The following is a 54,096-nucleotide window of genomic DNA, read 5'->3' as shown; positions in this document are numbered from 1 at the left end:
CGGCTCGCCCGGCGCCTGCCCGGGTTCGAGGCCGAGGCGATCGTCGATTCGGCGCTCGCCAGCCCGGGCCTGCGCGGGGCGGCGCCCGAGACGGCGGCCCGGCTTGCGCTCGTCGCCTATGCCCGCCACGTCTTCACCGATTACGACGACCTCCTCGCCGAGGGCTACGACCGCGACAGCGCCCGCCACTTCGTTCTCGACGAGCTCAACGCCGTGCTGGCCGGCTGGGGCGCGGCGCCGATCCCGGAGGCCGATCCGGCCGACGACGCCGACGCGCCCTGAGGCGGTCCCGGTCGTTGCCGGGGGGCGTCCGGTGCGGATACACGGGGCGGGCGGGTTCGCGCGGAAACGGAAGCGTCGATCGTCACCATGAACGTGCTGGGCATCGAGACCACCTGCGACGAGACCGCCGCCGCGATCGTCGCGCCGGGGGAGGACGGCCGCGGCGTCATCCTGTCAAACGAGGTGCTGAGCCAGATCGCCGAGCACGCGGCCTATGGCGGCGTGGTGCCGGAGATCGCCGCCCGCGCCCATGTCGAGGTGCTCGACCGGCTGATCGCGCGGGCGCTCGACCGCGCCGGCTTGGCCCTCAAGGACGTGGACGGCATCGCGGTGGCGGCCGGCCCCGGCCTGATCGGCGGGGTGCTGATCGGTCTCGTCACCGCCAAGACCCTGGCGCTCGTGGCGCGCAAGCCCCTGCTCGCGGTCAACCATCTGGAGGCGCACGCGCTGACCGCGCGGCTGACCGACGGCCTGGCCTTTCCCTACCTCCTGCTGCTGGCGTCCGGCGGCCACACCCAGCTCGTGGCGGTGAAGGGCGTCGGCGACTACGTGCGCCTCGGCAGCACCATCGACGACGCCATCGGCGAAGCCTTCGACAAGGTCGCCAAGCTCCTGGGTCTGGCCTATCCCGGCGGCCCCGAGGTCGAGCGCATGGCGGAAGCCGGCGATCCGGAGCGGTTCACCCTGCCACGGCCGATGCTCGGGCGCCGCGACGCCAACTTCTCGCTGTCCGGCTTGAAGACCGCGCTGCGGATCGAGGCGGAGCGCACCGCGCCGCTCGCCGAGCGCGACGTCGCCGACCTCTGCGCCGGCTTCCAGGCCGCGGTGGTCGACGTGGTGGTCGACCGCGTCCGCGTGGCGCTGCGCACCTTCTCCACCGTCGCCGGCCACCCGACCGCGCTCGTCGCCGCCGGCGGAGTCTCGGCCAACGGCGCGATCCGGCGGGCGCTGGCCGCGCTCGCGGGCGAGGCGGGCCTCGCCTTCGTCGCCCCGCCGCTGGCGCTCTGCGGCGACAACGGCGCGATGATCGCCTGGGCCGGCATCGAGCGGCTGCGCCTCGGGCTGACCGACGACATCACCGCGCCGGCCCGCGCCCGCTGGCCCTTCGCCGACGCCCCCCGCCCCGAGGCCAGCGCCGGATGAGCGGCGCCGCCCGCCACATCCTCTCGCGCGGCAATCTACGCGATCTCCGCGTGACGGAGCCCGGGCCGGAGGCGGCTCCGGCCCCCGTCGGCGAGCCGCAGGCGCGGTGGCGCGAGCTGGTCGACCGCCTCCTGCCGCAGGCCGCGCCGGACCATCCCGACTGGCCCGTCGTGAACGACCACTGCTTCGCCCGCATCCTGCTCGACAACGCCTGCAACGGGCCGTGGCGCGAGAGCGTGGCGGCGCCGGCCTGGGCCAACATGCCGCCCGACCGGCTCGCGGTCGCGATCGACCTCGGCAACGCCGTGCTCGCCGGCCGCGCCGACCTCGCCCTGCTCAACCGCCGCTCCCTGCTGTGGCGCGGCAAGCGCCGGCTGCCCAAGGCCCCCGAGACCCTGGAGACCGGTTCGCTGCGCCTGCGCCGTTGGCGCCGATCGGACGACGAGCCGTTCGCGCGCCTGAACGCCGACCCCGCCGTGATGCGCCATTTCCCGAAGCTGAAATCGCCCGCCGAGAGCCTGACCGAGGCGCGGGCGCTCGACCGCCGCTTCGAGGCCGACGGCTTCGGGCCGTGGGCGGTCGAGGAGCCGGGCGGCCCGTTCCTCGGCTTCGTCGGGGCGATGCGGCTGATGCGGTCGATGCCGTTTTCCGGGGGCGAGCGCCCGGGCAGCCTGATCGAGATCGGCTGGCGCCTGAGCCCCGAGGCCTGGGGGCGCGGCATCGCCACGCGCGCCGCGCGCTTGGCGCTCGCCGACCTGTTCGGCCGCTGCGGGCTGCCGAGCGTGGTGGCGTTCACGGCGGTGGCCAACGCGCCGTCGCGACGGGTGATGGAGCGGCTCGGCATGGTGCGCGAGGCCGATTTCGACCATCCGGCGCTGACCGCCGGCCACCCGCTGCAACGGCACGTGCTCTATCGGCTCGCGGCGGCGGATTGTTCCGGAGACCCCGCATGAGCAGCGAGAACGCGCGACCCGTCGCGGTCGTCGGCGGCGGCGCATGGGGCACCGCCCTGGCGAACGCCGCCGCCGCGGCCGGGCGCCCGGTCACCCTGTGGCTGCGCGACGCCCGATCCGCCGCCACCCTCGAAGCCGAGCGCGAGAACCCGCGCTACCTGCCGGGCGTGAAGCTGCATCCGCGCATCCGGGCGACGGCCGAGGCCGACGACCTCGCCGCCGCCGAGGCGGTGCTGCTGGTCACGCCGGCGCAGACTTCCCGCGCGGTGCTCGGGCAGCTCGCGCCCGCCTTCGCGCCGGGCACGCCGGTAATCCTGTGCTCGAAGGGCATCGAGCGGACGACCGGCGCCTTCATGAGCGCGGTGGCGGCCGAGGTGCTGCCGGCGGGTACGCCCGTGGCGGTGCTGTCCGGCCCGAGCTTCGCGGTGGACGTCGCGCGCAACCTGCCGACGGCGGTCACTTTGGCGGCCGCGGATGCGGACCTCGCGGCGCGCCTCGCGCGCCTGCTGTCCGGCCCGGCCTTGCGGCTCTACCACACCGACGACGTCCGCGGCGTCGAGATCGGCGGCGCCGGCAAGAACGTGCTCGCGATCGCATCGGGCATCGTCGCCGGGCGCGGCCTCGGCGAGAGCGCGCGCGCCGCCCTGATCGCCCGCGCCTTCGCCGAGCTGATGCGGTTCGCGCGAAGCTTCGGCGGCCGGCCCGAGACGCTGATGGGCCTGTCGGGGCTCGGCGACCTGGTGCTCACCGCATCCTCCGCGCAATCGCGCAATTTCGCCTTCGGCCTCGCCCTGGGGGCGGGCGCCACGCCGGAAGCCGCCGCCGGCGGCAAGCTCGCCGAGGGTGCCTTCACCGCCACCGCTCTGGTCGGGCTCGCCCGCGGGCAGGGGATCGAGATGCCGGTCGCCGAAGCCGTCGCGGCGATCGTGGCCGGGCAGGCGAGCGTCGAGGACGTGGTCGCTGCGCTGCTTGCCCGCCCCCTGAAGGCGGAATCCGAATGACCCCGATCCAGGCCTTCCTCGCGGGCGGCGGCACCGACGGCGCCGGCCGCACGCTGGCCACCGTGCTCGCCTTCGACGACGACCGCATCGAGGCGGTCCACGACTTCATCCAATGGTGCTTCCCCCTCGAGCAGGCGAGCCGCGCGGTGCCCGGTGCGCCGGTGCTGACGCCGGCGGAGGCGGACTCGATCCGTCGCGATCCGGCCGCCCGCGAGGGCCTGCGCGCGGCGCTCGCGCGGATGCGTCGGTTCTACGCCGACACCGATCGCTGGCTCGCGCCCCACGACCACAACCACCTGCGCATCACCCGCATCCTCACGGCGATCCGCGACCTGCTCGGCGAGGCGGAGGCGCAAGACTTCTACGCGTTCGCGACCGCGCGGAACGCAGGGGCCGGATCGCCGATCAACCCGGCGAGCCTCGCCTTCTGGGCCGCGGCGGTCGGCTGGTCCTGATCTTCGAGCAAGCGACGAGACGCATGCCCCACTGGCTCTACAAGTCCGAGCCCGCGACCTGGTCGTGGGCGCAGCAGGTCGCCGCCGGGGAAACCGGCACGCACTGGAACGGGGTGCGCAACCACCTCGCCAAGAAGCAGCTCATGGCGATGCAGGTCGGCGACCTCGGGTTCTTCTACCACTCGAACGAGGGCAAGGCCGTCGTCGGGATCGTGCGGGTGATCAAGCCGTACTACCCGGATCACACCGACGCGAGCGGCCGGTTCGGCATGGTCGACCTCGCCGCCGTCGAGACGCTGCCGAATCCCGTCACCCTCGAAGCGATCAGGGCAGAATCGGCGCTCAAGGACATGGTTCTCGTCAACAACTCGCGCCTCTCGGTGCAGCCGGTGACGGAGGCCGAGTGGGCGCTGGTCCGGGCGATGGGCGGGCTCGGCTGATCGCCGGCCAGGGCATCGTGCGGGGTCGCATCCGCCTCGCGCGAGCCGGACCTCACCGCGCCTGGGGATGCGTCAGGCGGCCCTGGCGGCGGGCTTGGCGCGGACCGACGCCGCGGGCTTCTCCGGCTCCGGGCCGACGGCGACGGCGGCGAGGGTGTCCATCACACGGCTCGCCGGCAGCGTGACGATCACCTCGGTGCCCTCGCGCGGCTTCGACTTCAGCGTGAAGTTTCCGCCATGCAGGTCGACGAGGCCCTTCACGATCGGCAGGCCGAGGCCGGAACCCTGCTCCGCGGTCTTGATCGCCAGCGAACCGCGGCCGAACGAGGACATCACGGTGCCGAGCTCGTCCTCCGGGATGCCGGGGCCGCTGTCCTTGACCGCGACGTACTGGCCGCCGGAGCTGGTCCAGCCGACCTTGATCGTGATCTCGCCGCCCGGCGGCGTGAACTTCACCGCGTTCGAGAGCAGGTTCAGCACCACCTGCCGCAACGCCCGCTCGTCGGCCCAGAGCCGCGGCAGGGTCTCGTCGACGAAGTCCAGAAAGGTCTGGTTCTTGCCGCGCGCCTTGAGCCCCATCATGTGGCGGCATTCCTCGACGATGTGGGCGAGCTTCACCGCCTCCTCGTTGAGCTCGTAGCGGCCGGCCTCGATCCGCGAGAGGTCCAGGATCTCGTTGATGAGGTTCAGGAGGTGCATCCCGCTGTCGTGGATGTCGTTGGAATACTCGCCGTAGCTCGGCGCGGTGTGCGGGCCGAAGACCTCGTTCTTCATCACCTCCGAGAAGCCGAGGATGGCGTTGAGCGGCGTGCGCAGCTCGTGGCTCATGGTGGCGAGGAAGCGCGACTTGGCGAGGTTCGCCTCCTCCGCCCGGCGCCGGGCCTCGTCGGAATTGGCCTTGGCCTCCTCCAGCTCGCCGAACACCGCGTCCTTCTCCGCCCGCGACTGCAGCGCGCCGATGGTCGAGGTGTAGATGCGGCGGGCAAGGCCGAGGAAGAAGATCTGCGAGCCGATCGCCATCGCGACCAGCATCACCGCGTCCATTTGGCGGGTGAAGGCGAGCAGGCACAGGGTCGCCAGCGCCAGCGGCACCAGGGCGGCGACGGCGGCGGCGGGAACGGTGGCGGCCACCATCGTCGCGACCGCGGCCGCGATCACCAGGCCGAACATCGAGAAGTGCCAGCCGCCGACCGCGCCGAGCCCGATCAAAGCCGACCAGCTCAGGCTCTGCAGCACCTCGCCGAAGGCGAAGCGGCGGCGCCAGCGCGCGAGCGACACCGTGTCCGGCTCGGCGCGCAGGAAGCTCCGGCTCATCGACGCGTTGAGGGTGATCATCAGGAAGGCGCACAGCGCCCAGAGCGACGCGACCAGCGGCTCGACCCAGAAGCAGGCGGCGCCGGCCAGCGCCATCGCGAACAGCCCGAGCGGGATGCCGGCGCCGGCGCGATACTGCGCGTAGAGGCGCAGCAGCTCGTAGTCGAACGCCCGTTCGAGGCCCGTCTTCGAGGTCAGCTTCTCGCGGACCGAGCGCATGTCGCGCGCGACGCCACGGCGGCGCACGGCCTCCTCCGACGAAGGACCGCGGCCGCGCTGCACCATCTCGACCGTCAGTTCGGACATCGGCCTCTTCGAAGGCTGGACGTAGGGGGCGCCGGTGCGGGGTGCCCGACCGCAACATGCGGCGGATCGACGATGCGCGGGATGTGTTAAGAACGGCCTGCCGCGAGGGCGAGGATTGTCGCCATCGCGCGAAGCGTGCACTGACGTTCCGGACCGTTCGCGGTTCGTGCGCGGACGCACATCTTGTGGATGCGTCCGAGGATTAGCCATCGACGGCATAAGCTCTGCGCGCGGGAGATCTCGGATGTTGAACCTCACCGTGAACGGCGTCCGGCACACCGTCGACGCCGATCCCGAGATGCCGCTGCTCTGGGCGCTGCGCGACCACCTCGACAAGACCGGAACCAAGTACGGCTGCGGCATCGCGCAGTGCGGCGCCTGCACGGTCCATCTCGACGGCCAGCCGGTCCGCTCCTGCCAGACGAAAATCGGCGACGTCGGCGAGGCCAAGATCACGACGATCGAGGGCATCTCGGGCCGCGTCGCGGAGGCGGTGCAGGGCGCGTGGCGCAAGCTCGACGTCGTCCAGTGCGGCTACTGCCAGTCCGGCCAGATCATGTCCGCGATCGGCCTTCTCACCGACAACCCGAAACCGTCCGAGGCCGACATCGACGGCGCGATGGACGGCAACATCTGCCGGTGCGGCACCTATCAGCGCATCCGCGCGGCGATCCACGAGGCCGCCCGCACCCTCGCCTGATCCGGCTCGTCCGCGCGTCCCTTCGCGCGGATCGCACGGCCCGTCGCTCGCCCCCTTCGAACGCCCTTCGCCCGTTCTCGAACTGACCGGAGCCACGCCATGCTGAAGATCCGTCAGACGGACCCGCGCTCCCCGCGCGCGACCCGCCGCAGCTTCCTCGCCGGCGGCGCCGCCGCGACGGGCGCGATCGTCATCGGCTTCCGCCTCGATCTGAAGAACACCGCCCGCGCCGCCGCCGGCCCCGACCTGTCGGGGGTTAAGGCCGATCCGAACGCCTTCGTGCGGATCGGCGCCGACGACACCGTGACGGTGATCATCAAGCACCTCGACATGGGGCAGGGCAACACCACCGGCCTCGCCACCATCCTCGCCGACGAGCTCGATGCGGACTGGTCGCGGGTGCGCACCGAGTTCGCGCCGGCCGACGCCGCCCGCTACAACAACCTGCTGATGGGCCCGATCCAGGGAACCGGCGGCTCGACGGCGATCGCCAATTCTTGGTTCCAGCTGCGCAAGGCCGGCGCCGCCGCCCGCGAGATGCTGGTCGCGGCCGCCGCCTACCAGTGGAAGGTGCCGGCGGCCGAGATCACCGTCGCGAACGGCGTCGTCCGGCACGCGGCCTCGAGCCGGCAGGCCCGGTTCGGCGAGCTGGCGGCCTCCGCCGCGAAGCTTCCGGTGCCGCAGGAGCCGCGCCTGAAGGACCCGAGCCAGTGGACGCTGATCGGCCAGCGTACGCCGCGCCTGGATTCCGCGGCCAAGACCGACGGCAGCGCCGTCTACGCCTTCGACATCCGTCGGCCCGGCCAGGTCACCGCCGTCGTCGCCCGCCCGCCGCGCTTCGGCGGCACGGTGAGGAGCTTCGACGACGCCGCGACCCGCAAGGTCGCGGGCGTCGTCGACGTCGTCGCGATTCCCTCCGGCGTCGCGGTCGTCGCCAAGGACACTTGGTCGGCGATGAAGGGCCGCGAGGCGCTGAAGGTGGTGTGGGACGACGGCGCGGCCGAGACGCACTCCTCCGACGCGATCCTCGCCGGCTACCGCGAGCAGGCCAAGCGCCCCGGCCTCGTCGCCTCCGAGCGCGGCGACGCGGAGGCCGGCATCAAGGGCGCGGCCAAGGTCCTGGAGGCGGAGTTCACCTTCCCCTACCTGGCGCACGCCGCGATGGAGCCGCTGAACGCGACGATCGAGCAGGCGTCGGACGGCGGCTACGACGTCTATGCCGGCCTGCAGTTCCAGACGATCGAGCAGGCCGCGGTCGCCGCCGTGATGGGCACCACCACCGACAAGGTCCGCCTGCACACGCAATGGGCCGGCGGCTCGTTCGGCCGGCGCGCGACGCCGACCGCCGACTACATCGCCGAGGCCGCGACCATCCTCAAGGCGACCCGGGCCAAGGCGCCGGTCCACCTCGTCTGGACCCGCGAGGACGACATGTCCGGCGGCTACTACCGCCCCACGGTCTACCACAAGGTCCGCGCCGGGCTCGACGCCAAGGGCGGGATCGTCGGATGGCAGCACGTGATGATCGGCAAGTCGATCATGATCGGCTCGCCGTTCGAGGCGATGATCGTCAAGAACGGCATCGATTCGACCACCGTCGAGGGCGCCTCCGACACCGCCTACGCGCTCCCGGCCTACCGCTTCGAGGTCCACAACGCCCGCGAGGGCGTGCCGGTCCTGTGGTGGCGCTCGGTCGGGCACAGCCACACCGCGCAGGCGATGGAGGTGTTCATCGACGAGCTGGCGCATGCCGCCGACGTCGACCCGCTCGCCTACCGGCTCTCGCTTCTGACCGGAGCCCCGCGCCTCTCGGGCGTCCTCAAGCTCGCCGCCGAGAAGGCGGACTGGGACGCCGGCAGCAAGGCCAACGGCAAGGGCCGCGGCCTCGGCATCGCCGCCCACGAATCGTTCGGCTCCTACGTGGCGATGGTCGCCGACATCACGGCGGAGGACGCCAAGGTGAAGGTCAACCGCATCGTCGCGGCGGTCGACGTCGGCGTGGCGGTGAACCCGGACGTGATCCGCGCCCAGGTCGAGGGCGCGGTCGGCTTCGCGCTGTCGTCGGTGCTGCGCAACCGCATCACCCTCAAGGACGGCGTGGTGCAGGAGAAGAACTTCGACACCTACGAGCCGACGCGCATGAGCGAGATGCCCGTGGTCGAGGTCCACATCATGCCGTCCTCGGCGGCACCGACCGGCATCGGCGAGCCGGGCGTGCCGGTGCTCGCGCCGTCGATCTCCAATGCGATCTTCGCCGCGACCGGGCAGCGCCTGCGCTCGCTGCCGCTCGACCTGGCCGGCTTGAAGGGCGTGTGAGGTTCGACACGCCGCGGATGCGGGGCAGGGCGTAGCGTCGGCCCGCTTCCCAGAGCTTCGAACCCAACTGCAACCACGGCGCGGGCCTCGTCCCGCGCCGTTTCTTTTGGTCGCGTCGGTCCGGGCTCGCCGAAGCGCGGCGCGGTGCCCATGTCGCATCCAGCATGGACACCGCCTTCGACCGCACCGCCGCGCGCCTGCGCGCCTGCCGGATCTGCCGCGACGCGCCGCTCTACGGGCCGCCGCTGCCGCAGGAGCCGCGCCCGATCGTCCAGGGGACCGCCACGGCGCGGCTGTGCATCGCCAGCCAGGCGCCCGGAACGCGGGCGGACCGCACCGGCATCCCGTTCATGGACCCGTCGGGGGTGCGCCTCCGGTCCTGGCTCGGTCTCGACGAGCCCGCCTTCTACGACGCGAGCCGGGTGTCGATCGTGCCGATGGGCTCGTGCTTCCCGGGGCTCGATGCCAAGGGCGGCGACAAGCCGCCGCGGCGCGAATGCGCCGAGCGCTGGCGCGACGAGCTCTTCGCCGGCCTGCCGCATCTCGAGCTCATCCTGGTGATCGGCCAGTACGCGCAGGCGTGGCACCTCGGCAAGATGCCGGACGGGCTCACCGGCACGGTGCGGCGCTGGCGCCAGATCCTCGCCGAGCCGCGTGCCCCGCGTGTGCTGCCGCTGCCTCATCCGTCCTGGCGCAACAACGGCTGGCTCAAGCGGGAGCCCTGGTTCGAAGCCGAGCTTCTGCCGGTGCTGAAGGCCGAGGTGGCCCGCGTCATGGCGGGCGGGGTCACGGCGAACGGAGTCATGGCTTCCGGTGTCATGGCTGCCCCCGCGGGGGCGCGATTGACACCGCACCCGGCCGCGTGATCGGGAACTGCGATGCGAGATCAGCCGAACCCGAGCCCGACCGACCCGCGCGACCGCCTCATCGTCGCCCTCGACCTCGACGACCCGGCGGCGGCCCGCGCGCTGATCGACCGGATCGGGGACGCGGCGACGTTCTACAAGATCGGCTACCGCCTGGCCTATGCCGGCGGCCTGTCGCTGGTGCCGGAACTCGCCGCGCGCGGGCTCAAGGTCTTCCTCGACCTGAAGCTGCACGACATCGGCAACACGGTGGAGGAGGGAGTGCGTGCGCTCTCCGGCCTCGGCGCGACCTTCCTGACGGTGCATGCCTACCCGCAGACCATGCGCGCGGCGGTGCGCGGGCGCGGCGCGTCCGACCTGAAGATCCTCGCGGTGACGGTGCTTACCTCCTACGACGAGGGCGACGCGCGCGAATCCGGCTACGCGCTGCCGATCTCCGACCTCGTAGCGCACCGGGCCTTCCAGGCGGCCGAGGCCGGCATCGACGGCATCGTCTGCAGCGCCTTCGAGGCGGAGGCCGTCCGCACCGTCGTCGGCCCGAGCAGCCTGATCGTGACGCCGGGCATCCGCCCGGCCCGCAGCGCCGCCGGCGACCAGAAGCGGGTGATGACCCCGGGCCAGGCGCGCGCGGCGGGCATCGACCACGTCGTCGTCGGCCGCCCGATCACCGCTGCCGCAGATCCGCGCGCCGTGGCACAAGCGATCCTCGCCGAGATGGCAGCACAGGAGTGACGAGAATGACGCGCGGCTACTGGATCGTCCGGGTCGATGTGCGGGACGCGGAGGCCTACAAGGACTACGCCGCCTCGAACGGCGCCGCCTTCGCCGAGTTCGGCGGCCGCTTCCTCGTGCGCGGCGGACGCTTCGAGGCGGTGACCGGGACGGCGCGTGCCCGCAACGTGGTGATCGAGTTCGCGAGCTACGACGACGCGCTCGCCTGCTGGAAGTCGGACAGCTACCAGGCCGCGCGCGCCAAGCAGAAGAACGGCGCCGACGCCGACATCCTGATCATCGAGGGCTACGACGGCGAGCAGCCGAACGTCGGCATCGCGCCGGAGCCGGCCAACCCCGCATCGGAGTGACCGACCCGTCTCAGCGGCCGGCCGGTCGGAGGCTTCGCAGCAGGAACGCGATCATCACGTCGAGATCCGGCATGGGCGCGTCGGGATACTGGCTGACCAGCAGCGGATGGCTGTAGCGCGCGATCGCCGTGTGCAGGCAGCGCGCCGTGCCGGCTGGATCGTCCGTCTCGAACTCGCCGCGCGCGACGCCGTCGACGACGATCCGCTCGAACACCGCCCCGATCCGGTCGACGTGATGGCGGCAGACCTCCCAGCTCTCGCTCATCGCCGCCTCGATCATCTCGTGCATGCGCGGGAAGGCGCGGCAGCGCTCGGAGGTGTCGCGGTACAAGGCCCCGATCACCGCCGTCAGGCGGTCCGCGGCGCGCGAGCCCGGGGCGTCGGCGATCGTCGAGATCAGCGCCTCGACCTCGCCGACCAGGCGCTCGACCACCGCCTCGTTGATCGCCTTCTTCGAGTCGAAGAACCGGTAGACGTTGGCCGGGCTCATCTTCAGCGTCTTGGCGATGTCGGCGACGGTGGTCTTCTGGTAGCCGATCTCGCGGAACGAGCGCTCGGCCGTCGCCAGGATCCGGCAGCGCGTCGTCGGCGCGCTCTCGTCGCTCTGGATGCGTTCTAGGTCGACGGCGATGGTCATGGACCGAGCGTATGCCGCAATCCGGCAAAGCGTCAAAATGTCGGACCGCGCACCTGTGAGGAACCGGGCCGCGACGCCCGAATTGGCCCGCTGAAACGGCCCGATGGCGGGGCCGGACCACCTCCAGCAGCGAAGCCGGCACCGATGAAGCTCGAAGGCAAGAAGGCCCTGATCACCGGTGCGGATTCCGGGATCGGCCGGGCCACCGCACTCCTGTTCGCGCAGCACGGCGCGGACGTCGCGATCACCTACAACACCGACGCGGACGGCATCGCCGAGACCGCGCGCCTGGTCGAGGAGACCGGGCGCCGGGCGCTGGTGATCCAGAACGACGTCGGCGACCCGGCCTCCGTCACCGCCACCTTCGACCGCATCGCCAGCGACCTGGGGCCGATCGACATCCTGGTGGCCAATGCCGGGCAGGCGATGAGCGGGATGGCGGTGGCGGACATGGAGGATGCGCGGCTGGAGCAGATCCTGCGCGTGAACCTGATGGGGCCGCTGTTCTGCGCCCGCGCCTTCATCAAGCTGCGCCGGGTGCAGGGCGGCCGCGGCAAGATCGTGATGGTCTCGTCGGTCGCGCAGCACCTGCCGACGCCGGAAAGCGCGCCCTACGGCATGTCGAAGGCGGGCGTCGGATCGCTCTGCCGAAGCCTGTCGCGCGAGCTCGCCGAGGACAAGATCAACGTCAACAACGTCGCGCCCGGCCTGATCGAGACGCCGATGACCGCCGACCGCTTCGAGGACCCGAAGGTGCTCGACAAGTCGCTCGAGCGGATCCCGTGGCATCGCGCCGGGCAGCCCAACGACATCGCCAAGGCGATCCTCTACCTCAGCAGCGACGATGCCGACTACGTCACCGGGCACACCCTCGTCGTCGACGGCGGCCTGACGATGCAGTGGGGCGGCGCCTGAACCGCGACCGGCCGTTTCGACCGCATCTCTCGGGAAATCTCGGCAACGTTAACAGGATGGTAGCGGACTTCAGTCACATCTGAGGGTATGCTGTTCCAGTTCAGAACCAGAGCCCCAGCGCGCACCATCGACGCCTCCACGCCAATGGAGGCGGCCGAGCAGCCCAAGCCCGTGGCGGCCGTCGCGGCGCGCCTCGACGGCGACGTCGTGAACGCCATCGAGGAAGACGTCCGCTCCGCGATCGAAGGGGTGAGCCGCTCGATCGAGACCGCGCAGAGCGACGTCGCCGAGATGAAGGGCGGCCTCTCCGCGATCCGGGCGCAGATGGACGACCTCGTCCAGGTCTCGCGAAACGCGGCCGCCGCGACCGCGAGCCTCGCCGGCCAGACCGGAAGCCTGTCGACCCTCGCGAGCCAGACCGCCGCGGCCATGTCGCAGGCCGGCGGCCATCTCGACCATGCCGGCGATCGCGGCTCCGAGGCGCGCGCCCTGATCGCGACGCTGGCCCAGGCCGGCAACGAGATCGCCGGCATCGTCGACACGATCGCCGCGGTGGCGCGGCAGACGAACCTGCTCGCGCTGAACGCCACGATCGAGGCCGCCCGCGCCGGCGAGGCCGGGCGCGGCTTCGCGGTCGTCGCCGCCGAGGTCAAGGCGCTCTCGGTCGAGACGGCGCGGGCGGCCGAGGAGGTGCGGACCCGCGTCCTGCGCCTCCGGGAAGGCGCCGCCGCCTCCGGCGCAGCGATCGAGGCCGCTGCCGGGGCCATCGAATCGGTGCGCCCGTCCTTCGCCAGCGTCCGGGAGATCGCCGACATCCAGGCCCGCACGGTCACGAGCATCGTCGACGAGGCGACCCGCACCTCGGACCTCGTCGCGCATCTCGACGCGGATGCGGGCTCGGCCAGCGCCGCCGCGTTCGACCTCGACCGCCAGGCGGAGCGCATGCAGTCGGCCACCGCGTCCGCGGCCGAGCAGGCCGGCCGCCTGGGCCAGCGCTTCGTCACCGTAGTCCGCCAGAGCGAACTCGGCGACCGGCGCCGGTTCGATCGTTACCCGGCCGACCTCGAGGTCCGCCTGCCGGATGGGCGCAGCACCCGCACGGTCGATCTGAGCGAGGGCGGCGTCCTGCTGCGCACGCCGGAGGGGGAAGCCATCGCGGTCGGCGCCGGCATCGCCATCGCGATCAACACCGTCGGTGTGGTCCAGGCGCAGGTGGTGGCGACGAGCGCGATGGGGGTGCACTGCGCGTTCCAGGCGAACGACGGCGCGTTCCGCGACAAGCTGCTGGCGAAGATCGCGTCGATCCACGCGGAGCACGCGCCCCTGATCGTCAAGGTCCAGGCCCTGGCGGCGCAGGCCGCGTCGATCCTCGAAGGAGAGCTGGCCGCGGGGCGCGTGTCGGAGGCGGCCCTGTTCGACACCGACTACCAGCCGATCGCCGGCTCGAACCCGGCGCAGTTCATGACGCGCTCGGTCGAGCCGATCGTGCGGTTGCTCGGACCGATCCTCGAGGCGGAACTCGGGCGGGACGAGCGGATGATGTTCTGCATCCTGACCGACCGCAACGGCTTCCTGCCGTTCCACAACCGGGTCTACTCGCAGCCGCAGCGCAGCGACGACCCGATGTGGAACCACGTCAACGCGCGGAACCTGCGGATCTTCGACGACCGGACCGGCATCACGGCGGCGCGTTCGATGCGGCCGGTGACGCTTCAGGTCTACCGGCGCGAACTCGGTACCCAGATCATCATGGTGACCGAGGTCGACGCACCGCTGAAGATCAACGGGCGCCACTGGGGCGGCTGCCGGACCGCCTATCGCTTGTGACCGATGCGGGCCGGAGGGCCCGCATCACCCTGATCGATCGAACGCCGAAAAAGCAGACGGCTTACGAACCGAACTGCGAGCCGAGCTGCTCGAGGTATTCCGCGAGGTCGACGCCGCCGACGCGCTTGCCGTAGTCGAAGCGCATGCCCTGGCGGATGTCGACCGCCGCGCTCTTGGTCGTCAGCGTGAACGGGCGGACGCAGACCCAGGCGCCGTCGCGGCGGTGTTCGAAGTATCCGAGGATTTCGTGCTTGGCCATGTCTCGGTCCCGTACGGATTTTCGGGATAACGAGCACGGCCCGACTTCGTTCGACGCGCGCGGAGATTTATCCGCATCTTACCGTCAAGCTTTGGTCTTTGCAGGGCAGCAAGTGTTTGCTGCGAGGCAACATGGCGACGCACGACGAACCTTGTTCCGACGCGCTTGAGCTGGGCGCTTCGTCGATCGCCGCCTCCCGCGCGTCCCTGGTGCCGAGATGCCGAGCAGCGACACCCCAGACCGCCGCGTGATCCCAAGAGCTTGCTGCTTACGTGGTCCACTCGGCGCGATCGCTTCAGCCCGCCGGGCTGGTTGAGAGCGAGGCCGGTCGCAACGCCGGCCGCTCGCCGCGTTCAGCCGCCCGGCTTGGCAGCGTTGACGAGGTCCGGGGGCGTGATCTCGGGCAGCGCGATCGCCTGCGACGCGTCCGGCCGCGTCCGGCGTCGCATCGGCGCGAGGGCCTGCGGCTGGCCGGTCTCGAGCGCGCGCTCGATCGCGGCGAGGATGCGGACGTCGGCCAGCCCCTCCTCGCCGTCCGGCTCCGGCACGCGGCCGTTCAGGATGCAATCCGAGAAGTACCGCGTCTCGGCCCCGAACTGGTCGACGCTCGGATAGGACAGGGCTTCGGTCTCGCCGCCACGGGTCAGCTCACCCGCGAGCGACTGGCCGAAGGTGAAGCCCGGCGCCATCAGGAGGTCGCCCTCGGTCCCGGCGATGCGGTAGGCGTCGACCGAGTCGGTCTCGTAGGAGACGGTGAACTGCGCGAGGCGGTCGCCGGGGAAGCGGAGCGTGACCGCGACGGTGCCGTGGAAGGCGTAGGGGCTTCCCGGCCGGCGGGCACCGTGGGCGTGGACCTCGACCGGCTCGTCGGCGAACAGGTTGCGCACGGCGTTGATCGGGTAAGTGCCCATGTCCGGCACCGGCCCGGCCCAGTAGCCCTGGTGCGCGCGGTGGTTCTCGGTCGCGACGTGCTGGCCGAAGGTCGCGGTGAAGACCAGCGGCTCGCCGATCGCGCCGGTCCGCACCCGCTCGATCGCGTCGAGGGTGCCGGGCTCGAAGTGCAGGCGGTAGGCCAGCATCAGCCGGGCGTTGCCGCGCTCGGCCGCGGCGATGATCGCCTCGCACTCGGCGACGCTCGTCGCCATCGGCTTCTCGAGCAGCACATGGATGCCGGCCTCCAGCGCGGGCACGGCGTAGTCGCGGTGCATCCCGTTCGGCAGCGCGAGGTAGACCGCATCGAACAGCCCGGAGGCCAGCGCCTCGGCGTAGCGGTCGTAGGAGAAGGTGGTCAGGCGATAGCGTTCGCCGAGCGAAGCGGCCTTCTCCGGATCGCCGGTGACCAGCGCCGTGATCGTGGAATTGCCGGTCTGCGCCACCGCCGGCATGAAGGCGGCCTGCGAGATCCAGCCGCCGCCGACCACCGCGTAGCGGATCGCCTTCGCATCACTCATGGTCGCCCCCGGGTTACGCCGATGCAGCGCAACGCGAGGTGCGAGCCGAGGTTTCCGAACGCTCGCGGCGCGGAGGCGGTTTCGCGTCAGGCGGCGGGCTTCAGCGCGCCGATGTTGTCGTGGAAGTCGGGCCCGTTGGTGGTCTTCGCCACGTGGCCGGCGCGGACGAGGTAGTCGCCGAAGCGCTCGCCCGGATTGCGGCCGCGCGCGTAGTCGGCGAAGAGCGGGTCGAGGGTGTCGCGGATCTCGTCGGCCTTCACGTCCTCGCGGTAGAGCTTGCCCAGGCGCGAGCCGTCGAAGGCGGCGCCGAGGTAGAGGTGGTAGCGCTCGGGGCCGCGGCCGACGAGGCCGATCTCGGCGATGAACGGGCGGGCGCAGCCGTTCGGGCAGCCGGTCGAGCGGATCGTGATCTCGTCGTCCTGCAGGCCGTGGCGGGCGAGGCTCGCCTCCAGCTCGGTCATCAGGTCGGGCAGGTAGCGCTCGCTCTCGGCCAGGGCGAGGCCGCAGGTCGGCAGCGCGACGCAGGCGATCGAGTTGCGCCGCAGGGCGCCGGCGCCCTTGGTGAGGCCGTATTCGTCGACGAGCGCCTCGATCGCCGCCCGCTTCTCGGAGGGCACGTTGGCGATGATCACGTTCTGGTTGCCGGTGAGGCGGAAGTCGCCCTCGTGCTCGGTGGCGATCCGGCGCAGGCCGCTCAGGAACTTGGGGCCGTCCTCGTAATCCTTGATCCGGCCCGACGGCACGTACAGCGTCAGGTGGTGGCGGCCGTTGTCGCCTTCGGTCCAACCGTAGCGGTCGCCGTTGCCGGTGAAGGCGAACGGCTTCGGGTCGGCGAAGGTCTTGCCGACGCGCGCCTCGACCTCGGCGCGGAACGCCTTCAGGCCGTAGCGCTCGATCGTGTACTTGAGCCGGGCGTTCTTGCGGTTGGTGCGGTTGCCCCAGTCGCGCTGCACCGTCATCACCGCTTCGGCGACCTTCACCGCCTCGTCCGGCTTGCAGAACAGCATCAGGTCGGCGGTGCGCGGGAAAGTGTCCGGCTCGCCGTGGGTCATGCCCATGCCGCCGCCGACGGTGACGTTCCAGCCGGTGAGCTTGTTGGCCTTGTCGAGGATCGCGATGAAGCCGAGGTCGTGCGCGAAGACGTCGACCTCGTTCGAGGGCGGCACCGCGACGACGATCTTGAACTTCCGCGGCAGGTAGGTCTTGCCGTAGACCGGCTCGAACTCCTCCTCGCCGCCGACGACCTTCTCGCCGTCGAGCCAGATCTCGCGCCAGGCGTTGGTCCGCGGCAGCAGCGAATCGGAGATGTCCTTGGCCAGCTCGTAGGCCGCGGCGTGCGCGTGGGTCTGGGCTGGGTTGGTCGCGGCCATGACGTTGCGGTTGACGTCGCCGCAGGCGGCGATGGTGTCGAGCAGCGCGGCGTCGATCGCCGCCATGGTGCGCTTGAGGTTCGACTTGATCACGCCGTGATACTGGAAGGTCTGGCGCGTCGTCGCGCGGATCGCGTCGCCGGCATAGGTCGTGGCGATGTCGTCCAGCGCCAGCCACTGCTTCGGGCTGATGACGCCGCCGGCGATGCGCAGGCGGATCATGAAGGCGTAGGCTTTGTCGAGCTTCTTCTTGGTCCGCTCCGGGCGCAGGTCGCGATCGTCCTGCAGGTACATCCCGTGGAACTTTACGAGCTGGCCGTCATCGTCGGAGATCGCGCCGGTGGCGTGCTTGAGCAGCCCGTCGGCCAAGCCGCCGCGGAGATAGCCGCTCGCGATCTTCAGGTGCTCGTTGTGCGCGAGCCCCGCAGCCCGCGCGGCCTCCGCCTCGTCGATCGGGCGGCCGGTCGGCGGGGTCTCGTAGACGCGCTCGGAAGCAGGCTTGTGGTCGTCCATGGCGGTGATCCGACTTCGTTCTCGCAAATCTCTGGGGTCGCCGATCCCTCTTCCCTCTGCGGGAGAGGGTGGCCCGCGATGCGGGTCGGGAGAGGGGAGCGACATCTCCGGAAAGGGGGGGCCCCTCTCCCGACCCCTGCCGAGGCAGGGGCCACCCTCCCCCGCAGCGGGGGAGGGCCGGTGCATCTCAGTACACGTCCTGCTGGTAACGGCCGGCGCGCTCAAGGGCCGACACCGCCGCTGCGGCATCGTCGGCACTCAGGCCCTTCACCGCCGCGTAGGCGTTCTCGACCGCGACGCGGACGTCCTTGGCCATCGCCTTGGCGTCGCCGCAGACGTAGAGGTGCGCGCCGCCCTCCAGCCACTCCACCAGCTCCTCGCGATGCTGGTCGATGCGGTGCTGCACGTAGAGCTTCTCCGGCTGGTCGCGCGAGAACGCCACGTCGATCTTGGTAAGTGAGCGGTCCTCCAGCGCCTCCTGCCATTCGAGCTGGTACAGGAAGTCGTGGGTGAAGTGCCGGTCGCCGAAGAACAGCCAGGAGCGGCCAGTGGCCTCGACCGCGCGGCGCTCCTGCACGAAGGCGCGGAACGGGGCGACGCCGGTGCCGGGCCCGACCATGATGATGTCGGTCGCCGGGTCGGCGGGCAGGCGGAAGTGGCGGTTCGGCTTCAGGCGGACCCGGAGCTTGGCGCCGTCCGACATCCGGTCGGCGACGTGGGTCGAGGCGACTCCGGTCCGCGCCCGGCCGTGGGTCTCGTAGCGCACGGCGGCGATCACGAGGTGGACCTCGTCGCCGACTTCCTTGCGCGAGGAGGCGATCGAGTAGGCGCGCGGCGGCAGCGGACGGGTGATGCCGCCGAGATGCTCAGCGGTCAGGGCCGCCGGATAGGTCTCGATCAGGTCGATAAGGTGGCGGCCCTCGATCCAGGCGCGGACCTCGCCGCTCTCGATCAGCCGCTTGGCCTCGTCGTGCCCGGTCGCCTTCACGAAGCGCTCGACCGTGGCGGCCGAGAGGGTGGTGATGTCGCGCTCGGCGAGCAGCGAGCGGCGCAGGGCCTCGTCGCCGGTCAGGCCGGTCGCCTTCAGGATCTCCTCGACCAGGGCCGGGTCGTTCTCCGGGTAGATCTCGAGCGAGTCGCCGGGCTCGTAGGCGGGCGCGCCGTCCTCGAAGGCCAGCGCGAGGTGGATCGTCTCCTTGTCCGAGCGCGACGAGTTGAGGTTCACGTGCTCGACCACCTCGACCACGACCGGCTCGCGGCTCGGCTCGGCATCCTCGTCCTCGGCAGCCGTGGCGCGGGCGAAGTCGACCGCCACGACGTTGTCGGCGGCGACCGGGGCCGGCGCCAGCGCCTTCAGCGTGTCCTTGATCCAGGCGGCGGCCGGCCTCTCGTAGTCGAGGTCGAGGTCGGCGCGCTCGGCCGCCCGCTTGCCGCCCAGCGTCTCGAAACGGGCATCGAGCGCCTTACCGATGGCGCAGAACTCGGCGTAGGAGGTGTCGCCGAGCGCGAGCACCGCGAACTCGACGCCGTCGAGGCGCGGGGCGCCGTCGCCCATCAGGGCGTTGTAGGTGTGGGTCGCGCGGGCGGGCGGCTCGCCTTCGCCCCAGGTCGCGGCGATGGCGACGAGCTTGCCGGCCTTCGGCAGCACGGCGAGGTCGAGGTCGGCGAAGTCGATGACCTTCGGCTTGAAGCCCTGCTTGCGCGCGAGCTTGGCAACGGTGCCGGCCAGGGCCTCACAGTTGCCGGATTCGCTCGCGTAGATGATCGTCAGCGGCTCGGCGGCCTTCGGCGGAGCGGCCGGTGCCGCCGCAGGCTGCCCGCCGGCCGCGTCGATCCCGGCGAGGAAGCCGGCGAGCCAGGCGCGCTGGATCGCGGTGGCGCTGCCGAGCACGGCGTCGAGGCTGGCCCGCTCGCTGTCGCCGAACGGCGCGGTGCGGGGAAGAAGGCTTTGGCGTGACATCGGAAGACCATGTCGTGGGGCGGAAGGCCCCTGTCAACGGGAAAACGTCCGTTTTACAGAACGCTTGATTTGGAGAAGGAGTCGATCGTCGTTGCGGCGCAAAAAAGAACTTTATTCTCCAACCGCCACGAGGGTCGGCGGCAATCCTTGGATCTGGCGGCCGTTCGTCGGCGGCGCGGGCAGCGGCAGGGCCGTCGTCGACTTCACCTTCTCCATCGCGAAGCGCGAGGTGACGTTCTTCAACGGCAGCGTCGCAATCAGGCGCTTATAGAACGTGTCGTAGGCGCTCATGTCGGCCACGACGACGCGGAGCATGTAATCGACGTCGCCGGCCATGCGGTAGAATTCCAGCACCTCGGGCATCGCCGAGACGGTGCCGGCGAATCGCTCCAGCCACTCGCGCGAATGGTCGGCGGTCTCGATCGAAACGAACACAGTGAGCCCGAGGCCGAGCTTGACCGGGTCGAGCACGGCGACGCGGCGGTCGATCACCCCGTCGGCCTCGAGGCGCTGGATGCGCTTCCAGCACGGGGTCTGCGACAGGCCGACCCGCTCGCCGATCGCGGCGATCGACAGGGTCGCGTCCGTCTGCAGCAGCGCCAGGATCTTCAGATCGATCGAATCCACGGCCAACCTCGCATCTCGACGTCGCTTCGCCATGCGGCCCATGCAGGGCGCCCATGAGAAGGAACTTCCATTTCCGCGCAACCGATCCCGATTGCGGCGTGTTGCCAGGGCTTACTGCATCGCAGCGCAGGGCATCCGAGCCTCGCGGCGGCGCCTTGACACCGTTCGTTATAGCGAACATCTCAGGGAACAACCAGTGCCCCTGGCACGACCCGGCCCGCGAACGAACAGGCGATGACCCTTCCCACCCCCCAGGCGGCGGCCGATCTCGCCGCCCAGCTCAAGCCCCTCGACCTCAAGGGGCGGATCGCCCTGATCGAGGCAACGATCCCCGGACGCCTCGTCTTCACCACGAGCCTCGGCATCGAGGATCAGGCGCTGACGCACGCGCTCGCGATGGCCAAGGGCCGGACCGAGATCGTCACCCTGGATACGGGGCGGCTCTATCCCGAGACCTACGACGTTTGGGCGGAGACGGAATCGGTTTACGGCATCCGCATCCGCGCCTACGCCCCCGAGCGGCGATCCGAGGAAGCGTTCGTGCGCGAATCCGGCATCAACGGCTTCCGCCATTCGGTCGAGGCGCGGCAGGCCTGCTGCGGCTTCCGCAAGGTCGAGCCGCTGGGCCGCGCCCTCGACGGGGCGGCCGGCTGGCTCACCGGCCTGCGCGCCGGCCAGTCCGCCAACCGCGCCGACACGCCGCTCGCGGAGTTCGACGAGAGCCGCAACCTGATCAAGCTCAATCCGCTGGCCGACTGGACGCGCGAGGACGTCGACCGTTTCGTGCGCGACAACTACGTGCCCTACAACGTGCTGCACGATCGCGGCTTCCCCTCCATCGGCTGCGCCCCGTGCACCCGTGCCGTCCGCGTCGGCGAGCCGGAGCGTGCCGGCCGCTGGTGGTGGGAGCAAGAATCCAAGAAGGAATGCGGCCTGCACGTCCACGTGCCCGAGGCCGACGTCGCGCCCGGCGAGGAAGCCGCGGCATTCGAGACCACGCAATCCCACAGACCGGAGATGGCCCGATGAGCGCCGCACCCGCGATCCAGGCGCAAGCCGGCAGCCGCCTCACGCACCTGCAGCGGCTGGAAGCCGAGAGCATCCACATCTTCCGGGAGACGGTCGCCGAGACCGAGAACCCGGTGATGCTGTACTCGATCGGCAAGGATTCGTCGGTGCTGCTGCACCTGGCGCTGAAGGCGTTCGCCCCCGGCCGCCTGCCGTTCCCGCTGATGCACATCGACACGACTTGGAAGTTCCGCGAGATGATCGCCTTCCGCGACGCCCGCGCGAAGGAGCTCGGCCTCGACCTGATCGTCCACACCAACCAGGACGGGCTCGCCCGCGGCGTCGGCCCGATCAGCCACGGCTCGGAAGTCCACACCGACGTGATGAAGACGCAGGCGCTGCGGCAGGCGCTCGACAAGCACAAGTTCGACGCGGCCTTCGGCGGTGCCCGCCGCGACGAGGAGGCATCGCGCGCCAAGGAGCGGATCGTCTCCCTGCGCACGGCCCAGCACCGCTGGGACCCGAAGCGCCAGCGGGCCGAGCCCTGGCACCTCTACAACCTGCGCAAGAAGCGCGGCGAGAGCCTGCGCATCTTCCCGCTCTCCAATTGGACCGAGCTCGATATCTGGCTCTACATCGAGCAGGAGCGGATCCCGATCGTGCCGCTCTACTTCGCAGAGCCGCGGCCGGTGGTCGAGCGCGACGGGCAGCTGATCATGGTCGACGACGACCGCCTGCCGCTGGAGCCCGGCGAGACGCCGACCTTGCGCAAGGTCCGCTTCCGCACGCTCGGCGACTATCCGCTCACCGGCGCGGTCGAGAGCGGCGCCGACACGCTGCCGGCGATCATCGGCGAGACGCTGGCCGCCCGCACCTCGGAGCGGCAGGGCCGGGTGATCGACAAGGACGGCGCCGGCGCCATGGAGCGCAAGAAGCAGGAAGGCTACTTCTGATGACGGTCCACCCCTCCAAGGACGCGTTCGACGCCCCCGAGTTCGGCTACGCGTCGTTCCTGGCCGCGCATCAGAGCAAGGAAGTCCTGCGCTTCATCGCCTGCGGCTCGGTGGACGACGGCAAGTCGACGCTGATCGGCCGCCTGCTGCACGACACCAAGCAGATCTTCGACGACCAGATCACCGCGCTCCAGCGCGATTCGAAGAAGCACGGCACGCAAGGGCAGGAGGTCGACCTCGCGCTTCTCGTCGACGGCCTCCAGGCCGAGCGCGAGCAGGGCATCACCATCGACGTCGCCTATCGGTTCTTCTCTACCGACAAGCGCTCGTTCATCGTCGCCGACACGCCCGGCCACGAGCAGTACACCCGCAACATGGCCACCGGCGCCTCGACCGCCGACGTGGCGGTGATCCTGGTCGACGCCCGCCAGGGCCTGACCCGCCAGACCCGGCGCCATGCCCTGCTGGTCTCGATGCTCGGCATCCGCCGCGTCGTGCTCGCCATCAACAAGATGGACCTCGTCGGCTGGTCGCAGGCCACCTTCGACGGGCTGGTGGCGGGCTTCTCCGCCTTCACTCGCGATTTCGGCTTCGTCGAGGTCCAGGCGATCCCGCTCTCGGCCAAGAACGGCGACAACGTCGTGCTGCCGGCGGTCTCCGCGCCGTGGTACCAGGGTGGCCCGCTGCTGGCCTATCTCGAGAGCGTGCCGGTGCACGAGGAGGCGCTGGCCTCGCCGTTCCGCATGGCGGTGCAGTGGGTCAACCGCCCGAACTCTGAGTTCCGCGGGTTCTCGGGCCTCATCGCCGCCGGCACGGTGAAGCCGGGCGACGCGGTGGCGATCGCCCCGTCTGCGCGCACCTCCACGGTGGCGCGGATCGTCGGCCCGGACGGCGATCTCGCCAGCGCCCAGGAGGGCCAGTCGGTCACCCTGGTGCTCGCCGACGAGGTCGACGCCTCGCGCGGCAGCGTCATCGCCGCCGCCTCGTATCCGATGCAGGTCTCCGACACCCTCGACGTGCGCCTGTTCTGGGCCGCCGAGACCGAGCTCGCCCCCGGCACGGCGCTGCTCGCCAAGGTCGGCACCGTCACGGCCAACGCCGTGGTGGACCGCATCCGCAACCGCATCGACCCCGAGACCGGGCAGCCCGGCCCGGCCGAGAAGCTCGTCGCCAACGACATCGCCGACGTCACGCTCAAGCTCGACCGCGCGGTGCCGTTCGACCCCTACGCGGAGACCCGCGACACCGGCGGCCTGATCCTGATCGATCGCGAGAGCACGGACACGGCGGCTTTGGGCCTGGTTCAAGCGCCGACGCGGGCGGCCGCGACCGCCCCGACGAGCGCCGCCGCCGCGACGACCCCGACCGGCGGCTTTTTCAGCCGCCTGCGCGGGTTGTTCGGAGGCTGAGACACGGCGGCCTCGGCCGTAGACGGGAAAGAGGATCGCGCGGTGATCCGCGCGATCCCTCGGTTGCCGGTACGGAGCCACGGCGTTCCCGCAAGCGGTGAGGACCGTGGAGAGCGGGCGGATCGGTATTTCCGAACGCCGGTCAGACCAGGCTGAAGTGCAGCTCGCCCAGCCCTTCGAGGCTCGACACGATGACGTCGCCCGGCTTCAGCCATTGCCGCTCCGCCCGCGGGATCTTCTCGCCGAAGATCACCCCCTGCGGCGTGCCGGTGTAGAAGACGTCGCCCGGCTTGATGGTCATCACCTTCGAGGCGAAGCTGATCAGCTGGCGGCAGTTGAAGATCATGTCCGCGGTCGTCCAGTCCTGCCGCACCGCGCCGTTGACCTTGGTCACCAGGCGCAGGTTGTTCGGGTCGGGCACGCGGTCGGCGGTGACGAGGTAAGGCCCGAGCGGCGCGAACCCGTCCGAGGTCTTGCCGATCATGAACTGCGAGGTCAGCGTCTGCAGGTCGCGGGCGCTGAAGTCGTTGCCGGTGGCGTAGCCGGCGACGTAGTCGAGCGCGTCGGCCTCCGAGACGTCGTGGCATTCCCGGCCGAAGACGATCACCAGCTCGGTCTCGTAGTCGAACTCGCGCGCCGCCTGCGTCGGCAGCCGGATCGTGCCGCCGTGGTGGTTGAGCGTGTTGTTGTACTTGTTGAACAGCGGCGGGTCCTTCGGCGGCGGCGTTCCCGTCTCCTCGGCGTGCTTGCGATAGTTGAATCCCATCATGATGATCTTTTCCGGCCGGGTGACCAGCGGCGCGTAGGCGATCCGGTCCTCGGGTATCGTCAGCCGCGGGTCGGGGGCCGCCTCGACCGCGTCGATCACCGCGCGCAGCATCGGGCCCTTCCCGTTCTGCAGAAGGTCGTCCATGTCGGCCGGCACCGGCAGGCCGACCGCCTTCCCGGCGGCGGCGACGTCGAGCACGCCGTCCGGGGTCTTCAGGCCGAGGCCGTAGCCGCCGTCGCGGCGCAGGTTGATCAGGATCATGTTGCGCGGCATGCCGAAGGCGGTCGGCGCGGGCGGCCCCTTCTCCGCGGCCCGTGCCGCGACCGGGGCGGCCATGGCGGTGGCCGCGAGACCGGCCGTCGCCTTCAGGAAATCGCGTCGATCGCCCATCGTTCTCTCCTCCCGAGATCGTCGATGCCTGGGTGGCGGCCCTTCGACGGGCCATCCGCGTGCCCGACGCCGCGAAGCCGCGTCGAGACCGCCAGGATGCGCCGATCCCGGATCGATGTCAGGAGCCCGGGACCGGTCGAGGCGACAGGCTGGTCAGGATGTCGTCCGGCGATTCACGCGGCCGCGGCCGTCTCGGCGAGTCCCCAGGCCTGCGCCAGCAGGCTGTAGGAGCGCCGCCGGGCCTCCTGATCGGGAACGGCGCAGACCACCATGATCTCGTCGGCCTGCGTCGCCTCGGCGAGGCCCGAGAGCAGGGCGCGCACAGTCTCCGGCGTGCCGACATGCAACCGGTCTCGGCCGCGGGCGATGCGGGCGCGCTCGGCATCGCTGTAGGGATAGGCTTCGGCCTCGGTGAGCGTCGGGATCGGCGCGTACTCGCCGCGCTCGCGCCGGAGCGTCGCCAGCTGGGTGCTGAGCGCCAGGCGCTCGGCCTGCGCCTCGGTCTCGGCGCACACGGCCGCGACCGCGAGGATCGCATGGGGCCGGGTGCCCCACCGCGAGGGCTGGAAGCCGCGGCGATAGTCGAGCATCGGGCCACGCGCGTCGAACGAGGCGAAGTGCTGCGCGAAGGCGAAGCCGAGCCCGACGCGCGCGGACAGATGCGCGCTGTAATCCGACGAGCCGAGCAGGAAGATCGGCGGCAGCGGCACGCCGGCCGGCATCACGGTCACCGTGTTGAACGGATGGCCCTCGGGGAAGCCGCCGGTCTCCCACAGCATCAGCTCCTGCAGCCGCTCGAGGAAGTCGTCGCCGCCGCGCGGCGCCTCGCGCCGGCGCAACGCCTGGGCGGTGATGCCGTCGGTGCCGGGCGCGCGCCCGAGGCCGAGGTCGATCCGCCCGGGAAACAGCGCCTCCAGCACCTTGAAGCGCTCGGCGACCATCAGCGGCGCGTGGTTCGGCAGCATGATCCCGCCCGAGCCGACCCGGATCGTCCGGGTCGCGGCCGCGATCTGGCCGACCATGATGTCGGGGGCCGGGCTCGCGACCGAGGGCAGGGCATGGTGCTCGGCGAGCCAGTATCGCCCGTAGCCGAGGCGGTCGACGTGGCGGGCGAGGTCGAGGGAGTCGCGCAGCGCCTGAGCCGGGCTGGAGCCGGAACCGACGAACGACAGGTCGAGGACGGAGAGCGTTGCCATCGCCAGGAGATGGTGTCGCCGGAAGCCGCCGTCGAGGCGGCGGCCGAGCACGAGCCCTGCACCCCGTGCGTGACGTTTGCCGGCGAACCCCGAGCCGGCGCCTTGCTCGTCCCAGGAGCCGCGACTACGGTCCCGCCGCCGTCACGGAACGGCGAAACCTGCATGAAAACCGGAGCACCCGACCATGGGCTTTCTCGCCGACGCCCTCTCGCGCGTAAAACCATCCGCGACGATCGCGATGACGCAGAAGGCGCGCGACCTGAAAGCCGGCGGCATGGACGTGATCAGCCTGTCGGTCGGCGAGCCCGACTTCGACACGCCCGAGCACATCAAGCAGGCCGCGATCGAGGCGATCGCCCGGGGCGAGACCAAGTATCCGCCGGTGTCGGGCATCGTGCCGCTGCGCGAAGCGATCGTGAAGAAGTTCAAGCGCGAGAACGGGCTCGACTACAAGGTCTCCCAGACCATCGTCGGCACCGGCGGCAAGCACGTGATCTACAACGCGCTGCTGGCGACGCTGAACCCCGGCGACGAGGTCGTGATCCCGCGCCCCTACTGGGTGTCCTACCCGGAGATGGTGGTGCTCTGCGGCGGCACGCCAGTCTTCGCCGAGACCGACATGGCGCACGACTTCAAGCTCCAGCCCGAGGAGCTGGAGCGGGTGCTGACACCGAAGACCAAGTGGATCATCCTCAACTCGCCGTCGAATCCCTCGGGCGCCGCCTACAGCCATGCCGAGCTGAAGAAGATCACCGACGTGCTGATGAGGTACCCGCACGTCTGGGTGCTCACCGACGACATGTACGAGCACCTGACCTACGGCGACTTCGAATTCGTCACCCCGGCGCAGATCGAGCCCGGCCTCTACGAGCGCACGCTGACCATGAACGGCGTCTCGAAGGCCTACGCGATGACGGGCTGGCGCATCGGCTACGCCGCCGGCCCGGAAAAGCTGATCAAGGCGATGGACTTCGTCCAAGGCCAGCAGACCTCGGGCGCGTCCTCAATCTCGCAATGGGCGGCGGTGGCCGCGCTCGACGGCACGCAGGCGCACCTCGCGCAGTTCAAGGCGGCGTTCCAGGAGCGGCGCGACCTCGTGGTCTCGATGCTGAACCAGACCAAGGGCCTGCAATGCCCGACGCCGGAGGGCGCGTTCTACGTCTACCCGTCCTGCGCCGAGACGATCGGGCGCACGACCCCGTCGGGCAAGACCATCGCCACCGACGAGGACTTCGTGACCGAGCTGCTGCAGGCGGAGGGCGTCGCCGCCGTGCACGGTTCGGCCTTCGGCCTCGGCCCGAATCTGCGCATCTCCTACGCCACCTCGACCAAGACGCTGGAGGAAGCGTGCAACCGCATCCAGCGCTTCTGCGGCTCGCTGCGCTAGCACGACGACGGCGGGCACCATCGGGTGCCTGCCACTTCGATACGGATCCGCCGCGGATCGTCCCTGTGGTTCGGGCCATGGCTTGAGGTGATTCGATGCCGACCATCGCCGTCATCGCCCCGGGCGCCATGGGAAGCGCGGTCGCCCGCCGCCTCACCGAGAACGGCTTCCGCGTCCTGACCTCGCTGACGGGGAGGAGCGCCGGGACCCGCGCCCGCGCCCGGGCCGCCGGCATGAGCCACGCCGACGATGCGGAGATCGCGGCGGCCGACCTGATCCTGTCGATCGTGCCGCCGGCCGATGCCGCCGGCCTCGCGGTCCGCCTCGCCCCGAGCCTGGCGGCTCAGCCGAAAAAGCCGGTCTACGTCGATTGCAATGCGGTGTCGCCGGCGACGGTGCACGGCATCGCCGCGATCATCGCGGGCACGGGCGCACCGTTCCTCGATGGTGCGATCCTCGGGCTCCCGCCCGAACCCGGCGCGAAGGGGCCGCGGGTCTACGTCGCCGGCGACGACCTCGCGCCGCTGATGGCCCTGCGCGCATGCGGCCTCGACATGCGGGCCTGCGCGGGTGGCGTCGGGGCGGCGTCCGCCCTGAAGATGGCCTATGCCGGCATCAACAAGGGCCTGAAGGCGGTGGCCGCGGCGATCGTCCTCGGCGCAGAGCGCGCGGGCGCCGCCGACGCGCTGCGGGCGGAGCTGGCGGAGAGCGAGCCGGAGCTGCTCGCCCGCTTCGCCGGCGGGTTTCCCGACATGATGCCGAAGGCCTACCGATGGGTCGCGGAAATGCACGAGATCGTCGACTTCCTGGCGCCGGACCCGGCCGGCGGCGCGATCTTCGCCGGAGCGGCCGAGACCTTCGCGCATCTCGCGACGCCCGAGGGCGAGGACGACGTCGCCACGCTCCTGGCCTTCGCCGAAGCGGCAGGCGGATCGTCGCGGACGCGCGGATCGTCCTGAGCATCGGTTGCCGGCTCTTTGCACTTCACCTACATCGGCGGTCCCCGCGGCCGATGCGCCTGAAGGTTTCGCGAGCCCGCTCGGGCCTGCATGGACGCGGGGTCGGCAGTGACGGGGCGGCCCGGACCAGTTCTCTGGACCGCTCCTGTGAATCCTGGTGGGCCGGGGTGCTGCAGGCGTGTCGGAGGCGCGGGGAACAGGAACCGCGGACCCGGCGCATGGCCCACACAAGTTTCGCCCCGTTCCGGGACGGCAGCCGGTGCCGACCTTCGGATTTCGTTCACGCTCATCGGCAACAGTGGCAATGGGCCGGGGAACCGGTCGCGTGTCACTGCGTTTTGTCGGGCTTGACCATCATGCGGGGGTTCCTCACCAGCGGCGTCAAGGCGATCCTGGCGATCGCGGCGCTGTCCACCGCCGCCCATTGGGCGTTGCGGGTCCAGCGCGATCCGGCGCCGAGCACTCAGGTTCTGGCGAGCCTGCCCGATCCGGTGACCACCGGGTCGATCGAGCCGCGCAAGCCCGACCGCGTCGCCGCCCAGCCGGCGCAGAAGGCGGCCGCGGACCTCGACCAGGATCACCTCTCGGCGCTGATCGCCAGCACCACCGGCATGAAGCCGAAGGCGCAGAAGGCCGTCGTCGCCAAGCGCTGAGCGGAGCACGAGGCTTCCATTTGACGAAAAGGCCGCCCGCCGAGAGGGCAGGCGGCCTTCTCTGGTGTCGTCGCGCGATCAGGCGGCGAGGGAGCGGGGCTCGTGCCGCCCTTCGGCGATCTCCTCGATGATCTTCCCCGAGAACGCATCGAGATCGCCAGGATTGCGGCTGGTGACGATGCCGTGGTCGGTCACGACCTCGCGGTCGTGCCAACGGGCGCCGGCATTGATCACGTCGGTGCGGATCGAGGAGAACGAGGTCAGGTCACGGCCCTTCGCCGCGCCGACCTCGATCAGCAGCCACGGCGCGTGGCAGATCGCGGCGACGACCTTTCCCGAGGTCACGAAGGCCTTGATCACCTCCAACGCCTTCGGCTCGAGGCGGAGCTTGTCCGGGTTGATCTGGCCGCCGGGCAGGACGAGCGCATCGTAGGCAGACGGATCGACGGTCTCGAGGTCGAGGTCGACCGCGACGTTCTTGCCCCAATCGGTCTTGTCCCAGCCGCGGATCGATTCCGGCTTCTCGCGCGATTTCGGCGACGCGACGTGGACCGTCGCGCCGGCCTGCCGCAGCTTGGCCTGCGGGACGGTGAGCTCGGTCTCCTCGAACCCGTCGGTGGCGAGGATCAGGACCTTGGCTTGCTTGATGTCGGGCATGGCGGTTCGCTCCGATGGATGACGTCGGCCGGCAAACCGGGACTTCTCCCCACGGTTCCCCGACGATCCGGCAACCCAGGAATGCGCGGAACCCTCGCGCAGGCGATCCGTTGGCTAGCTCATTCCCAACTGCACGAGGCAGCGCATGGCCAATCCCGGCCTTCCGACCCCCGATCCGACCCCCGGGGACCTTCCGCCGCCCGTCCCGCCGGACGAGATGCCCGATATCGGGCCGACAGGGCCGCGCACGCCCTATCCGGTGAACGATCCCGGCATCGACGAGCCCGGCGGCCCCGGCTCGGAGCCGGACGTGTTTCCCGGCGCCCCGACCGATCCCGGCGTCAGGATGTAGGAACGGATCAATGGCCGCCGTGCGACGCCCGCACGTCGCGCGGGGCCGCGAGGATCTCGGAGAGGCTCGTCGCCACGTGACGGGCCTCCTCGTCGGTCAGGCGCAGCTGGAACGGCGGCAGGGCGCCGGCCTGGAGCGCGACGACGGCCTGGCCCTGGTCGTCGGTGCCGATCTCGATCGCGGAGGAGGTCACGTCGAGCATCGCGATCTCCTCGTCGCCCATCTCCTCGGCCATGTCGGGCTCCTCGGGTTCGTCGATGGCGGTGAGCAGTTGCCCGACGGCGCGCACGAGGGCGCGGGCGGCGCGGGCATCCATCACCACGGCGGTCGCCTGATCGTCCTTCTGGAAGGAGAGCTGGATGTTGGCCCCTTCCAACGAAACCGAGATACCTGCCATGGATCGCCTAAAAGCCTGAGCGCGAACCCTTATATGCACTGGGGCCCGCGAGAATCCCAGCCGCCGGGCCTCCGCTTTTGCCCGGGCACGCCGAGAACCTGCATCCCTGCCTTGTTGCGGCCGCAGGGAGCCCTTAGATAGGGTTGTGGGGGGCCCAAACCCTGGGACGGACGCCGGTTACGGGTTCCTTGCCCGACGCCCTGCCACCCATACCAGACTTAGAAGTCAGTCGATCCGTTCGCGCTTTCACGAGCGCGAGGGCTCGACCCATCGTCGATACGAGGTTCTCTACGTGAATACCGGTACCGTGAAGTGGTTCAACGAGACCAAGGGCTACGGCTTCATCCAGCCGGATGACGGCGGCAAGGACGTGTTCGTCCACATCTCCGCCGTCGAGCGCGCCGGCATGCGCAACCTGACTGAGGGTCAGAAGGTGTCTTACGAGATCCTGACCGACAAGCGCAGCGGCAAGGACGCCGCCGGCAACCTCCAGGCTGCCTGAGGCCATCGGTCTCCCATCCACGCGGCCGTGAACACGGTCGAAACCATCCGACGTTGCCATCCTCCGGGAGCGGCCGCGCCGGACGGTCAAGGTAAACGCAATCTTAATCGCAACACCACAGAAACAGAGCCGGGCCCGCCGCGTGGCGGAGCAAACCCGGTCACATCGGAAGACAATCAAACACACCATGTTGTTCGAATACACCCGACGCCGTAGCGTCCGGTCGCCCGTCACGGATTCGGCGACCTTCAAGGTGGGGTGCATCAAGCAGAGCGCGACGTCGGACGCCCCGACCCTCGACCTCTCCCACCTCATCGATCGATCCTACAATTATCATTCGCCCCGAGAGTTGCGCTGGCATCTCGCCGACCGCCTCGGGCTCGCGCCGGCCGCTCTGGCCCTTCGCGAAGCCGCCCACGCCTGACCGCGCCGAGCCGATCCTGCAGATGCAGGATCGGCTCTTCTTCGTTTCAGACCGGCTCAAGCCCGCGAGATCGTCACGACCGGCCCCGGTCCCAGGCCGATACGACGACGTCGCGCAGGTCGTTCGGCAGCGCGACCAGCTCGCCATGCACCGGATCGGTCCGGTTGTAGACGGTCGCGACGCCGGACATGTCGCAGACGGAGCCGCCCGCCTCGCGCAGGATCAGGTCGGCCGCCGCGAGATCCCAGTCGCGGGCATCCGAGGAGACCAGCCCGACATCGACCGAGCCTTCGGCGACGCGGGCCACGCGCAGGGCGAGCGACGGAATCCGGTCGATGCGCTCGAAGGCGGCGTCCCCCAGATCGCGCGAGACGCCACGCCCCAGCCGGTCGATCATCGGCTTCGGGCCGGTGACGCGGGCCGTCGGCAGCGCGACGCCCTGCCGCGCGCCGATCGGCTTGCCGTTGCGCGTCGCGCCCCGCCCGTAGATCGCCTCGTAATCGTGCCCGAGCGCCGGCGCGTTCACGAAGCCGATCACGGGCTCGCCGGCCTTCAGCAGCGCCACCGCGATCGACCAGTCCCGATGCCCGGACAGGAAGGCGCGGGTCCCGTCGATCGGGTCGACGATCCAGACGAGGTCGTGACCGATCCGCACGGCGTCGTCGGCCGTCTCTTCGGACAGCCACGCCGCCGCCGGCACGATCTGGCTCAGGCGGATCTTCAGGAAGGTGTCGACGGCGACGTCGGCTTCCGTCACCGGCGAGCCGCCGGCCTTCGACCAGATCTTCGCCGAGGTCTGGCTGCCGGCCCGGAAGAAGGGCAGGGCGAGGGAGGCCGCCTCGCGAAGCGCCTCGCGCAGGTCCGGCATCAGGGCGTGCACGAAGTCCGCTGAGATCGTATCGGTCATGGCGGTCCGTGTCCGGCGACGGGGGAGGGGATCGGCATCGCGGCTCGCGCCGACCCGCGCGCCGATGCGACGTGCGGATGGTCCCGATCGCGACAGGGGGGCGGCGCGCCGGAGCGCGCGACCGCACCGTTGTAGGGTCTGCCCCGGAGCGCCACAAGGATCGCGAGGCCGCAGCGCGGAACCGGCGGTTTTCATCGATCGCGGCAAGGAACCGTTGAGCATTCCGAGCGCGAACGCGCTGTCCACGATCGCTTAACGCTCACTCTTAAGGCACCATGGGGAGGTTAGACGCCAATCTGCTTGGCATAACGGACGACCCGAGCAGGTCGCCACTTGCAAATGGACGGCGGGCAGATGAACACGTTCGACACCATGGACCGGAACCCGACCGATCATCTTGCCGAGACCGATCGCCTCGATCGCGATGGCGCCGCGCCGGCGCGCTTCGCCTTCGACGCCTCGCCGCTGCCGGTGTTCGGCGCCGCCACCGCGACGTCCAAGGCCGCCGGCATCGCGCTCACCTTCGCGACCGACGAGGCGGAGAGCTGCGGCGAGGACCGGTTCGACCTCTGCCTCGTCGACGCCGCTGGCGCCGTCGTCGCCCGTCTCGGGCCGTTCTGCGAGGAGGAGGTCGTCGCGATCTGGCGGGACCTCGCCGCCCGCACCGGCTTGCCGCGGATGATCGTGCGCGAGGACGGCGTGCTCGCCACCGTGTCGGCGCAGGTCGGCCGGCTGATGCTCGGCAAGACCCGCATTCGGCGCCGGCACGGCTCGCTCGGCGACCGCCGCCCGCGCTTCCTCGTGCGCCGCAAGACCGGCCGCCTCCCGGTCCGCCCGCAGATCCACCGCGGCGAGAACGAGATCATCGCCCGCTCGTGAGCGCTCAGCCCGGCCAGCCCTGGTTGATCGTATCGGCGGCGAGCCCCGCGAACAGGATCAGCCCGGCCCCGCGATTCGAGCGGAACAGGGCCAGCGCCTCCCGCCCGTCCCGCGCCTTGAGCCGCCAGACCTGCCGGCCGAGATGGCCCGCGAACGCGGCGACGCCCAGGAAACCGAGCAGTCCCGCCCCGGCCCCGTAGGCCGCCGCGCCGATCAGCAGCACGGCCGCCCCGTAGCAGGCCCCGACGGCGACCCGAAGCCGGCCGCCGAAGAACCGCGCCGACGAGCGGATGCCGGCGATCTCGTCGTCCTCGATGTCCTGCACCGCGTAGATCGTGTCGTAGCCGACCACCCAGGCGATCGTGCCGGCGTAGAGCAGCCAGGCCGGTGCGGCGAGCTGGTCGAGCAGGGCGGCCCAGCCCATCAGCGCCCCCCAGGAGAAGGCGAGGCCGAGCACCAGCTGCGGCATCGACATCACCCGCTTCATGAACGGGTAGATCGCCACGGGGATCAGCGAGCACAGCCCGACGCCGATGGCGAACGCATCGAACTGCATCAGGACGAGGAAGCCGACCAGCGCCTGGGCGGCGAGGAAGATGGCGGCGGCGCGCGTGCCGACCTGCCCCGAGGGCAGGGGCCGCGAGCGCGTGCGCTCGACCTGCGCGTCGAGGTCGCGATCGGCGATGTCGTTGTAGGTCGAGCCGGCCCCGCGCATCGCCACCGCGCCGACGAGGAACAGCAGCAGGTGGCGCGGATCGGGCCAGGGCAGGCCGGCGCGGGTGGCGGCCAGCGCCGTCGACCACCAGCACGGCAGCAGCAGCAGCCACCAGCCGATCGGCCGGTCGATGCGGGCGAGCCGCAGGTAAGGCCGGGCGGCCCGCGGGGCGAGCCGGTCGACCCAATGGCCGGTCACCGCGTCGGCGACGCGGGATTCCACCGCCTTCGCGTCATTCACGACCGGGGCCCGGACGGGATGAGGAACGGGTGGGAGGCGGGTCGCATCCGCCTCAGAGCGCGCCCTGCGGCATCTTGAACTGGCCGGTCAGGCCGGGGCCGCCGAGGAGGCCGCCGCCGCCGCCGTTCTGGGCCTGAGCGCGGGCCTGAGCCTCCATCTTGGTCGCCTGGGCCGCGATGCCGCAGATCTTGGTGCGGATGCCCACCACCTTCGAGTGGTCGGCCTTGAAGCCTTCCGCGAACGAGTCGGGGATCGAGCACCACTCCTTGTTGGCGGCGATCCACTTCATGCCCTCGACGCCGTTGGACTGAAGCTTGCCGAACAGCGCGCAGGCCTCCTGCGGGGTCATCTTCTTCTTTCCGTTCGACGCCACGTTCGCCTTGGCGACGAGATCCTTGCGGGTCTGCAGCGTCGTCTGGATCGCGCCGCACTCGGCGGACTGAGCGAAGGCGGCCGTGCTGGCCAGGAAGCTGCCCGCGACGAGGGCGGCGGCCAGTCCGTAGGTCTTGTAGCGCATGGTCTCGTCTCCCTGGAGATCCGCCCCGGTCGCAGGCGATGCGCCGTCGGCATGGCGCGCAGCGTCGACGGATGTCGTCTTCGAGCCGGAGGTCGGCCGCGCTGCGGTACGGCCGGTCCGGAATGTCCGGGTTCCGCTTCGCCATAGGAATGTGGCGTCAATCGAGCCGCAAACGGGCCGGCTCCGACATGGCGGGGTAACGTTTCGAAAACCAGCGCCCGTGATGTTTCGGCAACATCGGCGCCGCCTCGCTCCGGCGTTGACAGCGGCGATCCCGCACGCGACGGAGCCCGGATGGCGGCCTACGACTTCACCGCGCCCCGTCTCCACGTGGCGCACGACCTCTTCGCGGGCGCGAACCTTCCCCTGGACCGGGCGCAGGCGAACTACCTGCTCAACGTCCTGCGCCGGCAGCCGGACGACCCGGTGCTGCTGTTCAACGGGCGGGACGGCGAGTGGCGGGCGAGCCTGGTGCCGTCGGGGCGCAAGAGCGCGCATCTGACCGTCGTCGACCGAGTACGGCCCCAGACCGCACCGCCCGACCTGCACTACCTGTTCGCGCCCTTGAAGAGCGCGCGGCTCGACTACCTCGCCCAGAAGGCGGTCGAGATGGGGGCGGGCACGATCCGGCCGGTCCTGACGCGCTACACGCAAGGCGACCGCCTCAACACCGAGCGCCTGCACGCCAACATGATCGAGGCGGCCGAGCAGTGCGGCATCCTCGCCGTGCCGGCCTTGATGGAAGCCGCGCGCCTGCCCACGGCGCTCGCCGACCTCGCGCCGGAGCGGCTGCTGGTGTTCTGCGACGAGGACGCCGCGATCGCCGACCCCGTCGCCGCCCTGCGCCGGGCCGCGGATCCGGCGGGCCCCGTTCCACTCGCAGTGCTGATCGGCCCGGAGGGCGGGTTCGCGCCGGAGGAGCGCGCGGCGATCCTGGCGCGGCCCAACTCCGTGGCGCTCTCCCTCGGGCCCCGCATCCTCCGGGCCGACACCGCCGCGGTCGCGGCGCTCGCCCTGGTCCAGGCCGTACTCGGCGACGCGCGATGATAGCCCTGTCGGCGTGCGCCCGCGCACATCGACCGCGCGCAGCGCCTCCGACGCCCGACGATTGCCGGTCGAAGCGGGGCAGGGGCGCTCAAGGTCGCGTTGTCGGGTCCGGCGCCCTGGATTATGGACGACCCATCCCGGCGACGGGGCACGACCGCATCGCTCTTTTCCAGACGGCCGGCGCGCTTCCCGAGTTCAGCCCATGATTTCACGGCGAGGCAGCGCATGGCGCGCGATACGTCCGACACGACACCGCTCACCACGCGTGTCGAACTGATCGACTGGTTCGCGGCCGGCGAGAAGCCGCGCGAGAGCTTCGCGATCGGCACCGAGCACGAGAAGATTCCCTTCTACGTTGAGACGCGCGAACCGGTGCCGTATGAAGGCGAGCGCGGCATCCGAGCCCTGCTGGAAGGCGTCGGCCGCGAGACCGGCTGGGAGCCGATCCTCGATGCCGGCCACGTCATCGGCCTGTCGGCTGCGGAAGGCGGCGCGATCTCGATCGAGCCCGGCGGGCAGTTCGAACTCTCGGGCGCGCCGGTCGCCGACGTGCACGCCACCGCCCGCGAGCTCGACGAGCACCTGGCCGCGACGAAGCGCGTGGCGGACGGCCTCGGCATCGGCTTCCTCGACCTCGCGATGAGCCCGAAATGGTCGCGGGCCGAGACGCCGGTGATGCCCAAGAGCCGCTACAAGATCATGGCCGGCTACATGCCGAAGGTCGGATCGCTCGGCCTCGACATGATGCTGCGCACCGCCACCGTGCAGGTCAACGTCGACTTCGCGTCGGAAAGCGACATGACGCGGAAGCTCCGCGCCTCGCTCGCGCTGCAGCCGGTCGCGACCGCCCTGTTCGCCAACTCGCCCTTCACCGACGGGCGGCCGAACGGCTTCCTGTCGCGACGCTCCGAGATCTGGCGCGACACCGACGCCGACCGCACCGGGATGCTCGGCTTCGCCTTCGACGCAGGCTTCGGCTACGAGGGCTACGTCGACTGGCTGCTCGACATGCCGATGTACTTCGTCAAGCGCGGCGACACCTACCACGACGTCTCGGGCGCCTCGTTCCGCGACCTGATGGCCGGCAAGCTCGCCCAGTTGCCGGGCGAGTACGCCACGGTCTCCGACTGGGCCAACCACGCCTCCACCGCCTTTCCCGAGGTTCGGCTCAAGCGCTTCCTCGAGATGCGCGGCGCCGACGTCGGCGATGCCGGCATGATCGCGGCGCAGGCCGCGTTCTGGGTCGGCCTGCTCTACGACGAGGCGTCGCTCGATGCCGCCCTCGACCTCGTCTCGGGCTGGAGCGCCACCGACCGGGAGGCCCTGCGCGCCACCGTCCCGCGCCTGGGCCTCGCGACGCCGGTCGCGCGGCGCAGCCTGGGCGCGGTCGCGGCCGAGGCGCTCGCCATCGCGCGGGCCGGCCTCAAGGCACGTGCCCGCCGTGACGGCTCCGGACGGGACGAGACGATCTACCTGCAGCCGCTGGAGGCGATCGTGGCGGCCGGGCGCTCGCATGCCGAGGACCGCCTCGCCGACTACGAGGGATCGTGGAAGCGCTCGGTCGACCCCGCCTTCACCCATTGCCGGTTCCCGTAATCGGGCGGGCGACCCGCACCGCTTCCTCGTCACGCGCTAGGGTCACGGCCGGCCGCTTCGCCCGGCTGACAAGCCGCATCGATCCGGTCTATCGACCCCGGCGACGGCGGCCCCGTCGTCGGGGTTCTCGCATGCCGGACGCACCACCGATCGACCTCGATCTCGCCGGCCTCAAGTGCCCACTTCCGGTGCTGCGGACGCGCAAGGCGCTGCGCCGCCTGCCGCCGGGCACGCTGCTGCGGGTGACCTGCACCGATCCGCTGGCCTGCCTCGACATCCCGAACCTCGTGCGCGAGGAGGGCGACACCGTCGAAGCCTGGGACCGGATCGGCACGGCGACGCGGTTCTCGATCCGCCGTGGCCCCGGCACCTGCCCCGGAGACTCCGCGAAGCCGCCTCATTCCTGAACGATCGCCTGCCTAGAACGGCCTCGACGCGACTCGGGCAGGAAGATCCACAGGCATGGTACCCATCATCCGCGGGACACGCCTCGTTCATGACGGCTGGGCCCGGTTCCTCGTCGCCGAGGTGACGATGCCGGACGGCACCCGCATCACCCGCGAGATCGAGGATCACGGTCGCGCGGTGGCGGTGCTGCCCTACGATCCGACGCGCCGCGTCGCGCTCCTGGTCTCGCAGTTCCGCGCCCCGGTGTTCTTCGCCGAGGGCCCGCTGGACATGCTCGAGACCCCGGCGGGCATCCTCGACGAGGGCGACCCGGAGGACGGCGCCCGCCGCGAAGCCTACGAGGAGACCGGCGTCGACCTGAACGTGCTCGAGCGGGTGGTCAGCGCCTGGACTGCGCCGGGCATCTCGACCGAGCGGATGGACCTGTTCCTCGCCCCCTTCGGCGCGGCCGACCGGTCGGGACCGGGCGGCGGGCTCGCCGAGGAGAACGAGGCGATCACCGTCCACGAGGTGGCGCTCGACGACCTCGCCCGCCGCAGCGACGCCGGCGAGATCGCGGACATGAAGACGCTGACCCTGGTCTTCGCGCTGCGCCTGCGGCACCCGCACCTGTTCGCGTCCGCCTGAACCCGCGGAGCCGCGAAGCCGCGCGTCAGGCCGCGTCCCGGTTCCCGATCTCGCCGCGCAGGAGCGCGAGGAAGCGCCACGACCGTACGAAGTAGCGCCGGAACAGCCGTCGCGGCGCGAAGGCGAACCGGAACGCCCATTCGAGCCCGGCACGCTGCAGCATCACTGGCGCCCGCGGCACCAGCCCGGCGGCGACGTTGACCGCCTCGCCCACCGCCAGCACGAGCGGCGTGCCGAGGGCTGCACCCTGGCGCGTCACCCAGACCTCCGAGCGCGGCGCGCCGACGCCCATGACCAGCAGGGTGGTGCCGTGCTCGCGGATGCGGGCCGACAGCGCGCGGCCGTACTCCGCGTCGTCGTCGAAGCCGAAGGGCGGCACGCAGGTCGCGATGGCATCCGCGTCATAGCCGGACCGCTCGAGCCGGTCGCGGATCGCCTCGGCGACCGCCTCCCGCGAGCAGACGAGGAAGACGCGCCGGCCTTCGACCGGCCGGGCGAACAGCGCGTGCGCGAGGAGGTCGTGCCCGGTGACGCGGGCGGCCGGCTGGCCGCGCAGCCGCGCGAGCCAGACCAGCGGCGTGCCGTCCAGCGTCCGCGCGACGGCGCTGGCATAGGCCTGCCGGAAGGCGGCGTTCTCCGAGAGCAGGACGATGTGGTCGATGTTGGCGGTGACGACGAGGCGCGGCCCGGCCGACGGCTGCATCGCCGAGGCAGCGAGGATCCCGGCTGCGGGACCGGCGGCGAAGTCGTGGCCGAACATCCGCACGCGCCAGGCGCTGCCGGCCTCGCTGCGGCGATCTAAGGGGGGTTCCGGCGTGGCGCCGGCCGCATGGCCGGGTTCGAGGCGAGGGCTCGTCCCGCGGACGGCCCGGGGCCGCGGCATCGCGGGGTGAATGGCGAAGCCGGCGACCTTCACCGCGCCGTCGTCCTCGGCCTGCGCCTGTCCCGCCTCAAGCATCGGCAGCTCGGAAGCTCCGGGGCGGCACGGTCGCGGCGCGGCGCTCGTTGCGGTCGTTGCGACGGTCGCGGGCGGCGCCGAGCGACAGCGCGATGGCCACGCCCAGCATCATCCCGACGAGCAGGGCCAGCGGCAGCACCACCTTGGGCGAGGGCGGCCAGGTCCGGGTGCGGGCGGGGACCGCCGGCGAGATGATGCGGACGTTGATGCTGTTCAGGCGCTCCTGCTCGCTCGCCTCGCGCGAACGGCGGAGATAGGTCTCGTACACGCCGCGGCGGGATTCGAGCGTCCGCTCCAGCTCGCGCAGGCCGACATTGGCGCGATCGCTGGTGACGGTCTCGGCCTTGGCCCGGTCGAGGCTCTTGCGGATCGCCGTTTCGCTCGCCGCCGCGCGATCGTAGTCCTTCTGCGTCGTCTCGATGATCCGCTCCTTCTCGCGCTGGATCAGGCGCTGGAGGTCGCGCTGCTGGGCGTACTGCTCGGCCATCGCCGGGTGGCGCTCGCCGAGGCGGGTCGCAAGCTCGGCGGTGTTGCGCGAGAGCGTCGCGTATTGCTGGCGGAGCGCCTGCATCTCGAGCGATTGCAGCATCTCCGGCAGCGCCGTGCTGGCGTCGCCGGCCTTCATCTTGCGCGCCTGCTCGAGGCGCGAGCGCGATTCCGCGGTCTTGATCTGGGCCGTGACGAGCTGCTGGTTGAGGTCGCCGAGCTGCTGGTCGGTCAGCAGGCGACCGCTCGACGCGACGAGGTTGTTGTCCTCGCGGTACTTCAGGAGCTTGCCCTCGGCGAGCTCGACGTCGCGGCGCAGACTCGACAGGCGGCCGTTGAGGGCGTCCGAGGCGCGGCGAGCGGCCTCGGTGCGGGCGCTGGCCTCCTCGGCGAAGTAGGCGTCGCCGATGGCGTTGGCGATCTTTGCCGCCTTCTCCGGATCGCGCGACTGCACCAGCACGTCGATCACGAAGGTGCGCTCGGCCCGGCGCACGGTCAGCTTGGTCTGCAGGGTGTCGACGGCGACGTTGACCGGGTCGCGGCTGCCGGGCGGCGGCAGCATGCCGAGCGCCGTGCGCAGCCAGACGATCGTCGGGTTGTCGGACTCGGGCTTGGCGAACTCGTCGTCGCGATCGAGGTCGAGCTTCTCGACCGTGCGCCGCAGGACGTTGTCCGACTGGATCACCTTGGTCTGGCTCTCGGCGAGCGACACGCCGCTGTCGGCCTGAGGCGTGCGGGCGCTGACGTCGTTGTCGACGACGCGGAGATCGGAGGGATCGACCAGGATCTGGATGCTAGAGGTGTAGACCGGGGTCAGCAGCCCGAGCAGCGCGACGGCGGCGGCAACCATGAACAGGCCGCCCAGCACGATGAAGCTCGCTCCGCGCCACAGGCGGCGGAGGATCGTGCCCGGGTCGGCCCGATCGGAGAAGCGCGGCGGCAGCGTCACCTCCACGGGCTCGCCGCGGACGGGGGTCGAGAAATCGAACATCGGTCTCTGTCCCTCACCTGCCCGACGGTTTCCAGGAACGATCCCGTTTCGGAGCGTTCCCGTGCCACCTTGAACCGGAAGCGCCCGGCGATGGCGGTGTTCGATAACGTCTCCGCAATCTGCGGACCGCAGGTTGCGCTCTCTGGTTGCCGCAAAATCTTTCCCAATGCCTTGGAAACGGGGGCGAACAGCGTCTCTTCAAGACGAGACAGCGTGGCATGCTTAACGATCCGCCGGCGCGACGCTCAATACGTAGTCCGCCTCACCGCTTGGGGATAACCGGATCGGGCGCGACCCCATCGGGCGCGACGAGGTTGTCTGGCCCGTAGGCCGACACGCCCTCGGCGAGGTAGCCGCGGAACGCCTCCGCGTCGCGCGCGGCCAAGCGATTCCATCGTGCGACGTTTGCCCGCGCGTCGGCCGCGGCTTCCGCCAAGCGGCCGGACCGGACGGCCTGGATCAGCGCCGAGGCGGCGCCCTCGGGATCGCCCGGGCGGAGGAAAAGGCCGGATTCGCCGAGCACCTCGCGGAACACCGCGTCGTCGGGGGCGACCACCGGCAGGCCGCCATGCTGAATCTCGAGCAGGGGCAGGCCGAGGCCTTCGGCCTTCGAAGTCGAAAGCAGAAGGTGGGCGCTGGCGGCGAGCGTGCGCAGCGCATCGTCGCCGACGTAGCCGTGCCAGGTGAGGAAGGGCGGCGGATCGTCGAGGAAGGCGTGCCGGCCCCAGCCGAGGCGGCCGACGATGTGCAGCTCGGCCGGCACGCCGGCGCGGTTCAGAGCCGCCGCGAGCGCGATCGCCGCCGGGTAAGCCTTGCGCGGCTCGATCGTGCCGATCGCCAGCATGCGCAGCGGCGCCTCGGGCCGATAGGCGGCGGGGCCTGGGAGCCCGTCGAGGCCGAACACGTCGCGCACCGCCGGCCGCAGCAGGGCGACGAGGGCGTCGTCGGCGCAGTGACGGCGCAAATCCGCGCCGGTCTTGCGCGAGATCACCAGGAAGCGCCGACCCCAGCGCATCGCGTAGCGGAACGCCGGCGCCATGTAGAGCCGGCTCTTCCAGGCGAGATCCTCCGGCCGGTCGAGGAGGAAGGTGTCGTAGACGCAGAGGATGCAGCGCTCCGCGAACGGCGCCATCAGCGGGCCGGGGGGAAAGCCGGCCATCACGAACTGCGCCTCGGGCTCCCGCGCCGCGCGAAGCGGCAGGCCGAGCTGCTGCGCGAGGATCATCCCCGGGATGCTGCGGCTGCGCATGGGCCGGACCGCGCCGCCGAGCATCGCCGGCGTGAACTGGTCGAGCGCCACCCGCTCGATGCCGGTGACGTGGCCGCGGACATGGGTCTGGTCGAGGTAGATCGGGCCGCGCATCACCGGGCTCCGCCGAGCGATCGAAGCCGGACGGCCCAATACAGGCCGCGCCGCGCCCAGGGCGGCAGGCGGCGCCCGAGCAGGCGCTGCTTGGCGCGGCGCAGCCCGCGGACGAGCGGGTTGGACGGCGCGGCGACGAGGCCGGTGGCGGCCGCAGCCGGGATCGCGGCGAACGGGAAATGGCCGAGCAGCGCCGGCGCGAAGCGCAGGCGGCCCCCGTCCGGCGGCAGCAGGCCGCGCTCGCGAAACACCCGGTCGAGCGAGCTCGCGCAGGAAGCCGGGCTGAACCGGCTTTCCAGGGCGATCCGTGCGAAGGCGCCGAGCCGGGCGAGCGCCGGCCGATCGGCGACGAGCTCGACGAGGGCATCGCCCAGCGCGCCGGGCTCGACCGGGACGAGCCGCCCGGAGACGCCGTCGATCACCGAGCTGGTCAGGCCGGCGGTGCGATAGGCCAGCGTCGGCGTTCCGCACAGGCCGGCCTCGATCGGCGTCTGCCCCAGCGTCTCGAGCCGGCTCGCCGTGACGTGCAGGTCGCAGGCGCCGTACCAGGCGGCCAGGTGCGCCTCGTCGGCGATCAGCCCGGGCGCGAACAGGTTCGGCAGGGCGAGGCGCGCGGGATGGTCGAGCCGGCCGATCGCGACGAAGCCGACGCCGGGACCGGCGACGCGGCGCAGGGCGTCCGCGAGATCGCCGACGTTCTTGTCCGGTCCGTCGAGCACCACCGCCGAGACCAGGATCAGCAGGTCGTCGGCGGGAAGCCCGAGTCTGCGGCGCAGGGCCGAACGATCGCGGGGCCGGAAGACGCTCGTCGGAAAGGCCAGCGCCAGGGGCGCGACCACGGCGCCCGGCGGCGCGAGCGCCCGGGCGCGCGAGGCCGTCCAGGCCGAGTTGGCGAGCAGGATCGGACCGTCCCGCCGGGCGAGCACCGCACGCTTGCCGGCCTGCGCGCCGGCGATGCGATGCCGGCCGAGCTGCGGATACTCGTCCGGCGTCGGGCAGGCGGCGTCGCAGCCGACGGTCTCGATCCGGGCACAGCCGCGGGGGTGGGCGCAGCGGCCGGTCAGCGGGAACAGGTCGTGCAGGACGAGCGCGACGGGCCGCTCGGCAGCGAGGCGCCCGGCGATGGCGAGGCTCCGGGTGGCGCCGTGCAGGTTTCCGGCGAGCACGAGGTCGTGGTCGCCGGCGCGGATCGCGGCTTCGGCGACGGGAAACGCATCGGTCCATTCCGCCGCGGCCGGCGGCGATTCGTCGGCAAGCACGAACTCCGCGACGCGGTGCCCGGCGAGCCGCAGCGCCTCGCCGATGCGCCGATGCGCGATCCCGGCACCGCCGGCATGCCCCGTGCCGGTGAGCGAGGCGATCGAGAGGGAAGCGGCACCACTCTTCCCTCCCCATTTGGCGGGGGAAGGTACCCTGCGGAGCAGGGGGGGAGAGGGGCGCGACGGTGCCGGATACGGCGCTCCCCTCTCTCGACCCTCGCTGACGCGAGGCCCACCCTCCCCCGCAGAGGGGGGAGGGGAAGACGCGGATGGACTTGAATCCGTTGTGTGAATCGTCCGCTCGCGCTGCAGCAGGACGGGCCGGCCGATGCGGGTGACGCCGGCCTCCGTCCGCACGGCTGCCGACCAGGCGCGTGCGGTCCACTCGGCGTCGACCGGATCGAAGCTGCCCAGCATGCCGAGCGCGGCACGCCGCCAGAGAACTTCGCCGCCGGTGAAGACGGCGTCCGGCGCGGCGTCATCCCCCGCCGACGAGGGCAGGTCGAGGCCGGTCACCGCGTCGTCGAACAGCACCCGAAGCCCCGCCACCGCATCCGCCCCCGAGAGGACCGCGTCGAGAACGAGGGCGGCGAGCGCGCCGGGCGCCAGGAGATCGCCCGCCCGCAGGACCAGGACGAAGTCGACCCCGTCGTCGGCGAGGATCGCGGCGGGCGACGTCAATCCCGGCGGCACGACGTCGTGCCGGCATTCCGGGTAGTCCTGCCGGGCGACCGAGGCGATGCTGTCCGCCAGACGCGGCGCGTCGCCGGAGGCGACGGTGAGCACGTGCAGCCGCGGCCACGGGCGTCCGTCCGGCAAGGTGTCCGGGCGCGCGAGCGCGAAGGCGGATCGGCCATAGGGCCAATCCGCGACGCCGTGGGCGGTTTCGAGATCCGGGTCGTAGGGAACGTCGGTCACGACGGGGGCGGGCGGCTCTGCGCGACGCATCGCGGGGCCGCGATGATGCCGGAGGATTGGTTTCGATCGCCTTCCGGCCCTGGGATCAGCCGGCGACGCGAATTCCCGCCGCGCCCGCCTCCGCCCGCCCGACGATCGCCGCCGCCGGATGCCCGGCGGCGCGGATGCGGGCGAGGATCGCGTCTGCGCGCTCGGGGGCGCAGGCGACGAGCAGGCCGCCCGAGGTCTGCGGATCGGTAAGCAGGTGCCGCGCCCATTCGGGGAAGCCGTCCTCCAGCGCGACCTCGCCGCCGAACGCGGTCCAGTTGCGGTGGGACGCGCCGGCGACGAAGTTGCCCCGGGCGAGCGTTTCGGCCGAGGGCAGCAGCGGCACGGACGGCCAGTCGATCACGAGGCGGCAGCCGGCGCCGCGCGCAAACTCGAGGCCGTGCCCGAGCAGGCCGAAGCCGGTGACGTCGGTGATGGCGTGCACGTCCGGGTCGGCGGCCAGCTCGGTGCCGACCTTGTTCAGTAGCGTCGTCGTCGCGACGAACGCGGCGTAGCCGCCCTCCGGCAGGGCGTCGCGCTTGATCGCGGCGGAATAGACGCCGACGCCGAGGGGTTTGGTCAGGATCAGCGCGTCGCCGACCCGCGCGTCGGCGTTGCGGCGCACGTCCTCGCGGCGGCAGGTGCCGATCACCGCCAGGCCGTAGATCGGCTCCGGCGTGTCGATCGAGTGCCCGCCAGCGATCGGGATGCCGGCCTCGGCGCAGGTCGCCGCGCCGCCCTTCAGGATCTCGGCGACGATCTCGGGCGCGATCTTGCCGACCGGCATCCCGAGGATGGCCAGCGCCATGATCGGGCGGCCGCCCATCGCGTAGACGTCGGAGATCGCGTTGGTGGCGGCGATCCGGCCGAAATCGCGCGGGTCGTCGACCATCGGCGTGAAGAAGTCGGTGGTGGCGATGACGCAGGTGCCGTCGTCGAGCGCCCAGACCGCGGCGTCGTCAGCGGTCTCGTTGCCGACGAGCAGGCGCTCGAACGGGCCGGCGATCGGCTGGTCGGCGAGCAGCGACCGTAGGATCGCCGGGTCGAGCTTGCAGCCGCAGCCGCCGCCGTGGGCGAGGCTGGTGAGGCGGACGGGGGTCGCATCCATGAGGGCACCGCGCGTTCGAACGGACAGGGGTCGCTGGTCGGTGCCGATACCATGGATCGCGGGTTCGGCGCGCCTCGCCCCGCGCGCCGCACGCCGCACGCCGGGAAGGATGGGACAATCGCGGGCAGGCGCCCATATTCCGGTCGTTCAACCCGGAGACGGCCCGATGCCCGATACGCCCGCCCGCAGCTTCGTCCCCCTGTCGATCGCGGTGCTGACCGTCTCGGACACGCGCCGGCCGGAGGACGACCGCTCCGGCGACACCCTGGTGCAGCGGCTGACCGAGGCCGGCCACAGGCTCGCGGCGCGCGCGATCGTGCCGGACGAGGCGACGGCGATCCGCGGGACGGTCGAGGGCTGGACGCGCGATCCCGGAATCGACGTGGTGATCACCACCGGCGGCACCGGCTTCACCGGCCGCGACGTCACGCCCGAGGCGCTGGAGCCGCTGTTCGAGAAGCGGATGGACGGCTTCTCGGCGGTGTTCCACCGCATCTCCTACGACAAGATCGGCACCTCGACGCTGCAGTCGCGGGCGACGGCCGGGGTCGCCAACGCCACCTACGTCTTCGTGCTGCCGGGCTCGCCGGGCGCCTGCCGCGACGCCTGGGACGGGATCCTGGTCAGCCAGCTCGACTACCGGCACCGCCCCTGCAACTTCGTCGAGATCATGCCGCGCCTGGACGAGCACCTTCGGCGGGGCGCCTCGCTCACGGCCTGAGGATCACATCCGGTCGATCCGCGCGATCAGGCGCCGCGGCACCAGCCGCGGGGCGAAGGTTCCGATCTCGGTGAGGCGATCGCGGCGGACGAGGTCGCCGGGCCGCGCCGCACCCGCGCCGAGCAGCGCCTCGGCCCGAATGGCCAGCCGCGTCGCCAGCCCGGCATGCGGGCGGGACAATCGCCCCAGGGCGTCGGCCGGCGCTGTGCCGACGAAGCGGTCGAGGGTGCGGATCCAGCCGTCGCCGGGCACGTCGCCCGCCTCCAGGCACAGCACCCAGTCGCGGCGCGCGACCGCCGCGCCGGCGAACCACCGATCCGATCCAGGCGGCGGCACCACCAGGGTCGCGCCGGTCGCGTCGGCGATCGTGTCGACCGCCTCGCCCATCGCGGCGGCGACGATCACGGCGTCGCCCACGAGCCCGGCGGCCACGCCTCCGACGAGGGCGCCCAGGGTGTCGGCCAGACGGTCGATCGCATCGGCGTCGCCGGGGTCGGCGACATGAACCAGGGCGGAGATCATGGCCGCGCATACCGTATTTTCGCCGGGCGCGGGCAGGCCGGCTCGACGCGGCGGCCCAGCGTTGCACCACAGCCACAAAGCCCGAGAAACTGCCTAAAATCGAGGCGTATCCGACCAGTCTTGTTCCTGTTATGTTCCATGTGAAACTCGCTTCCGCCGGGGTGATGCCAGTCCGATGTCCACACCCCGTCCTCCGCTCGGCACCGAATCCCCGCCGCGACGCCGGCTCGCCGCGACGTCGGAAACGCTGCGCGGCCGGGGCGCCACCGCCAACCCGGGCGGGCGCTTCGAGGCGATCCGCCGCGAGGCCGCCGACGACGGCTGGCCGGCGGACGAGCCCGCACCGGCCAGACGCACCGAGGTGACGCTGGAGCGGGCGAGCGGGATCATTTCCCGCAACACCTCGCCCGACATCTCGTTCGACCGCTCGATCAACCCCTATCGCGGCTGCGAGCACGGCTGCGTCTACTGCTTCGCCCGGCCGAACCACGCCTATGCCGGCCTGTCGCCCGGGCTCGACTTCGAGACGAAGCTCTTCGCCAAGCCGGACGCCGCGCGCCTGCTCGAGCGGGAGCTGTCGGCACCGGGCTACGCGCCGCGGACCATCGCTCTCGGAACGGCGACCGACCCGTATCAGCCGATCGAGCGCGAGCACCGCATCACCCGGGAGATCCTCGAGGTGCTGGCCCGCCTGCGCCATCCCGTCGGCATCGTGACGAAGTCGAACCTCGTCACCCGCGACATCGACATCTTGGCCGGGATGGCGGAGCGGAACCTCGTGAAGGTGGCGATGTCGGTGACGACCCTCGATCCGGTGCTCGCCCGGAAGATGGAGCCGCGCGCGCCGCATCCGCGCAAGCGCCTGGAGGCGATCCGGGTGCTCAGCCGAGCCGGCGTGCCGGTGATGGTGATCGTCGCGCCGATCATCCCCTCGCTCAACGATCACGAGATCGAGGCGATCCTGACGGAGGCCCGCGCCTGCGGCGCGCGGGAGGCGAACCACGTGCTGCTGCGCCTGCCGCACGAGCTGAAGGACCTCGTCGCCGACTGGTTCGCCGAGCACTATCCCGGGCGGCAGCGCCACGTGTTCTCCCTGGTCGAGCAGGCCCGCGGCGGCCGCGAATACGATGCCACGTTCGGCAAGCGGATGACCGGGGAGGGCGCCTACGCCGGCCTGATCGCGACGCGGATGCGGCTGGCCAAGGCGCGTCTCGGCTATGCGCAGACCCGCATCACCCTCGACACCTCGGCCTTCGCCAAGCCCGGCGAGCAGTTCTCGCTGCTGTGACGGGGGCGAAGGCGGCGATCGAGCAATGCTCCGCGGCGGCAGGACGGCTGAATCGTTTTGGCATCGACGGACGACCTCAGGCATCTCGCAAACGAACGCGACCTAATCGGCGCCCGCGATGTTCGCTCCGCCATCGCCGTACGCCCGCGTGAAACTCAGCCGGTGATGCGGGGTGCGGCCGTGGGTCCTGAGGCCGGCGAGGTGCACCGGGGCGCCGTAGCCGACATTACGCTCCCAGCCGTAATGCGGGTGGCGTCGGGCCAGCACCCGCATCAGCGCATCGCGAAACGTCTTGGCGACGATCGAGGCGGCGGCGATCTGCGGCACCGCGCGGTCGCCGCCGACGACCGCACGGCAGGGCTGCGGCAGGCCGGGAACCGCGTCCCGCCCGTCGACCAGCACCGGCGATTCGAGGGCGAGCCGCAGCACCGCTCGGCGCATCGCGTCGAGGGTGGCGACGCGGACGTTGACCCGGTCGATCAATGCCCGGGATCCCGCCGCGATCGCGACGCGGCCCTGCGCGCGGATCAGCGGCGTCAGGATCTCGCGCAGCGGTTCCTTGACCCGCTTGCTGTCGTCGAGGCGGGCGAGCAGGTCCGGCGGGATCGCGGTCGGATCGAACCACACCGCCGCGACGACAACCGGGCCGCACAGGGCGCCGCGCCCGACCTCATCGCAGCCGATGACGGCGGGGTAGTCGGCGGCGCAGGCGGGATCGAAGGGGGGCACGGGGCGGGTCGGGTCCGGAGGGGCGGCGACCCATCGCATTCCTCGGCCGGCCCGTCACCCTCTCAACCCGTCACCTCATCAGCCAAGCAGGGCCGCCTCGACGCCGGCCGGCACGCGGAGATCGGCCGCCTGGGCGTGGGCGCTCTCGATGTTGCCGAAGAACTGGCGGGCGCTCTCGGCCCAGGTCCGGCGGAGGGCCTCCGCGCGGCATTGCCCGCGCGGAACGGCGAGGGCGGCGAGGCATGCCGCGCGCAGGTCGGCGTCGAGCAACCCGGCCCCGGTCCCGGCGACCACGTCGAGGGGACCGGTGACCGGGTAGGCCGCCACGGGCAGGCCGCAGGCCATCGCCTCGAGCAGCACGATGCCGAAGGTGTCGGTGAGGCTCGGGAACACGAACACGTCGCTCGCCGCGTAGAGCGCGGACAGCTCCGCGCCGGTGCGGGTGCCGAGGAAGCGGGCCTGCGGGTGGGCGGCCGCGAGCCGGGCGCGGTCGGGCCCATCGCCGATCACCACCTTGCTGCCCGGCAGGTCGAGACAGAGGAAGGCGGCGACGTTCTTCTCGACCGCGACGCGGCCGACGAAGAGAAAGATCGGGCGCGGCAGCCCGGCGAGCGCAGGGGGAACCTCGGCGGAAGGATCGGCCGGGCGGAACAGGTCGGTGTCGACGCCCCGCGTCCAGCGCATCAGGTTGCGGAAGCCGCGGCCGGCGAGCTCGCGCTCGAGCGAGGCGGTGCTGACCATGGTGCCGCTGGCCGCCCGGTGAAAGCGCCGCAGCCAGGCGTAGCTCCACGCCTCGGGGATCGGCGCCCGGGCGGCGAGATATTCGGGAAACCGCGTGTGGTAGCTCGTGGTGAAGGGGCGGCCCTTCGCGCGGCAGAGCCGCCGCACCGCGTGGCCGATGGTGCCCTCCGTGGCGATGTGGACGTGGGTCGGCTCGATCCGCGCCCAGGCGGCGGCGATGCCGCGCGCGCCCGCCAGCGCCAGCCGGATCTCGGGATAGCCCGGCATCGGCAGCGAGCGGAAGTCGCGCGGGGTCACGAAGAACGGCTCGAAGCCGTGGGCGGGGGCGGCCTCGGCCATGCGCTCGAGCGAGCGCACCACGCCGTTGACCTGCGGCGCCCAAGCATCGGTCGCGACCAGCAGCCTCACGCGACCGCCCGGCGGTCCTGCGCCGGAAGCGCACCGGCGCGCTCGGCCTCCGACGCCTCCGACGCCTCCGCCGCGCGGGCGCGAAGCACGCTCGGATAATGCAGCACCTCCATGCGGCCGTCGTAATGCTCGACCAGCGCGGTGCAGGATTCGACCCAGTCGCCGGTGTTGAGGTAGCGCAGGCCGTCGATCCGCCGGTCGGCGGCGTGATGGATGTGGCCGCAGATCACCCCGTCGGCACCCTGGCGCCGGGCCTCGTCGGCGAGAAAGGTCTCGAACGCGCCGATGAAGTTGACCGCGTTCTTCACCTTCAGCTTCGCCCAGGCCGAGAGCGACCAGTAGGACAGGCCGAGCCGGCGGCGCAGCTTGTTCAGGCCGGTGTTGACGAACAGCGCGAAGGTGTAGGCGCCGTCGCCGAGATGGGCGAGCCAGCGGGCGTGGCGCACCACCATGTCGAACTGGTCGCCGTGGATCACCAGGTAGCGCCGCCCGTCCGCCGCCTCGTGGATGCGGCTCTCGGCGATCTCGATTCCGCCGAAGGTAGTGCCGATGTAGTCGCGCAGGAACTCGTCGTGGTTGCCCGGCACGTAGACCAGGCTCGAGCCCTTGCGCACCTTGCGCAGGAGCTTCTGCACCACGTCGTTGTGCCCCTGCGGCCAGTACCAGCCCGATCGGAGCTGCCAGCCGTCGACGATGTCGCCGACGAGGTAGAGCGTGTCGGCGTCGTAGTCCTTCAGGAAGTCCAGGAGCAGCCCGGCCTGGCAGCCGCGGGTGCCGAGGTGCAGGTCTGAGAGGAACAGGGTGCGGACGCGGGTCGTCCCTTCCGTGTCGTCGGCCACGAGCATCTCCCGGCGGTCTTCGGCCGAGCCAAACCGGAAACGCGTCTCAGTTTGATGACGGTGGCGCGCATCCGATGCTGCGATGCAGCAAGCAAAGCGAAGATCCTTCGCCGGTTTGCTGCAGTGCACGACAATTTTTTTTCGTCGTCCGGGAAGTTTTTCCAGTTTTGCTTGTGGAGCTTCGGCGTTCATAATGGATTCAAAGCGATCGCCTGCCGTAAGGCCGGCGCCGGCGACGGCCAATGGATCGCCGACCTGGATGGTCGACTTGGATCGTGAACCACTTGGATCGTGAGCCGGGGCGGGACGACGGGGAGGAAGGTGTCGAGGGTCGGCGGAGCGCCGGCGTGCAGGATCCGCATTCCGCGGCTTGCGCGACGGCCACGGCCGACGCATGGAAGACGAGGCTTTTCGGAGGCGACCGGCATGGATCCATGCCGCGACCGCGAGCGGTGCCAGACCGTTCCGCCGCTCCGCATCGCCCGGTGAAGCGACCGACCGACGACGCGGAAGTTCCGCGCGGGACAGCCCTCCCGCGCGGTTCCGGCCGCGCCGGTTCGGCGTCCCCCTCACCAGACCGCCTACGGATCACCACACGCCCATGCGTCGCAAGCCGGCGCATCGTTCCTGACGCCGGCTTGCCGGCCAACGTTTCTTGGTAATCGGAGGACACACCCCATGGCTGCAACGCGGCGCCCCGGACGCAATCACCTCTTCATTCCCGGCCCGACCAACATCCCGGACCGCGTGCTGCGCGCGATGCACGTCCCCTCGGAGGACCACCGCTCGCCCGACTTCCCGGCGCTGGTGAAGCCGCTGTTCCAGGACGCCAAGATGGTGTTCGGCTCCGAGGCGGGCACGATCATCTTCTATCCGTCCTCCGGCACCGGCATCTGGGAATCGGCCCTGGCGAACACGCTCTGCCGCGGCGACAAGGTCCTGACCGCCCGCTACGGCCAGTTCAGCCACCTCTGGGTCGACATGGCCCAGCGCCTCGGCCTCGACGTCATCGTGCAGGACGAGGCCTGGGGCACCGGCGCCGACCCGGAGAAGATCGGCCAGGCGCTGCGCGCCGACACCGAGCACAAGATCAAGGCCGTGATGGTCGTCCACAACGAGACGGCGACCGGCGTCACCAGCGACATCGGCGCGGTCCGCAAGGCGATCGACGCCGCCGGCCACCCGGCGCTGCTGTTCGTCGACGGCATCTCGTCGATCGGCTCGCTGCCGTTCGAGATGGACGCGTGGAAGGTGGATTGCGCCATCGCCGGCTCGCAGAAGGGCTTCATGCTCCCCGCCGGCCTCGGCGTGCTCTGCGCCAGCGCCAAGGCGATCAAGGCCTCCGAAGGCACCGCCGGCGGCAACGACCGCCTCGGACACGTCTACTTCGCCTGGTCCGACCAGCTGAAGCAGAATCCGACCGGCTACTTCCCCTACACCCCGCCGCTGCCGCTGCTCTACGGCCTGCGCGAGGCTCTCGAGTGCATCAAGGAAGAGGGGCTGCAGAACGTCTACCACCGCCATCACGTGCTCGCCGAGGCGACCCGTCAGGCCGTGGCGGCGTGGGGCCTGAAGACCTGCGCCAAGGAGCCCAAGTGGAACTCCGACACGGTGACGGCGATCCTGGCGCCCGAGGGCGTCGATGCGGCCAAGATCATCAAGCACGCCTACGACCGCTACAACCTCTCGCTCGGCGCCGGCCTGAGCCAGGTCGCCGGCAAGGTGTTCCGCATCGGCCACCTCGGTGATCTCAACGAGCTGTCGCTGCTCGGCGCGATCGCCGGCGCCGAGATGGCGATGATCGATTGCGGCGTGCACGTCACCCCGGGCTCGGGCGTCGCCGCCGCGTCGAGCTACCTGCGCGAGCATCCGCTCACCCAGGGCTGACGCTAGGCCGACACCATCGCGCGGGGGCGGCGACGCCCCCGCGCCATCCCGGACGAGAGGGGATCATCTCGAACCGGATCGGGATCGCCGCGACCGGCGCGTCGCGGGCAGGGCCCGATTCGGCCGTCGCATGAAAGGCGTTCCATGACGAAGAAGATCGTATTCCTCGACCGCGAGTCCCTCGACGCCACGGTCCGGCCGTTCAACTTCCCGCACGACTACAAGGAATACGATTCGACCTGGACACCGGAGGAGATCGTCTCCCGGCTCCAGGGCGCCGAGATCGCGCTGATCAACAAGGTGCCGATGCGCGCCGACACGTTGAAGCAGCTGCCCGACCTCAAGCTCATCGCCGTCGCCGCCACCGGCACCGACGTGGTCGACAAGGAGCAGGCGAAGGCGCAAGGCATCACCGTCGTCAACATCCGCAACTACGCCTTCAACACCGTGCCCGAGCACGTCATCGCGCTGATCTTCGCCCTGCGGCGCGCGATCGTGCCCTACGCCAACTCGGTGCGCCGGGGCGATTGGAACAAGTCGACCCAGTTCTGCTACTTCGACTACCCGATCCACGACATCGCCGGCTCGACGCTCGGCATCGTCGGCTACGGCGCGCTCGGCAAGTCGATCGGCAAGCGGGCGGAAGCGCTCGGCATGAAGGTCATCGCCTACGACGTCTTCCCGCAGGAGGGCCTCGTCGACCTCGAGACGATCCTGACCCAGTCCGACGTCATCACGCTGCACGCGCCGCTGACGCCCGAGACCCGGAACATGATCGGCGCCGAGCAGCTGGCGAAGATGAAGAAGCACGCGATCCTCATCAACACCGCCCGCGGCGGGCTGGTGGACGAGGAGGCCCTGGCCGAGGCGCTGAAGGCCGGCACGATCGGCGGCGCCGGCTTCGACGTGGTGGTGCAGGAGCCGCCCAAGAACGGCAACATCCTGTGCGACCTCGACCTTCCGAACCTGATCGTCACGCCGCACGTGGCCTGGGCCAGCAAGGAGGCGATGCAGATCCTGGCCGACCAGCTCGTCGACAATGTCGAGGCCTTCGTCGCCGGCAAGCCGCAGAACGTGGTCTAGGTCGAACTCTCCCTCCCCCCGCTGCGGGGGAGGGTGGGCCTCGCGTCAGCGAGGGTCGGGAGAGGGGACCCACGTTTACGAACGTCGCGCGGCCCCTCTCCCGACCCGCTTCGCCGGCAACCCTCCCCCGCAGAGGGGGAGGGCAGGCTGAGCGACCGCCGAGCCCGAACCCGATTTCCAACACGAACGCCACCCGCGCCGACCCGCGGGCGAGAGGACGCACCATGCAGCAGCTTCTGTTCCTGTTCGACCCCCATGCGATGCCGTCCGTGTTCGACACCGTCGTCGGCTACGACGGCTGCGCCGACCACATCACCGGCTACGGCGGCGTGACGCCCGAGAACGTCGGCGCGCTCGTC

Annotated in this window: 56 protein-coding genes (1 of these 56 only partly in view); 33 read left to right on the top strand and 23 right to left on the bottom strand. The window is 71.3% G+C overall.

Features of this window, described 5'->3' with window-relative positions; genetic code table 11:
* The 6 genes from MKK70_RS23700 to MKK70_RS23675 form a co-directional block, all read left to right on the top strand.
* On the top strand, positions 1-282 hold the 3' portion of the coding sequence (locus tag MKK70_RS23700) for a DUF2293 domain-containing protein (protein WP_243934404.1). The gene continues 69 nt to the left of window position 1, outside the view; 282 of the gene's 351 nt are visible here — the last part of the coding sequence; the start codon falls outside the window, past its left edge; its stop codon occupies positions 280-282.
* 87 nt (positions 283-369) lie between these two features.
* Positions 370-1,425, top strand: coding sequence for a tRNA (adenosine(37)-N6)-threonylcarbamoyltransferase complex transferase subunit TsaD (tsaD, locus tag MKK70_RS23695; RefSeq protein ID WP_243950325.1), 1,056 nt, complete (start codon positions 370-372; stop codon positions 1,423-1,425).
* Entirely contained in the window at positions 1,422-2,378 is a 957-nt protein-coding gene (locus MKK70_RS23690) for a GNAT family N-acetyltransferase (RefSeq protein ID WP_243950323.1), read from the top strand. Before tsaD ends, MKK70_RS23690 begins: the two co-directional genes overlap by 4 nt.
* Positions 2,375-3,379, top strand: a complete 1,005-nt coding sequence (locus tag MKK70_RS23685) for an NAD(P)H-dependent glycerol-3-phosphate dehydrogenase (protein ID WP_243950321.1) — start codon at positions 2,375-2,377, stop codon at positions 3,377-3,379. The genes MKK70_RS23690 and MKK70_RS23685 overlap by 4 nt, the downstream gene beginning before the upstream one ends.
* Positions 3,376-3,834, top strand: coding sequence for an opioid growth factor receptor-related protein (locus tag MKK70_RS23680; protein WP_243950320.1), 459 nt, complete (start codon positions 3,376-3,378; stop codon positions 3,832-3,834). Before MKK70_RS23685 ends, MKK70_RS23680 begins: the two co-directional genes overlap by 4 nt.
* A gap of 23 nt (positions 3,835-3,857) precedes the next feature.
* Complete coding sequence (locus MKK70_RS23675) at positions 3,858-4,274, top strand: EVE domain-containing protein (RefSeq protein ID WP_243950318.1); 417 nt, start codon at positions 3,858-3,860, stop codon at positions 4,272-4,274.
* 72 nt (positions 4,275-4,346) lie between these two features.
* Here the strand turns inward: MKK70_RS23675 and MKK70_RS23670 are convergent, their stop codons facing one another.
* The gene (locus tag MKK70_RS23670; protein WP_243934386.1) at positions 4,347-5,894 is read right to left on the bottom strand and encodes a sensor histidine kinase; all 1,548 of its coding nucleotides are present in this window, start codon (positions 5,892-5,894) and stop codon (positions 4,347-4,349) included.
* Positions 5,895-6,138: 244 nt separating this feature from the next.
* Here MKK70_RS23670 and MKK70_RS23665 point away from each other — a divergent pair, with 244 nt between their 5' ends.
* The 5 genes from MKK70_RS23665 to MKK70_RS23645 all read left to right on the top strand — a co-directional run bounded on the left by MKK70_RS23665 (position 6,139) and on the right by MKK70_RS23645 (position 10,858).
* Positions 6,139-6,594 carry a (2Fe-2S)-binding protein gene (locus MKK70_RS23665; RefSeq protein WP_243934384.1) on the top strand — a complete coding sequence of 152 codons (456 nt, stop codon included), beginning with the start codon at positions 6,139-6,141 and terminating at the stop codon, positions 6,592-6,594.
* 99 nt (positions 6,595-6,693) lie between these two features.
* Positions 6,694-8,910: a xanthine dehydrogenase family protein molybdopterin-binding subunit gene (locus MKK70_RS23660; RefSeq protein WP_243950316.1), complete on the top strand. Its 2,217-nt coding sequence runs from the start codon at positions 6,694-6,696 to the stop codon at positions 8,908-8,910.
* A gap of 164 nt (positions 8,911-9,074) precedes the next feature.
* Entirely contained in the window at positions 9,075-9,776 is a 702-nt protein-coding gene (locus MKK70_RS23655; RefSeq protein ID WP_243950315.1) for a uracil-DNA glycosylase family protein, read from the top strand.
* 12 nt (positions 9,777-9,788) lie between these two features.
* The gene (gene pyrF, locus MKK70_RS23650) at positions 9,789-10,508 is read left to right on the top strand and encodes an orotidine-5'-phosphate decarboxylase (protein WP_243950313.1); all 720 of its coding nucleotides are present in this window, start codon (positions 9,789-9,791) and stop codon (positions 10,506-10,508) included.
* A 5-nt stretch (positions 10,509-10,513) separates the two neighbouring features.
* Positions 10,514-10,858, top strand: coding sequence for a DUF1330 domain-containing protein (locus tag MKK70_RS23645; protein WP_147726031.1), 345 nt, complete (start codon positions 10,514-10,516; stop codon positions 10,856-10,858).
* A 10-nt stretch (positions 10,859-10,868) separates the two neighbouring features.
* Here the strand turns inward: MKK70_RS23645 and MKK70_RS23640 are convergent, their stop codons facing one another.
* Positions 10,869-11,495, bottom strand: a complete 627-nt coding sequence (locus tag MKK70_RS23640) for a TetR/AcrR family transcriptional regulator (protein WP_243950311.1) — start codon at positions 11,493-11,495, stop codon at positions 10,869-10,871.
* A 144-nt stretch (positions 11,496-11,639) separates the two neighbouring features.
* On the opposite strand from MKK70_RS23640, the gene MKK70_RS23635 reads away from it, so the two are divergent.
* Together MKK70_RS23635 and MKK70_RS23630 are read left to right on the top strand one after the other, a co-directional pair.
* Positions 11,640-12,410 (top strand): SDR family NAD(P)-dependent oxidoreductase, encoded by a 771-nt coding sequence (locus MKK70_RS23635; protein ID WP_243950309.1) that lies wholly within the window; start codon positions 11,640-11,642, stop codon positions 12,408-12,410.
* Between the two features lie 87 nt (positions 12,411-12,497).
* Complete coding sequence (locus MKK70_RS23630) at positions 12,498-14,237, top strand: methyl-accepting chemotaxis protein (RefSeq protein ID WP_243950307.1); 1,740 nt, start codon at positions 12,498-12,500, stop codon at positions 14,235-14,237.
* Between the two features lie 61 nt (positions 14,238-14,298).
* Here MKK70_RS23630 and MKK70_RS23625 read toward each other — a convergent pair whose 3' ends face one another.
* The 5 genes from MKK70_RS23625 to MKK70_RS23605 all read right to left on the bottom strand — a co-directional run bounded on the left by MKK70_RS23625 (position 14,299) and on the right by MKK70_RS23605 (position 20,417).
* Positions 14,299-14,496 carry a hypothetical protein gene (locus MKK70_RS23625; protein ID WP_147842373.1) on the bottom strand — a complete coding sequence of 66 codons (198 nt, stop codon included), beginning with the start codon at positions 14,494-14,496 and terminating at the stop codon, positions 14,299-14,301.
* A gap of 353 nt (positions 14,497-14,849) precedes the next feature.
* Positions 14,850-15,947, bottom strand: coding sequence for a Gfo/Idh/MocA family protein (locus MKK70_RS23620; RefSeq protein WP_243950306.1), 1,098 nt, complete (start codon positions 15,945-15,947; stop codon positions 14,850-14,852).
* An 86-nt stretch (positions 15,948-16,033) separates the two neighbouring features.
* On the bottom strand, positions 16,034-17,830 hold the full coding sequence (locus tag MKK70_RS23615) for an NADPH-dependent assimilatory sulfite reductase hemoprotein subunit (protein ID WP_243950304.1): 1,797 nt from the start codon (positions 17,828-17,830) through the stop codon (positions 16,034-16,036).
* Positions 17,831-18,017: 187 nt separating this feature from the next.
* The gene (locus MKK70_RS23610; protein WP_243950303.1) at positions 18,018-19,790 is read right to left on the bottom strand and encodes a sulfite reductase flavoprotein subunit alpha; all 1,773 of its coding nucleotides are present in this window, start codon (positions 19,788-19,790) and stop codon (positions 18,018-18,020) included.
* Positions 19,791-19,901: 111 nt separating this feature from the next.
* The gene (locus tag MKK70_RS23605; protein WP_147725948.1) at positions 19,902-20,417 is read right to left on the bottom strand and encodes an Lrp/AsnC family transcriptional regulator; all 516 of its coding nucleotides are present in this window, start codon (positions 20,415-20,417) and stop codon (positions 19,902-19,904) included.
* A 234-nt stretch (positions 20,418-20,651) separates the two neighbouring features.
* Between MKK70_RS23605 and MKK70_RS23600 the strand changes: the two genes are divergently transcribed.
* The 3 genes from MKK70_RS23600 to cysN are packed head-to-tail and all read left to right on the top strand — an operon-like array spanning position 20,652 to position 23,787.
* Complete coding sequence (locus tag MKK70_RS23600) at positions 20,652-21,446, top strand: phosphoadenylyl-sulfate reductase (protein ID WP_243950301.1); 795 nt, start codon at positions 20,652-20,654, stop codon at positions 21,444-21,446.
* Positions 21,443-22,378: a sulfate adenylyltransferase subunit CysD gene (cysD, locus tag MKK70_RS23595; protein ID WP_243950299.1), complete on the top strand. Its 936-nt coding sequence runs from the start codon at positions 21,443-21,445 to the stop codon at positions 22,376-22,378. Before MKK70_RS23600 ends, cysD begins: the two co-directional genes overlap by 4 nt.
* Positions 22,378-23,787, top strand: coding sequence for a sulfate adenylyltransferase subunit CysN (cysN, locus tag MKK70_RS23590; protein WP_243950297.1), 1,410 nt, complete (start codon positions 22,378-22,380; stop codon positions 23,785-23,787). Before cysD ends, cysN begins: the two co-directional genes overlap by 1 nt.
* Before the next feature lie 142 nt (positions 23,788-23,929).
* On the opposite strand, the gene MKK70_RS23585 is transcribed toward cysN, so the two are convergent.
* Together MKK70_RS23585 and MKK70_RS23580 are read right to left on the bottom strand one after the other, a co-directional pair.
* Positions 23,930-24,946 carry a fumarylacetoacetate hydrolase family protein gene (locus tag MKK70_RS23585; RefSeq protein WP_243950295.1) on the bottom strand — a complete coding sequence of 339 codons (1,017 nt, stop codon included), beginning with the start codon at positions 24,944-24,946 and terminating at the stop codon, positions 23,930-23,932.
* A 173-nt stretch (positions 24,947-25,119) separates the two neighbouring features.
* The gene (locus MKK70_RS23580; RefSeq protein ID WP_243950348.1) at positions 25,120-26,142 is read right to left on the bottom strand and encodes an LLM class flavin-dependent oxidoreductase; all 1,023 of its coding nucleotides are present in this window, start codon (positions 26,140-26,142) and stop codon (positions 25,120-25,122) included.
* A 184-nt stretch (positions 26,143-26,326) separates the two neighbouring features.
* Between MKK70_RS23580 and MKK70_RS23575 the strand changes: the two genes are divergently transcribed.
* The 3 genes from MKK70_RS23575 to MKK70_RS23565 all read left to right on the top strand — a co-directional run bounded on the left by MKK70_RS23575 (position 26,327) and on the right by MKK70_RS23565 (position 29,141).
* Complete coding sequence (locus tag MKK70_RS23575; protein ID WP_243950293.1) at positions 26,327-27,529, top strand: pyridoxal phosphate-dependent aminotransferase; 1,203 nt, start codon at positions 26,327-26,329, stop codon at positions 27,527-27,529.
* 95 nt (positions 27,530-27,624) lie between these two features.
* Complete coding sequence (locus tag MKK70_RS23570; protein WP_243950291.1) at positions 27,625-28,488, top strand: NAD(P)-dependent oxidoreductase; 864 nt, start codon at positions 27,625-27,627, stop codon at positions 28,486-28,488.
* 356 nt (positions 28,489-28,844) lie between these two features.
* A complete protein-coding gene (locus MKK70_RS23565; RefSeq protein WP_243950289.1) occupies positions 28,845-29,141 on the top strand; it encodes a hypothetical protein in 297 nt (98 codons plus the stop codon).
* A 78-nt stretch (positions 29,142-29,219) separates the two neighbouring features.
* On the opposite strand, the gene MKK70_RS23560 is transcribed toward MKK70_RS23565, so the two are convergent.
* Positions 29,220-29,798, bottom strand: a complete 579-nt coding sequence (locus MKK70_RS23560) for a type 1 glutamine amidotransferase domain-containing protein (protein ID WP_243950287.1) — start codon at positions 29,796-29,798, stop codon at positions 29,220-29,222.
* Between the two features lie 145 nt (positions 29,799-29,943).
* Between MKK70_RS23560 and MKK70_RS23555 the strand changes: the two genes are divergently transcribed.
* On the top strand, positions 29,944-30,150 hold the full coding sequence (locus tag MKK70_RS23555) for a hypothetical protein (protein ID WP_243934347.1): 207 nt from the start codon (positions 29,944-29,946) through the stop codon (positions 30,148-30,150).
* Positions 30,151-30,157: 7 nt separating this feature from the next.
* Here MKK70_RS23555 and MKK70_RS23550 read toward each other — a convergent pair whose 3' ends face one another.
* A complete protein-coding gene (locus tag MKK70_RS23550; RefSeq protein WP_147843063.1) occupies positions 30,158-30,547 on the bottom strand; it encodes a hypothetical protein in 390 nt (129 codons plus the stop codon).
* A 292-nt stretch (positions 30,548-30,839) separates the two neighbouring features.
* Here MKK70_RS23550 and MKK70_RS23545 point away from each other — a divergent pair, with 292 nt between their 5' ends.
* Positions 30,840-31,049, top strand: a complete 210-nt coding sequence (locus MKK70_RS23545) for a cold-shock protein (RefSeq protein ID WP_243950285.1) — start codon at positions 30,840-30,842, stop codon at positions 31,047-31,049.
* Positions 31,050-31,236: 187 nt separating this feature from the next.
* Positions 31,237-31,473, top strand: a complete 237-nt coding sequence (locus MKK70_RS23540; RefSeq protein WP_147725966.1) for an AsnC family transcriptional regulator — start codon at positions 31,237-31,239, stop codon at positions 31,471-31,473.
* Positions 31,474-31,546: 73 nt separating this feature from the next.
* Here MKK70_RS23540 and MKK70_RS23535 read toward each other — a convergent pair whose 3' ends face one another.
* Positions 31,547-32,380, bottom strand: coding sequence for a 3'(2'),5'-bisphosphate nucleotidase CysQ (locus tag MKK70_RS23535; protein ID WP_243950284.1), 834 nt, complete (start codon positions 32,378-32,380; stop codon positions 31,547-31,549).
* 354 nt (positions 32,381-32,734) lie between these two features.
* On the opposite strand from MKK70_RS23535, the gene MKK70_RS23530 reads away from it, so the two are divergent.
* Entirely contained in the window at positions 32,735-33,259 is a 525-nt protein-coding gene (locus tag MKK70_RS23530; protein WP_243934343.1) for a DUF6101 family protein, read from the top strand.
* Between the two features lie 4 nt (positions 33,260-33,263).
* On the opposite strand, the gene ubiA is transcribed toward MKK70_RS23530, so the two are convergent.
* Together ubiA and MKK70_RS23520 are read right to left on the bottom strand one after the other, a co-directional pair.
* A complete protein-coding gene (gene ubiA, locus MKK70_RS23525) occupies positions 33,264-34,214 on the bottom strand; it encodes a 4-hydroxybenzoate octaprenyltransferase (protein ID WP_243950282.1) in 951 nt (316 codons plus the stop codon).
* A 52-nt stretch (positions 34,215-34,266) separates the two neighbouring features.
* The gene (locus MKK70_RS23520; RefSeq protein WP_147843066.1) at positions 34,267-34,731 is read right to left on the bottom strand and encodes a hypothetical protein; all 465 of its coding nucleotides are present in this window, start codon (positions 34,729-34,731) and stop codon (positions 34,267-34,269) included.
* Positions 34,732-35,025: 294 nt separating this feature from the next.
* On the opposite strand from MKK70_RS23520, the gene MKK70_RS23515 reads away from it, so the two are divergent.
* The 4 genes from MKK70_RS23515 to MKK70_RS23500 all read left to right on the top strand — a co-directional run bounded on the left by MKK70_RS23515 (position 35,026) and on the right by MKK70_RS23500 (position 38,409).
* Entirely contained in the window at positions 35,026-35,778 is a 753-nt protein-coding gene (locus tag MKK70_RS23515) for a 16S rRNA (uracil(1498)-N(3))-methyltransferase (RefSeq protein ID WP_243950280.1), read from the top strand.
* A gap of 225 nt (positions 35,779-36,003) precedes the next feature.
* Entirely contained in the window at positions 36,004-37,374 is a 1,371-nt protein-coding gene (locus MKK70_RS23510; protein WP_243950278.1) for a glutamate--cysteine ligase, read from the top strand.
* 131 nt (positions 37,375-37,505) lie between these two features.
* A complete protein-coding gene (locus tag MKK70_RS23505) occupies positions 37,506-37,781 on the top strand; it encodes a sulfurtransferase TusA family protein (protein ID WP_147728331.1) in 276 nt (91 codons plus the stop codon).
* A 55-nt stretch (positions 37,782-37,836) separates the two neighbouring features.
* Entirely contained in the window at positions 37,837-38,409 is a 573-nt protein-coding gene (locus MKK70_RS23500; protein WP_147844208.1) for an NUDIX domain-containing protein, read from the top strand.
* A 25-nt stretch (positions 38,410-38,434) separates the two neighbouring features.
* On the opposite strand, the gene MKK70_RS23495 is transcribed toward MKK70_RS23500, so the two are convergent.
* The 5 genes from MKK70_RS23495 to selD form a co-directional block, all read right to left on the bottom strand.
* Positions 38,435-39,367: a WecB/TagA/CpsF family glycosyltransferase gene (locus MKK70_RS23495; RefSeq protein WP_243950276.1), complete on the bottom strand. Its 933-nt coding sequence runs from the start codon at positions 39,365-39,367 to the stop codon at positions 38,435-38,437.
* Positions 39,360-40,844, bottom strand: a complete 1,485-nt coding sequence (locus MKK70_RS23490) for a GumC family protein (RefSeq protein WP_147728333.1) — start codon at positions 40,842-40,844, stop codon at positions 39,360-39,362. Before MKK70_RS23490 ends, MKK70_RS23495 begins: the two co-directional genes overlap by 8 nt.
* 262 nt (positions 40,845-41,106) lie before the next feature.
* Complete coding sequence (locus tag MKK70_RS23485) at positions 41,107-42,207, bottom strand: glycosyltransferase (protein WP_243950275.1); 1,101 nt, start codon at positions 42,205-42,207, stop codon at positions 41,107-41,109.
* Positions 42,207-44,384: a glycosyltransferase gene (locus tag MKK70_RS23480; protein WP_243950273.1), complete on the bottom strand. Its 2,178-nt coding sequence runs from the start codon at positions 44,382-44,384 to the stop codon at positions 42,207-42,209. Before MKK70_RS23480 ends, MKK70_RS23485 begins: the two co-directional genes overlap by 1 nt.
* 85 nt (positions 44,385-44,469) lie before the next feature.
* Positions 44,470-45,519, bottom strand: a complete 1,050-nt coding sequence (selD, locus tag MKK70_RS23475; protein ID WP_243950271.1) for a selenide, water dikinase SelD — start codon at positions 45,517-45,519, stop codon at positions 44,470-44,472.
* A gap of 166 nt (positions 45,520-45,685) precedes the next feature.
* Here selD and moaB point away from each other — a divergent pair, with 166 nt between their 5' ends.
* Entirely contained in the window at positions 45,686-46,240 is a 555-nt protein-coding gene (gene moaB / locus MKK70_RS23470; protein ID WP_147729372.1) for a molybdenum cofactor biosynthesis protein B, read from the top strand.
* 3 nt (positions 46,241-46,243) lie between these two features.
* Here the strand turns inward: moaB and MKK70_RS23465 are convergent, their stop codons facing one another.
* Positions 46,244-46,762: a hypothetical protein gene (locus MKK70_RS23465; RefSeq protein ID WP_243950270.1), complete on the bottom strand. Its 519-nt coding sequence runs from the start codon at positions 46,760-46,762 to the stop codon at positions 46,244-46,246.
* 175 nt (positions 46,763-46,937) lie between these two features.
* Here MKK70_RS23465 and MKK70_RS23460 point away from each other — a divergent pair, with 175 nt between their 5' ends.
* Entirely contained in the window at positions 46,938-48,050 is a 1,113-nt protein-coding gene (locus tag MKK70_RS23460) for a PA0069 family radical SAM protein (protein WP_243950268.1), read from the top strand.
* A gap of 102 nt (positions 48,051-48,152) precedes the next feature.
* On the opposite strand, the gene MKK70_RS23455 is transcribed toward MKK70_RS23460, so the two are convergent.
* From MKK70_RS23455 to MKK70_RS23445, 3 genes are all read right to left on the bottom strand, one after another.
* The gene (locus MKK70_RS23455; protein ID WP_243950266.1) at positions 48,153-48,779 is read right to left on the bottom strand and encodes a ribonuclease HII; all 627 of its coding nucleotides are present in this window, start codon (positions 48,777-48,779) and stop codon (positions 48,153-48,155) included.
* Positions 48,780-48,857: 78 nt separating this feature from the next.
* Positions 48,858-49,928, bottom strand: coding sequence for a glycosyltransferase family 4 protein (locus tag MKK70_RS23450; RefSeq protein ID WP_243950265.1), 1,071 nt, complete (start codon positions 49,926-49,928; stop codon positions 48,858-48,860).
* Entirely contained in the window at positions 49,925-50,767 is an 843-nt protein-coding gene (locus tag MKK70_RS23445) for a UDP-2,3-diacylglucosamine diphosphatase (protein WP_243950263.1), read from the bottom strand. Before MKK70_RS23445 ends, MKK70_RS23450 begins: the two co-directional genes overlap by 4 nt.
* Positions 50,768-50,821: 54 nt before the next feature.
* Between MKK70_RS23445 and MKK70_RS23440 the strand changes: the two genes are divergently transcribed.
* The 4 genes from MKK70_RS23440 to MKK70_RS23425 form a co-directional block, all read left to right on the top strand.
* The gene (locus tag MKK70_RS23440; RefSeq protein ID WP_243950262.1) at positions 50,822-51,046 is read left to right on the top strand and encodes a hypothetical protein; all 225 of its coding nucleotides are present in this window, start codon (positions 50,822-50,824) and stop codon (positions 51,044-51,046) included.
* Between the two features lie 399 nt (positions 51,047-51,445).
* Positions 51,446-52,654 carry an aminotransferase class V-fold PLP-dependent enzyme gene (locus MKK70_RS23435; protein WP_147842908.1) on the top strand — a complete coding sequence of 403 codons (1,209 nt, stop codon included), beginning with the start codon at positions 51,446-51,448 and terminating at the stop codon, positions 52,652-52,654.
* A 144-nt stretch (positions 52,655-52,798) separates the two neighbouring features.
* Positions 52,799-53,737, top strand: a complete 939-nt coding sequence (locus tag MKK70_RS23430; protein WP_147726357.1) for a D-2-hydroxyacid dehydrogenase — start codon at positions 52,799-52,801, stop codon at positions 53,735-53,737.
* A 224-nt stretch (positions 53,738-53,961) separates the two neighbouring features.
* Positions 53,962-54,096 (top strand): methylene-tetrahydromethanopterin dehydrogenase N-terminal domain-containing protein (locus tag MKK70_RS23425; protein ID WP_279603783.1); only part of this gene is annotated, 135 nt, incomplete at its 3' end.

The organism is Methylobacterium sp. E-041, from assembly GCF_022829665.1.
In the GTDB taxonomy this organism is placed as follows: Bacteria; Pseudomonadota; Alphaproteobacteria; order Rhizobiales; family Beijerinckiaceae; genus Methylobacterium.
The sequence above is the reverse complement of the archived record's forward strand: the minus strand, read 5'-3'. Positions and strand labels throughout refer to the sequence as shown.

What these genes read in the sequence shown, in the direction of transcription:
- MKK70_RS23690 (WP_243950323.1), top strand. Translation starts at nt 1,422, where the DNA reads ATGAGCGGCGCCGCCCGCCACATCCTCTCGCGCGGCAATCTACGCGAT.
- MKK70_RS23570 (WP_243950291.1), top strand. Translation starts at nt 27,625, where the DNA reads ATGCCGACCATCGCCGTCATCGCCCCGGGCGCCATGGGAAGCGCGGTC.
- MKK70_RS23550 (WP_147843063.1), bottom strand. Translation starts at nt 30,547, where the DNA reads ATGGCAGGTATCTCGGTTTCGTTGGAAGGGGCCAACATCCAGCTCTCC.
- cysD (WP_243950299.1), top strand. Translation starts at nt 21,443, where the DNA reads ATGAGCGCCGCACCCGCGATCCAGGCGCAAGCCGGCAGCCGCCTCACG.
- MKK70_RS23610 (WP_243950303.1), bottom strand. Translation starts at nt 19,790, where the DNA reads ATGTCACGCCAAAGCCTTCTTCCCCGCACCGCGCCGTTCGGCGACAGC.
- MKK70_RS23430 (WP_147726357.1), top strand. Translation starts at nt 52,799, where the DNA reads ATGACGAAGAAGATCGTATTCCTCGACCGCGAGTCCCTCGACGCCACG.
- MKK70_RS23630 (WP_243950307.1), top strand. Translation starts at nt 12,498, where the DNA reads ATGCTGTTCCAGTTCAGAACCAGAGCCCCAGCGCGCACCATCGACGCC.
- MKK70_RS23580 (WP_243950348.1), bottom strand. Translation starts at nt 26,142, where the DNA reads ATGGCAACGCTCTCCGTCCTCGACCTGTCGTTCGTCGGTTCCGGCTCC.
- MKK70_RS23510 (WP_243950278.1), top strand. Translation starts at nt 36,004, where the DNA reads ATGGCGCGCGATACGTCCGACACGACACCGCTCACCACGCGTGTCGAA.
- MKK70_RS23615 (WP_243950304.1), bottom strand. Translation starts at nt 17,830, where the DNA reads ATGGACGACCACAAGCCTGCTTCCGAGCGCGTCTACGAGACCCCGCCG.
- MKK70_RS23685 (WP_243950321.1), top strand. Translation starts at nt 2,375, where the DNA reads ATGAGCAGCGAGAACGCGCGACCCGTCGCGGTCGTCGGCGGCGGCGCA.
- MKK70_RS23440 (WP_243950262.1), top strand. Translation starts at nt 50,822, where the DNA reads ATGACGGTGGCGCGCATCCGATGCTGCGATGCAGCAAGCAAAGCGAAG.
- MKK70_RS23575 (WP_243950293.1), top strand. Translation starts at nt 26,327, where the DNA reads ATGGGCTTTCTCGCCGACGCCCTCTCGCGCGTAAAACCATCCGCGACG.
- tsaD (WP_243950325.1), top strand. Translation starts at nt 370, where the DNA reads ATGAACGTGCTGGGCATCGAGACCACCTGCGACGAGACCGCCGCCGCG.
- MKK70_RS23565 (WP_243950289.1), top strand. Translation starts at nt 28,845, where the DNA reads ATGCGGGGGTTCCTCACCAGCGGCGTCAAGGCGATCCTGGCGATCGCG.
- MKK70_RS23505 (WP_147728331.1), top strand. Translation starts at nt 37,506, where the DNA reads ATGCCGGACGCACCACCGATCGACCTCGATCTCGCCGGCCTCAAGTGC.
- MKK70_RS23585 (WP_243950295.1), bottom strand. Translation starts at nt 24,946, where the DNA reads ATGGGCGATCGACGCGATTTCCTGAAGGCGACGGCCGGTCTCGCGGCC.
- MKK70_RS23680 (WP_243950320.1), top strand. Translation starts at nt 3,376, where the DNA reads ATGACCCCGATCCAGGCCTTCCTCGCGGGCGGCGGCACCGACGGCGCC.
- MKK70_RS23660 (WP_243950316.1), top strand. Translation starts at nt 6,694, where the DNA reads ATGCTGAAGATCCGTCAGACGGACCCGCGCTCCCCGCGCGCGACCCGC.
- MKK70_RS23675 (WP_243950318.1), top strand. Translation starts at nt 3,858, where the DNA reads ATGCCCCACTGGCTCTACAAGTCCGAGCCCGCGACCTGGTCGTGGGCG.
- MKK70_RS23485 (WP_243950275.1), bottom strand. Translation starts at nt 42,207, where the DNA reads ATGCGCGGCCCGATCTACCTCGACCAGACCCATGTCCGCGGCCACGTC.
- pyrF (WP_243950313.1), top strand. Translation starts at nt 9,789, where the DNA reads ATGCGAGATCAGCCGAACCCGAGCCCGACCGACCCGCGCGACCGCCTC.
- MKK70_RS23535 (WP_243950284.1), bottom strand. Translation starts at nt 32,380, where the DNA reads ATGACCGATACGATCTCAGCGGACTTCGTGCACGCCCTGATGCCGGAC.
- MKK70_RS23520 (WP_147843066.1), bottom strand. Translation starts at nt 34,731, where the DNA reads ATGCGCTACAAGACCTACGGACTGGCCGCCGCCCTCGTCGCGGGCAGC.
- MKK70_RS23435 (WP_147842908.1), top strand. Translation starts at nt 51,446, where the DNA reads ATGGCTGCAACGCGGCGCCCCGGACGCAATCACCTCTTCATTCCCGGC.
- MKK70_RS23555 (WP_243934347.1), top strand. Translation starts at nt 29,944, where the DNA reads ATGGCCAATCCCGGCCTTCCGACCCCCGATCCGACCCCCGGGGACCTT.
- MKK70_RS23500 (WP_147844208.1), top strand. Translation starts at nt 37,837, where the DNA reads ATGGTACCCATCATCCGCGGGACACGCCTCGTTCATGACGGCTGGGCC.
- MKK70_RS23530 (WP_243934343.1), top strand. Translation starts at nt 32,735, where the DNA reads ATGAACACGTTCGACACCATGGACCGGAACCCGACCGATCATCTTGCC.
- MKK70_RS23495 (WP_243950276.1), bottom strand. Translation starts at nt 39,367, where the DNA reads ATGCTTGAGGCGGGACAGGCGCAGGCCGAGGACGACGGCGCGGTGAAG.
- MKK70_RS23645 (WP_147726031.1), top strand. Translation starts at nt 10,514, where the DNA reads ATGACGCGCGGCTACTGGATCGTCCGGGTCGATGTGCGGGACGCGGAG.
- MKK70_RS23600 (WP_243950301.1), top strand. Translation starts at nt 20,652, where the DNA reads ATGACCCTTCCCACCCCCCAGGCGGCGGCCGATCTCGCCGCCCAGCTC.
- MKK70_RS23465 (WP_243950270.1), bottom strand. Translation starts at nt 46,762, where the DNA reads ATGATCTCCGCCCTGGTTCATGTCGCCGACCCCGGCGACGCCGATGCG.
- moaB (WP_147729372.1), top strand. Translation starts at nt 45,686, where the DNA reads ATGCCCGATACGCCCGCCCGCAGCTTCGTCCCCCTGTCGATCGCGGTG.
- MKK70_RS23625 (WP_147842373.1), bottom strand. Translation starts at nt 14,496, where the DNA reads ATGGCCAAGCACGAAATCCTCGGATACTTCGAACACCGCCGCGACGGC.
- cysN (WP_243950297.1), top strand. Translation starts at nt 22,378, where the DNA reads ATGACGGTCCACCCCTCCAAGGACGCGTTCGACGCCCCCGAGTTCGGC.
- MKK70_RS23540 (WP_147725966.1), top strand. Translation starts at nt 31,237, where the DNA reads ATGTTGTTCGAATACACCCGACGCCGTAGCGTCCGGTCGCCCGTCACG.
- MKK70_RS23635 (WP_243950309.1), top strand. Translation starts at nt 11,640, where the DNA reads ATGAAGCTCGAAGGCAAGAAGGCCCTGATCACCGGTGCGGATTCCGGG.
- MKK70_RS23490 (WP_147728333.1), bottom strand. Translation starts at nt 40,844, where the DNA reads ATGTTCGATTTCTCGACCCCCGTCCGCGGCGAGCCCGTGGAGGTGACG.
- MKK70_RS23560 (WP_243950287.1), bottom strand. Translation starts at nt 29,798, where the DNA reads ATGCCCGACATCAAGCAAGCCAAGGTCCTGATCCTCGCCACCGACGGG.
- MKK70_RS23655 (WP_243950315.1), top strand. Translation starts at nt 9,075, where the DNA reads ATGGACACCGCCTTCGACCGCACCGCCGCGCGCCTGCGCGCCTGCCGG.
- MKK70_RS23640 (WP_243950311.1), bottom strand. Translation starts at nt 11,495, where the DNA reads ATGACCATCGCCGTCGACCTAGAACGCATCCAGAGCGACGAGAGCGCG.
- selD (WP_243950271.1), bottom strand. Translation starts at nt 45,519, where the DNA reads ATGGATGCGACCCCCGTCCGCCTCACCAGCCTCGCCCACGGCGGCGGC.
- MKK70_RS23515 (WP_243950280.1), top strand. Translation starts at nt 35,026, where the DNA reads ATGGCGGCCTACGACTTCACCGCGCCCCGTCTCCACGTGGCGCACGAC.
- MKK70_RS23620 (WP_243950306.1), bottom strand. Translation starts at nt 15,947, where the DNA reads ATGAGTGATGCGAAGGCGATCCGCTACGCGGTGGTCGGCGGCGGCTGG.
- MKK70_RS23670 (WP_243934386.1), bottom strand. Translation starts at nt 5,894, where the DNA reads ATGTCCGAACTGACGGTCGAGATGGTGCAGCGCGGCCGCGGTCCTTCG.
- MKK70_RS23665 (WP_243934384.1), top strand. Translation starts at nt 6,139, where the DNA reads ATGTTGAACCTCACCGTGAACGGCGTCCGGCACACCGTCGACGCCGAT.
- MKK70_RS23460 (WP_243950268.1), top strand. Translation starts at nt 46,938, where the DNA reads ATGTCCACACCCCGTCCTCCGCTCGGCACCGAATCCCCGCCGCGACGC.